The 57,671-nt window shown below is 48.6% G+C and carries 31 protein-coding genes (1 of these 31 only partly in view); 17 read left to right on the top strand and 14 right to left on the bottom strand.

All coding sequences use genetic code 11. The annotated features are described in order from the left end of the window. The first annotated feature begins 379 nt into the window (after window positions 1–379). The gene (gene pgmB / locus VLX91_08440; protein ID HUI30233.1) at window positions 380–1,027 is read left to right on the top strand and encodes a beta-phosphoglucomutase; all 648 of its coding nucleotides are present in this window, start codon (window positions 380–382) and stop codon (window positions 1,025–1,027) included. Between the two features lie 117 nt (window positions 1,028–1,144). Here the strand turns inward: pgmB and VLX91_08435 are convergent, their stop codons facing one another. Beyond that, window positions 1,145–1,546 carry a hypothetical protein gene (locus VLX91_08435; protein HUI30232.1) on the bottom strand — a complete coding sequence of 134 codons (402 nt, stop codon included), beginning with the start codon at window positions 1,544–1,546 and terminating at the stop codon, window positions 1,145–1,147. Between the two features lie 573 nt (window positions 1,547–2,119). Between VLX91_08435 and VLX91_08430 the strand changes: the two genes are divergently transcribed. Both VLX91_08430 and VLX91_08425 read left to right on the top strand, forming a co-directional pair. After that, a complete protein-coding gene (locus tag VLX91_08430; protein HUI30231.1) occupies window positions 2,120–2,419 on the top strand; it encodes a hypothetical protein in 300 nt (99 codons plus the stop codon). Further along, the gene (locus VLX91_08425; GenBank protein HUI30230.1) at window positions 2,409–3,623 is read left to right on the top strand and encodes a hypothetical protein; all 1,215 of its coding nucleotides are present in this window, start codon (window positions 2,409–2,411) and stop codon (window positions 3,621–3,623) included. The genes VLX91_08430 and VLX91_08425 overlap by 11 nt, the downstream gene beginning before the upstream one ends. A gap of 24 nt (window positions 3,624–3,647) precedes the next feature. Here VLX91_08425 and VLX91_08420 read toward each other — a convergent pair whose 3' ends face one another. From VLX91_08420 to VLX91_08400, 5 genes are all read right to left on the bottom strand, one after another. After that, window positions 3,648–4,541: a helix-turn-helix transcriptional regulator gene (locus tag VLX91_08420; protein HUI30229.1), complete on the bottom strand. Its 894-nt coding sequence runs from the start codon at window positions 4,539–4,541 to the stop codon at window positions 3,648–3,650. Between the two features lie 87 nt (window positions 4,542–4,628). Beyond that, window positions 4,629–5,141: a hypothetical protein gene (locus VLX91_08415; GenBank protein HUI30228.1), complete on the bottom strand. Its 513-nt coding sequence runs from the start codon at window positions 5,139–5,141 to the stop codon at window positions 4,629–4,631. Window positions 5,142–5,145: 4 nt separating this feature from the next. Further along, a complete protein-coding gene (locus tag VLX91_08410) occupies window positions 5,146–5,565 on the bottom strand; it encodes a cupin domain-containing protein (protein HUI30227.1) in 420 nt (139 codons plus the stop codon). Window positions 5,566–5,591: 26 nt separating this feature from the next. Beyond that, window positions 5,592–6,170, bottom strand: coding sequence for an NAD(P)H-binding protein (locus VLX91_08405; protein HUI30226.1), 579 nt, complete (start codon window positions 6,168–6,170; stop codon window positions 5,592–5,594). A 45-nt stretch (window positions 6,171–6,215) separates the two neighbouring features. Next, the gene (locus VLX91_08400; protein ID HUI30225.1) at window positions 6,216–7,067 is read right to left on the bottom strand and encodes an aldo/keto reductase; all 852 of its coding nucleotides are present in this window, start codon (window positions 7,065–7,067) and stop codon (window positions 6,216–6,218) included. A gap of 319 nt (window positions 7,068–7,386) precedes the next feature. Between VLX91_08400 and VLX91_08395 the strand changes: the two genes are divergently transcribed. Further along, window positions 7,387–7,662 carry an AbrB/MazE/SpoVT family DNA-binding domain-containing protein gene (locus VLX91_08395; GenBank protein ID HUI30224.1) on the top strand — a complete coding sequence of 92 codons (276 nt, stop codon included), beginning with the start codon at window positions 7,387–7,389 and terminating at the stop codon, window positions 7,660–7,662. After that, window positions 7,640–8,041, top strand: a complete 402-nt coding sequence (locus VLX91_08390) for a type II toxin-antitoxin system VapC family toxin (GenBank protein HUI30223.1) — start codon at window positions 7,640–7,642, stop codon at window positions 8,039–8,041. The genes VLX91_08395 and VLX91_08390 overlap by 23 nt, the downstream gene beginning before the upstream one ends. A 19-nt stretch (window positions 8,042–8,060) precedes the next feature. Here the strand turns inward: VLX91_08390 and VLX91_08385 are convergent, their stop codons facing one another. From VLX91_08385 to VLX91_08370, 4 genes are all read right to left on the bottom strand, one after another. Continuing rightward, a complete protein-coding gene (locus VLX91_08385; protein HUI30222.1) occupies window positions 8,061–8,768 on the bottom strand; it encodes an HNH endonuclease signature motif containing protein in 708 nt (235 codons plus the stop codon). Window positions 8,769–9,359: 591 nt separating this feature from the next. Further along, the gene (locus VLX91_08380; protein HUI30221.1) at window positions 9,360–10,376 is read right to left on the bottom strand and encodes a zinc-dependent alcohol dehydrogenase family protein; all 1,017 of its coding nucleotides are present in this window, start codon (window positions 10,374–10,376) and stop codon (window positions 9,360–9,362) included. A 27-nt stretch (window positions 10,377–10,403) separates the two neighbouring features. Beyond that, a complete protein-coding gene (locus tag VLX91_08375) occupies window positions 10,404–11,393 on the bottom strand; it encodes an aldo/keto reductase (protein ID HUI30220.1) in 990 nt (329 codons plus the stop codon). Window positions 11,394–11,758: 365 nt separating this feature from the next. Further along, entirely contained in the window at window positions 11,759–13,078 is a 1,320-nt protein-coding gene (locus tag VLX91_08370; GenBank protein ID HUI30219.1) for a homoserine dehydrogenase, read from the bottom strand. 595 nt (window positions 13,079–13,673) lie between these two features. Between VLX91_08370 and VLX91_08365 the strand changes: the two genes are divergently transcribed. Further along, the gene (locus tag VLX91_08365) at window positions 13,674–14,234 is read left to right on the top strand and encodes a hypothetical protein (GenBank protein ID HUI30218.1); all 561 of its coding nucleotides are present in this window, start codon (window positions 13,674–13,676) and stop codon (window positions 14,232–14,234) included. Between the two features lie 443 nt (window positions 14,235–14,677). On the opposite strand, the gene VLX91_08360 is transcribed toward VLX91_08365, so the two are convergent. The 4 genes from VLX91_08360 to VLX91_08345 all read right to left on the bottom strand — a co-directional run bounded on the left by VLX91_08360 (window position 14,678) and on the right by VLX91_08345 (window position 35,209). Continuing rightward, window positions 14,678–17,824, bottom strand: coding sequence for an efflux RND transporter permease subunit (locus VLX91_08360; protein HUI30217.1), 3,147 nt, complete (start codon window positions 17,822–17,824; stop codon window positions 14,678–14,680). A gap of 426 nt (window positions 17,825–18,250) precedes the next feature. Next, the gene (locus VLX91_08355) at window positions 18,251–18,856 is read right to left on the bottom strand and encodes a hypothetical protein (protein HUI30216.1); all 606 of its coding nucleotides are present in this window, start codon (window positions 18,854–18,856) and stop codon (window positions 18,251–18,253) included. Further along, window positions 18,853–30,960, bottom strand: coding sequence for a T9SS type A sorting domain-containing protein (locus VLX91_08350; protein HUI30215.1), 12,108 nt, complete (start codon window positions 30,958–30,960; stop codon window positions 18,853–18,855). The genes VLX91_08355 and VLX91_08350 overlap by 4 nt, the downstream gene beginning before the upstream one ends. 739 nt (window positions 30,961–31,699) lie before the next feature. Then, complete coding sequence (locus VLX91_08345; protein ID HUI30214.1) at window positions 31,700–35,209, bottom strand: glycoside hydrolase family 38 C-terminal domain-containing protein; 3,510 nt, start codon at window positions 35,207–35,209, stop codon at window positions 31,700–31,702. Window positions 35,210–35,737: 528 nt separating this feature from the next. Here VLX91_08345 and VLX91_08340 point away from each other — a divergent pair. From VLX91_08340 to amrS, 11 genes are all read left to right on the top strand, one after another. Further along, complete coding sequence (locus tag VLX91_08340) at window positions 35,738–38,881, top strand: two-component regulator propeller domain-containing protein (protein HUI30213.1); 3,144 nt, start codon at window positions 35,738–35,740, stop codon at window positions 38,879–38,881. Further along, window positions 38,871–39,512 carry a response regulator transcription factor gene (locus VLX91_08335; GenBank protein ID HUI30212.1) on the top strand — a complete coding sequence of 214 codons (642 nt, stop codon included), beginning with the start codon at window positions 38,871–38,873 and terminating at the stop codon, window positions 39,510–39,512. The genes VLX91_08340 and VLX91_08335 overlap by 11 nt, the downstream gene beginning before the upstream one ends. 212 nt (window positions 39,513–39,724) lie before the next feature. Continuing rightward, window positions 39,725–40,081, top strand: a complete 357-nt coding sequence (locus tag VLX91_08330) for a response regulator transcription factor (GenBank protein ID HUI30211.1) — start codon at window positions 39,725–39,727, stop codon at window positions 40,079–40,081. Window positions 40,082–40,083: 2 nt separating this feature from the next. Continuing rightward, window positions 40,084–40,350 (top strand): hypothetical protein, encoded by a 267-nt coding sequence (locus VLX91_08325; GenBank protein HUI30210.1) that lies wholly within the window; start codon window positions 40,084–40,086, stop codon window positions 40,348–40,350. Between the two features lie 22 nt (window positions 40,351–40,372). Beyond that, complete coding sequence (locus VLX91_08320; GenBank protein ID HUI30209.1) at window positions 40,373–42,064, top strand: GLUG motif-containing protein; 1,692 nt, start codon at window positions 40,373–40,375, stop codon at window positions 42,062–42,064. Between the two features lie 58 nt (window positions 42,065–42,122). Beyond that, window positions 42,123–45,251: a T9SS type A sorting domain-containing protein gene (locus VLX91_08315; GenBank protein ID HUI30208.1), complete on the top strand. Its 3,129-nt coding sequence runs from the start codon at window positions 42,123–42,125 to the stop codon at window positions 45,249–45,251. A 350-nt stretch (window positions 45,252–45,601) separates the two neighbouring features. After that, window positions 45,602–47,455, top strand: a complete 1,854-nt coding sequence (locus tag VLX91_08310; protein HUI30207.1) for a choice-of-anchor J domain-containing protein — start codon at window positions 45,602–45,604, stop codon at window positions 47,453–47,455. A gap of 263 nt (window positions 47,456–47,718) precedes the next feature. Then, window positions 47,719–52,008: a T9SS type A sorting domain-containing protein gene (locus VLX91_08305; GenBank protein ID HUI30206.1), complete on the top strand. Its 4,290-nt coding sequence runs from the start codon at window positions 47,719–47,721 to the stop codon at window positions 52,006–52,008. Between the two features lie 355 nt (window positions 52,009–52,363). Beyond that, the gene (locus tag VLX91_08300; GenBank protein HUI30205.1) at window positions 52,364–55,453 is read left to right on the top strand and encodes a T9SS type A sorting domain-containing protein; all 3,090 of its coding nucleotides are present in this window, start codon (window positions 52,364–52,366) and stop codon (window positions 55,451–55,453) included. Between the two features lie 184 nt (window positions 55,454–55,637). Further along, window positions 55,638–56,741, top strand: a complete 1,104-nt coding sequence (locus tag VLX91_08295; GenBank protein HUI30204.1) for a T9SS type A sorting domain-containing protein — start codon at window positions 55,638–55,640, stop codon at window positions 56,739–56,741. A gap of 290 nt (window positions 56,742–57,031) precedes the next feature. Further along, window positions 57,032–57,671 carry the 5' portion of an AmmeMemoRadiSam system radical SAM enzyme gene (gene amrS / locus VLX91_08290; protein HUI30203.1) on the top strand. The gene runs 605 nt beyond the window's last position, so only the first 640 of its 1,245 coding nucleotides appear in the window; the start codon lies at window positions 57,032–57,034; its stop codon lies beyond the right edge, outside the window.

Below are 57,671 nucleotides of genomic sequence, written 5' to 3'. Positions count from 1 at the left end.
TCTGAGTAGATTGCTAACTTGTGAGTGGTGCATCAACTAGGGGCAAGTCAGTGTACTGCTCGCTTGTATCCCGAGATTGATTCAGTCCAAACGGCTCTGGCTCGCAAATTGTATTTTCCAACGACTCATTCTATATTTACCGAGTGGCTTCGCAGTGAAGCGAAGAATGGTGGGATGAGCGATTCTACGTGGATAAAGCAAGATTCAAGTGAGACCGAGTCTCCAAAAACGGCAAACAATTATCCACGACCTGGAGGACACCTGAAAGAAGGCTGCTGCGATGTCCGGGCATTACTTGGGTTTAGGTGAGTACAATGACGAGTTCTCACTACATTCCCGTTGAACACGGTTCTCAACAACAAACGGAGAAAACGGTTTGATGATCAAGGCTGTGCTGTTTGACCTCGATGGTGTGCTGGTCTCTACCGACGAATACCATTACATGTCATGGTTGAAGTTGTCGAAGGAGGAGGGGTTCGATTTCTTTGATCATGAATTCAATGACAAATTTCGCGGTATCGCCCGGATAGAGTGCGTCGAAATTCTCACGAGGGCCTCGGCACGCACGTTCACCCCGGAACAAAAACAGGAACTGGCTGACCGAAAGAACCGATATTTTGCCAAGTCGTTGGAGGCGGTGACCCCCGATGAGCTTCTTCCGGGAGCTTTGAACGCATTGAAAGATCTCAGGCAGCGCGGCATCAAGGTCGCAGTTGCCTCGAATAGCCGGAACGCGAAGACGATCATCCGGCAGGTAGGCATTGAGCAGTATCTTGATGCCATTGTCGACGGCTATGATATCAAGAACAACAAACCTGATCCGGAACCGTTCCTGTTGGCTGCAAAGAAAGTCTCGGTTCCCCCCGCGAACTGCCTCGTCGTCGAAGACGCTGTCGCCGGACTTGAAGCCGCCCATCGGGCAGGTATGAAGGCTCTGGGGATAGGCACAAAAGAGCGTCTTCCGAAGGCGGATATCGTGGTTCCTGATCTCTCTGCGATTTCAATCGAGAAGCTCCTGTCGTTGTAAACCAGAGGCGGGATTTGAGTTCCGCCGTGCCTGGTGGGTTTGCCTTACCTGCCCCCAGCTCAAGTACTAATGACATGGGCAGAATGCCGTTCTTTCTCGCTTCAAACTCCTTTCTCGTCAATATTCTGGTCCTCTCAGAATCCTCATCACCCTGCTCACCCATGCCCGACTCCTCCGGAGACAAGCAGGTAACTCTGATTGATTCTTGACAAATCCGTCCTCAATCAGAGTCTTGTACTGTAGAGCTCTGGTGATTGGATCGACCTTCGTCGGCACTAATGCAGGTTTAACGGCAAGTTTGATTTTGTCGCAAGGTGCAATTGACGGAATTTCTATATCGCCTTCGAGATTGAAATGCGGCGCCATGCTAGCTGAATCGAGATAAGAAATGTTCTCGCCTCTATCTTTTTTCCTGCAGATTATCGGAATTTTGAGGTGCAAGAGGTTGGTAGATTTGGGTGGACCGAGGAATGAGAGATGCCCGATGTCTTCATCGGGATTTTTATTTTTCGGGGACATGGCGCACGTGCATGATGAACTCCCTGAGTGGAGACGCCGGACAAACTGGTTCTTGATCCGAACCAGAGACCAGGATTCTAGATCACAACCCCAGGAGCATGGGGGACACTACACCGCCTTTAGTTCCGGCCTCATTGCTGCTTGCCAAATTGTGTAAATATTATGTTTTAGCCCATCTTCAACGACGGGATCTCATCCCGTGGCCTGGCTGGCAAAGGTATCCGACCATTTTCGGACGGGCAGGGATGATTTCTGAAAAGCGATTGACCGCATCTAGTTATCAATTTTGATATCTAATTGAGAATTTTTATAATTCGAATGCATAGGACTTGCTTTGTGACAAGGAATGTTTTAAGCTTTGTTTACGTCTGCTGTACGATGGCAAAGATCATTGTGCCGAGCTTGACGCAATTCTGTTGAGGGATGAAATAGGGAGCCGGCGATAGAGACTTGAAGAACAGCAAGACGAAGAAACAAAAGTGCTAAGGTTAAAATCTTTCAGCGCTCGGAGAGTGGTCATGTCCGTGCCTTAAGGTACTGACACGCTGCAAAGACAATTCATGAGGCAGAGAAATGGATACAGGGCAAACCCTGGCTCCCTTAGCGGCGTTGCTGATTCCCGCCGTTGTCATTCTTTCAGCGAGCGGGATCATCCTCAACCAGGCGGATGTCGTCACGAGATGCGTCACAAGGATCACGGCCGCCGGTCAAGCCACACCGAACAAAATTATTGTGAGGGCTTTCGAAGACAAGGTCCTGTCGCCGTTGATCACGGACAGCGTCAGTGCACTCACACCTCCACTCCTCCGTTGGCATAATATGCACTATCGCGTAAACCCAATGATACTCAAAGGAGAGCGAGATGATTTTTAACAACGATAACAAGAGGGCCAAAGCTCCGGTTACGCCGACGGCGCGGCCGTTTTCGGATCTTCGTAAAAGGGAGATTTCGGATCGCCTGAAGATCGTAGACAAGCTCATCAAGGATGGCAACCTGGATAAAGCCAAGGTCGAGCTTGATACTGTAAGGACCATGGATCCGAAAAATGGTTACATCTTTGCACTTGAAGAGAGAATAGAAGAATTGCGGATGGCGAGGGATAACCCGCAGTCTGCCGAATTGACGAAAACAGGCGATGAATCTTCTCCAAGAAATGAAATTGAGCACAGGGTTGAAACTGATTATCTCAAAAAACTTACTGAGGAGGTTCACAAGATCGAAGAACGGCTTGAAGCTGAGTACCATGACAGATTTATGGAAGAGGCCAGTAAAGGCGAACAGCGGGTCGCGGAGATTCTGAAGCAAGAACGCGAAAGACACGACGCTGAAACAGCGGCTTTGATCGTGAATTTTGATAAGGAAAAAGAGAAGTTATTGAAGGAAGTGAGGAAGGAAGCAAAGAAGTTGTTCGACGTTGAATTCAAGAAGGTGGACGATTCTTATCGAAAGCTGTTGGCAGATGAAATCAGGAAAACTGAAGAAAAGGCGCGTGTCGAGACAAGTGCACTATACGAAAAAGCAATTTTTGAGTTGAAAGAAACCGTAACTAAGGAGAAGGGCCAACTATCGGATGTCGAGCGTAAAGCCCTCATAGAAAAGACCAAGAAACAAGCCGAAGATGAACTTCAGAAACGCTTTATGGAGGAGCTTGCAAAGGTAAAAACTGCACTTTCGTCAAGTAAGGAAGAAAATGAAGAAGAGGAACGTGTGCGGCTTCAAACGGGCGAGGAAAAAAAGTCTGAGGCAGACCTGAAGCAAATTGAAGGACAGATAGAAGCGCGACTCAGCGAACTTGACAAAGCAAGTGAAGAACGATTTAGGAAGTCAATCCAAGAGGCCCGGGAGGCGCTCGACAAGCGTGTTCTGGAAGTCAGCCAAGATAATCCGAAGAGTAAGACGGAAAATGAGCGCAAACTTGATAAAATGCAAAAGGAACCTGGAACTGATTTAGGAATAAAACCAGAGGAGCAACTTACACGAGAGAGGGAATTCTTGGAAAAGTTGCGTGAGATGGAATTCAGGAATATACGAGATAGTGTAAATTGGAAAGACCGCTCCCGTAAGAAAAAGGGTTAACTTGGAACAAACAGGACGGATGAATCAATTTAACAGCTGGTCTTTGTATTCCTTCGGACTTACACCCACTTCTTTTTTGAACAGCCGGGAAAAGTAGGGTGGGTTTTCAAAGCCAAGCCGGTACGCGACTTCAGATATGCTTTGGTCGCCGGCTACAAGCATGTTTTTGGCTTCGGAAATCATATAGAGATGAATCAACTCCAGGGCAGTTTTGCCGGTCTCCTGCTTCAATAAATCGCTTAAATATTTTGGCGACAGATGAAGTTGGGAAGCCATGAAATTCACGGTAGGCAATCCCTTTTCTACTACTTCTCCTTTTTCAAAATAAGCATTAAGACACTCATTGAATTTTGTAACCGTTGCGCCCGACAACTGCCTCCTATCGATGAACTGTCTTTTATAGAAACGCTGGGCGTATTTCAGCATTGAATCTAAATGCGAAAGGATGATGGACTTGCTGAACTCATCCGGGTTGTTGTGATACTCCGTTTCCATTTTATGGAACAACGACCACATGATTTCTTTCTCACGGGGCGAGAGATGGAGCGCCTCGTGAATTTCGTAGTCGAAGAAGTTGTATTTTTTTATTTCCGAGAAAAGGGGATGCCCCGTCAGGAAGTCTTCGTGAAAATGAAGGACGAATCCTTTTTCCGCGTATTGAAGGCCGCGAGCAACAATTAGCTGTCTCGGCCTCGTGAAGAACATGAGACCCTTGTCATGGTCGTATTTCGTCTTGCCGTACCACAGTTCGCCTGCTTTAACTTTTTTGAAGCAAACGATATAGCAATCGCACGTAAATTCTATGTTCCTCTTCAAATTGTTCGGACCCTCAAGCACGTTCAAGCTGAACAACGGATTTTCCGGCGGCGGAAAACCTTCTGCTTGATCTAGGTCGCTGATTGTTTTGAAATGTATCATACGTCAATCCATTTAAAGTTAGTTCTGTCCGATGAGAGAATAAACAGTAGTCTCCATGTTTCCCCCGGGGTTCCGTTCATTATCGCCCTATCTTCTTTTCCCGACAAAGATATTGTACGTTGCGGAGTCCCAGGCGTTGTGGATACCGATAAAGAGAAGCAGCAACGACGAGGCGCCGACGCCGAGTAGGGCCCTGGCAGTGTGGGAGTCAGCAAAGAATGCCGATAGCGCGAGCAATGTATACGCTGCAAGTGGAAGCAGAGCGTGAAACAGCCAGTCTTCGAATACCGGCCGGTAGGCAGTTTGCGCTCGCATACGTCGAGCTACGACTGCTGCGTACACGAATCCGCAGAAGCCCACGAGTCCCCAAAGAACTGAAGCCGCGGTGATTCCATCCCACGGAACGCTGACAATAGCCGACAGCAATAGGACAGCTCCAAAATGGACGACGCTTGGGGTCGCAAATGCGGCCCCGGCCTCGGCGGCAGGCCGCGACGCCCGGTCAATGAGCGTAATGACAACGAACTGCAGTCCTATCAGCGCGCCGGCAGATGAGCCGACGATTATGTAGAAGTTTTCCCATCCGTTGAGAGTTGTCATATCATCAATTGCCCTCCTTTGCGCGCAGAATTCCGTTGTATTGCTCATCGCTGACCTTTTCCATCCATGTGACTACCTTTCCATCGAGCGCTTCCTGGATCGCGATATGAGTCATGGCGGTGGTCGGTGTGGCACCGTGCCAATGCCTCTCATTCGGCGGGCACCAGACTACGTCGCCAGGCCGGATTTCTCGTTTTGGGCCGCCCTCGCTCTGCACCCAGCCGCAGCCCGACGTGACGATCAGTGTCTGTCCGAGAGGATGCGTGTGCCATGCTGTATGTGCGCCGGGCTCAAATGTGACATAGGCACCGCGCGCGCGTGCAGGGGCAGGCGCCTCGAACAGTGGATCAATGCGGACAGTGCCGGTGAAGTATTCATCCGGGCCTTTGCCTGAAGGCTGTGAACCGTTTCGTTTAATTTCCATTTTAGAATTCCTTTTTGTTTGTGGTACTAAGAATTTGGTTTGTTTATCCCCAGGTTCTCACGAATATAGTTGTCGGGAGATTCAATGACTTTCGCGATGAACGCTGCTAAACTCTTTTGAGAAATTACCGAACCTCTCTCCGGTTCGCCTTTCCTGGTTATTTCATAATCGACTTCGTCTGCGTTGGTGAACCACGTTGGTCTTAAGATCGTGTACTCGAGATCCGATGCTTCTATGACATCCGCTGCTTTTCTATAAGGCTTCAATACAGGCCTTACTGGTTCGTCATAAATACCTATCGAACTAATGAATATAAGCCTCTTCACCTTCTTCTCATCCATGATCTTAACAATATTTCTCGCCATCTGCTCCAAATCGCCCGCAAGGTTTGCGTAGACAATATCGATCCCCGTCATGGCTTCTTTTAGATCATTTAGATTTAAAACGTCGCCTTCGATGATGCGGCAATTATCATTTGCACGATTTCTCAGTCTGCGAGGATTTCGCAAGAAAAGGTTCAAGCGGATATCCTCCTTTTTCATCAACAGGTCAATTACTTTACCTGCAATCTTGCCGCTAGCGCCCAATATCAAAACGTTTTTCATTTCTCTATCTCGCTCTTTCGAAATTGTTTGATGATAACATTGGTTTTAGATATCGAGTTTTCTGCTGCATAGCCATTTCACCATTTCCGGATTACGATGGTCGAAGAAGCTGCTAACCTTCATATCCACCGTCGCAATTGAATCCATATCCTCATGACTCAATTCAAAATCGAAGACGTTAAAGTTTTCGATAATTCTTTCTTTGTGAACCGATTTTGGAATAACAACTACTCCTCTTTGCGTCAACCAGCGCAGAATCACCTGAGCAACCGTTCTCTTATGTTTGTCGGCAATAGAAAGGAGCGATTCATTCTTGAAAATGTTGTTTTTGCCTTCAGCGAACGGTGCCCAGGATTCGATCTGGACTTTGTTTTCCTGAAGGAATTTTTGATTTTCGATTTGCTGGTTGAAAGGGTGAGTCTCGATCTGATTTACCGATGGAACCACTTTGTTATGAACGATCAAATCCATTATCCGATCCGGCTGGAAGTTGCTGACACCGATCGCTCTAACCTTCCCCTCCGAACAAAGCTCTTCCATCGCTCGCCAGGAGCCGTAAACGTCCCCAAAGGGTTGATGAATCAAATAGAGGTCCAGGTAATCTAACCGCAGCTTCTTCAATGATTTTTCAAAAGCCTTCTTTGTGCTATCATAACCAGCATCTTGAATCCAAAGCTTCGTTGTGACGAACAGTTCTTCCCTCGCCACGCCGCTTTTCTTGATCGCTTTGCCGACAGCCTCCTCATTCATGTATGCAGCCGCGGTATCTATCAGGCGATAGCCTGTCTGTATAGCTTCGTGGACACTTCTTTCACATTCCCGGGCGTCAGGTACCTGATAAACACCAAACCCTAAGATGGGCATCTCCACACCGTTATTTAATACAACCTTCTGCATGATTTTCCTCCTTGTGTATCAGATTAACCGTAAGAATAAACCAAAGGGTTTCAGATACAAATTTAAGAACGAAAAGCTGGGCATGTGTTATACAAAAGGCGGGAATAAAGATACATTTTTCAGTCACTTAGAAAAGGGACTCGAAAGCAAGCCGTATATCATAAGCAAAACGCCCGATTCAACGAGGACGTGAGGTGTTCCGCTAGTGAAAAATATTTCTTCTTTTCGGCTTAAGTAGGAAATATATTGTGTGTCCGACCGTTGACTTTTAGTAAGAAATATATTAGATTTCATACGCCAATTTAAAAGGAGTTCTGCGATGGAAACAATAGCAAGGACAAAGGGACAGATTGTCATTCCGTCTTCTGTGCGGAGGAAATTCGGCATTCAAGAAGGAACGAGGTTTAAGCTCGAAATTGACGAAGAGAAGTTCGAAATCGTTTTGAAGCCGATCACTCGCGAGACGATAAAAAAATTCAGAGGGATCCTGAAGTTGAAACCCGGCACGAAGCCGGCAACGCAACAGCTGCTTGACGACCGCAAAGAAGACCTGCATAAGGAAGAGGCGAAGCTTGGCAAACACGGTATTCGATAGCTCCGCAGTTCTTGCCCTGCTGTTCGATGAGCCTGCAGCAGAACAGGTGGAGCAGCTTCTCTCTCAAGCAGTGGATCAAAACAAAGAAGTGTACATCTCTGCAGTGAACTGGACAGAAGTTCTTTACCGCGTCCAGCAAATTCAGGGAGAGACTGGAGTGAAAGCGGCAAAACAATTTGAACATGAAACGACTCTTGCGGTAGTGGATGTCAACCGAGAACTCGCCGAGCTGGCTGCGGAATTAAAAGCGACTTACCATCTTTCACTTGGTGATGCGTACTGCGCCGCACTCGCAAAACAGATGAAAGCAGTGTTGGTGACTGGTGATCGAGAATTCAAACAGATGGAAAGACAAGTTGAGATAAAATGGATAAAATAAGATGGCCCGGATGCGGGATTCATGAGAATAACGGCGGTATGATGGTCATTATCTTTGAGGATTTCTTCAGATTACATTTGAGACAAAGTATTCTCACATTCTTCGCACTATAGCTTGTCCCACCTTTTGAAAATGGAAGGTCGTGATCGTAATGTAGGTTCTCAGTGGATCCACAAAGCACACATCTTCCTCTATCCCGATTCCATACTTCGATTTTCACTTCTGTCGGAATCAACCTGCTGTTGGGGATGATTGTTTCTCGATGGAAAGATTTCAACTCAATAGCTTGAAGGTAAAACTTGAAAACGTTTCTTTTTCCATCGAAGAAAATCCTCGCGTCGACTAGGTTGAAGAATCCCTTGTAAGACCACACTCCCTCATCCAGCTTCTCATAAACTTTGATCTTATGAGCATCTCGCGTCAAACCAAGTTTGAACGCTTGAGCGGCGGCAAAAAACTTTCCGTTCTGAGTTAGAGAGCCTTTAGGTGTGACCATCGGTTGATCGACGTCCTTTGGATTTCTCGCATGATTCTTTTGAGCATCATGGCCTTCATAAACAATCGAATTAGTTGCTTCATTGATCTTGTCGGCGTATGGTGCGTTTTTCCTAACGGACATTAGAAACACTGAGTAGCCATTGCCAACATTAAAGTTCATCCCGCGCTGAATATTTTGTCCCTCTGCCGAAACAATGTCAGAGTACGATATTATATCATCGATGTTCATTTTTTCTAATTTTTGTTCAAGATAATAAAAAGGGAAACTAAATGCTGCATGGCTGATAACCTTACAAAAGCACAACGTAGAAAGAACATGTAGAACATTTGAAGCAAAGACACTTCGATCGAATTGATCGTTGCAAAAGAACTTCGCAAAAGACGATTAAGCTTTTCACGGAACTGTTCCACTATCAAAGGGAAACCAGATTTTGTCTTTAGAAAGAAAAGGGTAGTCGTTTTTCTGGATTCCTGTTTTTGGCACGTCTGCCCGTACCATCATAACACTCCTAAGTCAAATAAAGGATACTGGACAAAAAAGCTGAAAAGAAATAAAGAGCGTGACCGCGAAGTGAACAGAGTTCTTCGGAAAGAAGGATGGAAGGTTTTGAGGATATGGGAGCATCAAATAAAGAGGGACCTAGATACTGCGCTGAGAAGAATTAAGTTGTCGTTGAACGATTCAAATTCCTCTTAGCACCCGCTCCTAAACCAGCGCCGCATGAGGCGCCTCCCGTCGAAAATTATTTCGGTCATCGGCCTTTGCGATACTGCCTAGTTCGTCTTTCGGCTATTTGGCCATTTGCGGGTTCTCCTTGATTTACGGACGCAAGAGCGTTTTAATCGCTTTTCGCTCATCCATAGCGCGGTAACCTTCCGCCACTCTGTCAAGCGGCAGGGTCAGATCGAAGACCTTGCCGGGGTTGATCTTCCTGTTCCACACGAGTTTGATCAACTCGGGCAAATAGCGCCGCACAGGCGCGGGGCCGCCATGGAGATGGACGTGAGTCCAAAACAGTTCCTCGCCTTTGAGCTCAACACCGTGCGGGACACCAACGTAGCCCACTGACCCACCGGGCCGCGTGGAACGGATCGCCTGCACCATTGCTTCCTGGGTACCTACACACTCAAGCACCGAGTCAGCACCGATTCCGTTCGTCAGTTCCTTGATACGTTGAACACCTTCCTCACCGCGCTCGGCCACGATATCGGTTGCACCGAACTCGCGGGCAAGTTTCTGCCGCGACTCGTGACGGCTCATCGCGATGATTCGTTTGGCGCCCATATGTTTTGCGGAGAGCACACCAAGGAGACCGACCGCGCCGTCACCGACGACCGCCGCGGTCGAGCCCGGCTTGACGTTCGCTGCGTCGGCAGCGAACCATCCGGTGCCCATGACATCGGAGAGTGTCAGCAGACTTGGGATTAAATCCTCCGATGGAACACCGGGTGTTGGGACCAGCGTGCCGTCCGCTAACGGGACGCGCAGCAGAGGTGCCTGAGCGCCGACAACCAACTCTTTGTGCTCACAAGACGACTGATAGCCGGCGTGGCAATGTGGACATGTGTTATCGGAGGCGAAAAAAGAACCGATTACAAATTGGCCGGGTTCGATGGATTTGACTGCGCCTCCTGCCTTCTCGACGATCCCGCAGTATTCATGGCCGAACGGAGCAGGTTGGTCAACCGCATTGATGCCGCGGTAAGTCCAGAGGTCGGAACCACAGACGCAGGTCGCCGAGATCCGAACAATGGCGTCCGTTGGCTTTATGATCTTTGGGTCGTCGCGCTCTTCGAAGCGCACATCGCGCGGCCCATATATTACCGTCGCTTTCACGTCAAAAATTCCTTTCTTTGATATTAATTAGAGACCTGTCCTTCGTTCCAGTTCTTCGGGATACCGGGCGCCTTGAACCGCGATTTTTGACGCAACGTCTTCAATTTCACGAAGATCCTCAGGATTAAGCTCGACTTCAACTGCTCCGATGTTCTCATCAAGACGGTTCAGCTTCGTGGTTCCCGGAATTGGAACGATCCATGACTTCTGCGCAAGGAGCCATGCAAGTGCTATCTGGGCGGGCGTTGCCTTCTTCCTCTTCCCGATGGATGCGAGCAAGTCAACCAGGGACTGATTCATTTTTCGATTCTCAGGCGTAAAGCGTGGTACAATATTACGGAAGTCAGATTTGTCGAATTTCGTTTTCTCATCGATCTTTCCCGTGAGGTAACCTTTGCCAAGTGGGCTGAATGGAACGAATCCGATCCCGAGTTCCTCGAGAGTTGGCAAGACTTCCTCTTCGGGTCGTCTCCACCACAACGAATATTCGCTTTGAAGTGCAGTCACTGGCTGAACAGCGTGCGCACGGCGAATGGTTTTCACTCCTGCTTCCGAAAGGCCAAAGTGCTTCACCTTTCCCTCCTGAATCAGCTTCTTCACCGTTCCTGCCACGTCTTCGATCGGCATACTCGTGTCGACGCGATGCTGGTAGAAGAGATCGATGGCATCGACCTTAAGTCGTTTCAGCGAAGCCTCAGCGACTTCTTTGATATGTTCAGGCCGACTATCCTGGCCCGTCTGTTTCCCGCTGGGATCGTATTTGAAACCGAATTTCGTGGCGATGACCACCTCTCCCTTGAACGGAGCAAGTGCTTCGCCCACAAGTTCTTCGTTTATGAACGGGCCGTACGCTTCTGCGGTGTCGAAGAACGTCACGCCGAGCTCCACCGCTTTGCGTATTAGCGCGATCATTTCTTTTTTGTCCGGAGCCGGCCCGTAGGCAAAGCTCATTCCCATGCAGCCAAGCCCGAGCGCTGAAACTTCCGGGCCGCTCTTTCCTAGTTTACGCTTCTGCATTGTTTCTCCTTTTCTATCGTATGTTGACAATAACAACGAGTCGAAACTCGCGATACTAATATAACGTGGCTGAGCTGGGAGGATGTTATACAAAAGGCGGGATTACTTATACAATTTTACATGACTGGCGACCTCATTCATATCTCTAACCGACCTGCATCCTTCGCTCTGAAGAAACCGACAATTTGTTCCCCCATAATGGAAACAGCTATAACTCGTTTGACAGTGTGGGAGCAAGTTCCCACAGGTTTCGAATCAAGGCCGCCTCAGATATGAACGACATCCTCCTGCGTGCCATTCGATTGGCGGCTCAACTCGCGGAGAACGTCGAACTGTACCACTACCACTCTTCTAGACGAAGCTGCTTACTGCAAGATCGGAATCGCCTTCGGTTCATCCGCAAGTAAATCAGGTGATTTTTTTCTGATCGATGCAATCGCGCTCTTGATCTGCCGCATCGTGCATGGCATTGTCACCACAGAAAAAACAGCCTTCTCCTTGTTGCGACGATTGTGGCTCACCGTATCTATGTTGATTTTATGTTCGCCAATTGCAGTCGTTACCAGTCCGGTAACCCCGGGACAATCTTCGGTTGAAAATGTGATATTATATGGAAACTCAAAATGGTCGGCGTCAACCAATTCTAACTGCGATGATGCGGGGACATTTTCAACGCTGGCACCGTAGCGAGCTGTAAAAACAATATCGGCAACTATGGAGCTTGCAGTTTCCAAGCCTCCCGCGCCAGCGCCCATAAAATAGTGCCTGCCGGAATATTTATTAATTACCTCTACACAGTTGGTTGCCCCGTGTACTTGTGAGAGGAAATTATCGTGCTTCACCATCATCGGCCTCACGGCAGCAAATATTTTCCCGTCAATCTTCTTTGCATGGCAGATAAGCTTGATGGTACAACCCATTTCATTGGCAAATTCAATATCTTCCTTCTCGATGTTTTGAATCCCTTCCTTTGTCAGATCGCTGTAATTTATTTCCTTGCCAAATGCGAGCCGAATAAGTATGGCAAGCTTATGAGCCGCATCCCCGCCTGTTATGTCGAGCGTGGGATCTGATTCAGCGAATCCGGATTCCTGTGCCATCTTCAGCGCTGACTTAAAATCGACCCCGTCGAGCTCCATCTTCGAAAGGACGTAGTTGCTGGTGCCGTTCATAATGCCAGAAACTTCCCGCACCTCATCTCCAGTGAAACTTTCCCGTATCGTCTTGATAATCGGTATGGCGCCGCACACGCTTGCTTCGCAGCCAAGGGTAACGTTGTTTTCTCTTGCCGTTCTGAAGATAACATCTCCTCTCTCCGCGAGCATAGCCTTGTTCGCGGTAACGACATGCTTCTTTGCGTTCAGCGCTTTGAGAATCACCGACAGCAGATAATCGCTGGTCCCTCCGATCGTTTCTACCACAAGGTCAATCTCTTTGTCGTCAATAATCTCAGAAATACATTTCGATGCTTCCTGCTTCGTCAAATCTTTTCCGCCGCCGCAGAAGAGGTCCGGTGGAATGTTATACTTCTTAGAATTCTTCCCGGGAAAAAGGTCGACTATCTTCCTCAGCTCAACGGTTCGCGAAGAACGGTCAGAGAGCACGTTCTTCATATCGAGAAGAATTCCTGCGACTGCGCTGCCCACAGTGCCGCACCCGAAAATGGCAATGTTAAAAGTTTTCATTTGAACATAGTAGGTTTTATCGCCTAAAAACTAGATTCGTGAAGCAAGAATATTTTTGACCGCGAAAGTGCAAAAAAATACCAACTCGTCCTCCCAATAAACTATCTCGGCGTTCTCAGCGGTTTCATTTTTCGGTTTCGAACGTATCGAGCCGGCTTTCGCTCGAGACGTCTGGAGCTCAAGATACGCAGAAATCTGATATTATTCATGCGGGCAATACGCCGAGTATCCACACCCTTCACAGGGTATTCGGCTAATGCCTAACTTCAAGCACAACCCCCATATACGAAGAGGTTGCCACTTTGTAAGAAACGGATCTTGTCGCCGAGCAAATTCAGGCTTCTCAAGCTTGGAATTTTCTCTAAGTCCCGTCAAATTTTTTGGAGGGACTTTTCTTTTCGAGCAGTCTCCATTTGCATTTCTCGGCCGCGTTCAATAATATTCACTCAGGAGGCAGGGAATGGCATAGAAGAGTTTCGTGCTCGCGACCGTAATCAAGAGTGTTATTCCAAGAACTTTTGAACCAATCCCGACCAAGCTCCCTGGGGCCGATGCCTTGCTTAATACTAACGAAAAATGACAGAGGAGTCATCAGATGATTGAAATCAAGGGTTCTGTGATTCGTGATTCTATCGAATCCATCAAGAAAAGAAATGGTGAAGATGTTTATGATAATATAGTCGGCAGGTTGAATGACGAAACCAAGAAGGTATTTGAGAACATAGTATTGTCATCAAGTTGGTACAGATTGGATGATTTTGTCAGGTTTCTAGAACAAGATCTTTTACAGACAGCAAATGGTCATGAAAATGAATTGATAAAAAGATCCGAGACGTTAATTGAAAAACAGTTGAAGGGTTTATATAAGTTCTTCATAAAATTAGGATCGCCGGAATTTGTCTTAAATAGATCGTCAATGGTATTTGAGACTTATTTCAGAGGAATATCAGTAAATGTAAAAATGGGAAACAACAGAGCAACGTTGACATTTACTGGATTTGAAAAACAGCATAGACTTATGGGTTTTAGTATTATCGGATTCTACACGAAAGCTCTAGAGATGTCAGGCGCCAAAGATGTAAATATGAGATACGTAACATTAATTGAGTCTAATAAGGGTTATTGTGAATTCGAACTCACATGGACAGGCAAATAACCAATGGGAATTTACATTGACTATTTTGCATACCGACTTTTGAATTACCACTGCATTGTTGCCGCGCCGCCGCCGTGTACCCGAGAAGTGATCCCGCAATAGGTTGCCAAAACAGCTCCATTGGCCGAAGGGAACCTCGTGCGCCGACACTCCTGGAGAACTGTCGTTTCCATCGCCGTTCTATCAATGCGAATCGGAATTTGGGACATTAAAAAGTTAGAGGCATCGTTCAGATCGAAAAGCAAACGAGGAATTGACTATTCCCGAAGTGTTCCATGACCCCGGATGGAGAGTTCAGCGGCTCCCACTTCGACTTGGGCCGCCAATATCTGATTTGATTACTGATTTTTCATTAGCAGATCAACTCGGGGGGTGGTCATCTAAAGTTACCAGTATAACACGGGATCACTTTTGTGGAAGCACATCGAATTTCTTTGATCACTTCAGACGGAAACGGTACGCCCCTGCTCTTTAGCGGTCAGTTCACGTTTGAATCTTTCTTCAAATATCGTATATAGAGTCGGGACAAAAATCAGTGTCAAGAATGTGGATGCCGTCAGTCCGCCTATCACGGCGATAGCCAAAGGCGCCTGTGATCTTTCACCGCCCACTCCTATAGCCATGGGAATCAGGCCAAAAATCGTTGCAAGAGAAGTCATCAATATTGGACGAAGCCGCGTTCGTCCGCCTGTCATAACTGCCTCATGAAGCTCCATCCCTCTTTTTCGCAGGCGATTGATGTAATCGATCAGCAGTATCCCGTTGGAAACGACGATCCCGACCATGACGATCACCCCTTCGAACGAGGTGACTGAGAGAGTTGTGTTTGTCAAGAAGAGCGCCCAAACTACTCCGGCGACTCCAAGTGGAATTGTAAACATAATAATGAACGGATCGACGAGCGACTGGAATTGAGAGGCCATGACCATGTAAACCATGATAATTGCAAGTATGAGAGCGAGGCCCAAAGACCTGAACGTGCTGTTCTGCTGTTCGATGTTTCCACTCTGAATAACCTGAAACCCGGATGGGACAGCCAAAGTGTTAATTTTGTTTTGGATTTCAGAGGAGACACTTCCCAGATCTCTCCCTGCGACGTTTGCCGTGACATCAATAATCCGCTGTTGATACTTCCTGTCTATTTCCACAGGGGAATTCGACATTACAACATTCGCAATGTTACCAAGCGTCACCAGATGCCCTGAACTGCTATTCACCGTCAAACATCGGATGTCATCAATTCTGTTGCGATCACTCTCATTTAAACGAACAAGTATGTTATAGCTGTTGCCGTTTCGTGTATCCTGGTACAGCGAGGCGACCGAGCCATCGATTGCCGTTGAAACCGTGTTTGCCACGTCGGCGACATTCACTCCAAGCGCACCCGCTTTGTTTCTATCCACAATCACTCGCAGTTGCGGAAGGTTTGGGTCTTGACTTATTTGAACATCAACTGCACCGGGCGTTGAACGCACCATGGTGTATACTTGTTGGGTCAACCGCATCGCCGTCGCCATATCATAACCCATGATCTCGACATCGATCGGGGCTGCGGAGCCGAAATTCAGCAAAAAGTGCAGGAACCCGCCGGGTGTAACGTAAATTCTTGCTCCAGGCATAGTCATCAGAACCGGTCTCACGGCATTGATGATTTCCGCCTCTGAGCGTTTTCTTTGCGCCGGTTCCACAAGCTGGACTTGGATGCCGGCCGCGTACGTTCCGGGATTCGAGCCGAAAAGATGGCCGCTCTTTTGACTTGGCATGCCAATATCCGAGATTATTGCCTTCACTTCCGGGATATTTTTTCTGAGGATGTCTTCAACTCTTTCTGCATATTTTTCAGTTTCTTCGATGCGGGTGCCCACCGGCAGCTTGACCGATATGCTGAACTGGCTTTCATCGCTGTCGGGGAAAAACTCCGTGCCGACAAACTTGAATAGCCCAAACGAAAGAAGTGCGAATCCTGCAACGGAGAAAACGACGTACCGCTTATGCTTCAGAAGATACCCGATGGTTTTCTGATAATTAATGTCTATGTCCTCAAAAAGATTTTTCAAGCTTAATCTCAATCTAACGAGATACTTTTTAGAATTTAGGTCTATTTCCTTTTCAGGCTGAACAATTCTGTAGCAAAGAAGGGGAGTAACGGTCCTTGAAACGAAAAAAGAGCCGAACAATGCCACGGTGATGGTAAGCACGAGCGGCAGGAAAAGGAGCTTTGCTACACCGCTCAGGAAAACTACCGGCAAGAAGACTATTACCGTTGTGAGAGTGGAAATGAAAATCGGTCCAGCAACTTCCAGTGCGGCATCAAGTGTAGCCTGCATCCTGCTGATCTTCTGTCCGCCCATTAAATTATAATGCCGTGTTATGTTTTCCAGCTCGACAATTGAATCGTCTACCAGCCTTCCAACCCCGAGCGCCAAGCCTCCAAGCGTCATGATATTTAAAGTGGTTGCGCTGAATCTGAAATAGATAAATGTGACCAAAATCGAGAGTGGTATCGCTACGAAAATTACCAGTGCACTCCTGGCATTTCTAAGGAATAGCAGGATAACGATCGTTGCAAGCAATGCACCCATGAGAGCTTCCTGCTGAAGACCGGAGATCGAATCTCTGATATATTGACTCTGATCAAAAGACAATGATGATCGTACCGATGGTGGTACACCTTGGAGTCTCGGGAGCTCATCTATCACCTCGTCAACAACATCCACAGTATTTGCATCGGGTGATTTCAGAACGCGCAGGACCACACCGTGCTGGCCGTTCACTCTGACGACCTCCGTTTGTTCCTGATACGAGTCTTCAACATAACCAATGTCCTTGATGCGAATTGGAATGCCATTGATGACTTTCACAACCATATTTTCCATCGGCTGAACTACGTTATACTGACTTTCCGTAGCTAACGAATAGTCGAACACACCGGTTTTCAAATCTCCGGATGGGATGATCAGATTTGATTGTGCGACTGCATCGGTTACGTTCTGCAACGGCATGTTGAGGGCTTCGATTCTATTTCTGTTGAGCACAACATGGATCTCACGAATCTTTCCGCCTGTCACGGCAGCAGATGCGATGCCATCCAGGTGTTCGATTTGCGGCTCGATGACGTTATATGCGAGGTCGTACAATTCTCGGTCGTCCATGCCGCTGCTAAGTACGATGCTGCATACCGGTAAATTTGAGATGTCGAATCTGAGAGCGATGGGTTGAGATACGCCGGTCGGCAGCAGACTGAATGCCCTGTTTATTTTCTGGATGACGTCAACGAGTCCAACATTGGTGTTTGCGTCCCAATTAAAATAGATATATATCCTGTCAACCCCTTCCCGCGTTTGAGATTGAACGTAGTTTACGTTGTTTGTGCTGCTGACAGCCCGTTCGAGTGGTATAGTCACGGATTGCTCCATATCACTTGGAGCGGCACCATTATAGTAAGTGATTACCGACACCGCAGGGATTTGTATGTTCGGCAGCATGTCGATAGGGAGCTGAAGAAACGACACCAACCCCAAAACAAAAATTGCAATTGATCCCATCAGTGTGGAGATGGGGTATCTGAGAGCAAGTCGAGTTAGCCACATATGTCTATCTTTCTATGTGAACTACGTCGTTGACCGCTTTTATCACCTCATGGAAGGTGTTTATGCCGGATCGCCTGCGGTAACTCATTGTGCCTTCTGACTTCTTGTTAATCTAATAAATTCCTGCGGCTAAAGCCATACTCCAATGGCGGATGATTGGCAAAGAAACAATTCTGCCGCCACTCCTTTTGACCGGCACACCAAAAAGTGATCCGGAGCCACGTTAGTAAATTGGGGCAGAGCCCCCGTATGCAAGTCGATTTATTAAAACGGGGGAATATACATGCAATGAGTTCGAGTCATCGTTCAAATCGTGGAGCAACGGGGATAAAGATTCTCTCTGGTTGCGCGGCCTATCTTTATCGCTTTTTTCATCCTCAACCGATCACCGTTCACCCTGCCAGCACAACTCCGACTGTCCTATCATCAATATGTAGTGTAGTTGACGTAGACATTGATCGTTCCAATGTACGTCCCTGCGGCCACGTTCCCCACAGGTCCAAGCGTTCCATATAGAAATAGATACGCTGTCGCGGTCGGAGCTGAGTACCCGCCGTGAGCAGGCGTCGGTGGTGGAGCGGGTGCACCTAAAGTCCTCTGGAGCATTGGTACAGTGATAACTGTAACCCCGGATGATATCTCGACGGCGCTCATCTTGGCCACATTCACGTCGGTTGATCCAAGATTAGAATATGCGCATTGACATGTAAACGGTATCTCACTCGCGCCGCAAGTTAGATAGACCGTGTGAGGGACTATGATAGTAATGTCTCTAGTGGCATCTCCGACAATTTGTACATACCCGCAATCGTTGTCGTAAAGCGTGATGCTCACCGTTACGTTGCTGTTAATGAGTATTGCGGGCTGCTTGTCGTTGAAATTCAAGCCGGCGCTTGGATACAAGTTGAGGCCCGCGGAAGTTGTGTACGCTCCGAAATTTATTTTCTGCGCTACTGCAGGGGAAACAGTAAATGCAATCAAAAGCAAAAGCATTCGTCCTCGCGGCAGTATGTAATTAAGGAATCTTATCATCTTAAGAGAAGCATTTTTATTGTTTTCTTGTGTGAGCCTGCTATCAACCTGCAGAAATAAACGCCGCTTGCAGTGCCTCTAGGGTTCCATACAACCACATGAGTTCCTGCATCATAATCCATATCGGCCAGTGTCGCAACCTTTTGGCCGAGGACATTAAATACCTCGATCGTAACGCGAGATTTTGCGGGGACCGTAAACGGAATGTTTGTAGTAGGGTTAAAGGGATTCGGATAATTTTGCTCCAGTTGCGGTGTAGTCGGTAGATATCCATTCAAGTTATTGTTTGCCGCAATTACCAAACGAAAGCGTGGAGTCACGGAGGCGGCCTTGGACAACTTAGATGATGGAACAGTGAGTACCACAGGCGTTGGGAGCGATCGCCGGCTTGAACCGTTGCTCGAAGTCTTTTCCAAAAAGCTGTTGCTCAAAGGCACCATGCCGGCGGGGGTGTTGTACTGGAATGTCAATTGACCCTCTGCGGAAATGTTATAGGCTTTTGCATTGTCGTCATCCATGAGCTCGATGTTCCAGCCCGATGGGAGTTTTCCGTCTAATTTCCAACAGAGTGTAAATGAACTGCTGAGTGGCTTGCCGGCCATTGTTCCGCCAACGTACAACGGAAGTGTAAATGGTTCGCCGAAACCTGTGTCGGGGAGATCCTGAATCTGCATTGGCAGCTGTCCTTCTCCGGCAACTGAGTAGAGTATCAGGTAATCATTAGTGAGAGGAACCAGACTGAATGCGTCGTACGGATCATACGACAGCAATCCCGAGCCGCTGAACATCAGATACGCTTGTGCCTCAAGTTCATTCGACGAAAGTGTCAATGAGATAACCGGCGTCGATGACGACACTGAATCATCGGTAACCTTGCTGAGAGGATTATTACCGGAGGATTTCTCAGCAGCTTTCGCGGACAAAATATTCCCTATCGAATCCTTGACTGCTTTCTCGAGGAAAACGCCTCCACTCGATTTCACACCATTGTCGCATCTCAACGAGGGATTGGCGTTGTTTGCCTTTACCCAGAATGCCTGGAACGGCGCAATCAATCCACTTCCGAGGTTTCCAGTGGTGCCATTCCATGTCTTATAGCCGCCGGTTGTGTCGTTTGGATCCCAGACATAAATAGTTCCGTCCATGTTCGTCTTTGTCCACCCTGAAGACGCATTCCAGTTAATGGTAGAAGGAGTCGGATTCCCTACAAGGTTCCACCCGTAGTCGGCCGCGGCAGTATCCGTGTAAGTCGTGTCAGGAGATCCGCCTCCGGCACGCATGGTGGCCGTGACACCGAAGTCGAATGCTGTGGTAAGCGGATGCTCTGGGCCGAGAGCGGACATAGTCAGTGGAAGAGTATCACTATAGTTGCCGCCTCCCGACTGGCCGGTTATTTGTGCCCCGTTGAAAACATAGTACATGTAGCCTCTTCCCAACTTAACGGTATCGGTCATGTTCGATGGCGCCCTCCACGCCTGTAAAGAAGTCCCCTTGCTTGTTTCATCCCACCACATCAAGTTTGGCTGCATCGCAGGATAAGTCGAACCGCTGAAACCTTGCGTGACAAATTTGCCTCCGAGCATCGAACCGACCGTGACGGTATCAGGAGCTGCAATCATGCGCCATCCATCCCTGCCGGTGATTCGAGTTTGTACCTGAACAAGCGGAGCGCTATTGCTGAGATTTATATAACTTGAGTTGGGATCGAGAACGATCTTCCCTGTACCCGTTGCCGCAACCGATGCCCCGGACTGTATTGTGAACACCGGACCGGATTGAAGTTCAAGAGTACCGTTGCTTATCGTGGTCGCACCGCTATTGATGGTCTTTGCTCCAGCGCCGCTGATAATGATATTATTGTATGTTGTCGACTTGATTACCTGAGCTGCAGATCCACCATATATGACCGTGTTAGGAGATACGGCTGCGTTGAGTGTGCCGGTATTGAGTAGTGAACCATTGATTGTCAGTGTCGATCCTGGAAAGTTATTAAAAATAGAAGTCGCCGTGCTGCCTGCGAGCGAATCGATGGTTACTGAGCCATAATTATTGAGCGTATCAGCGGAAAGAATAGAAACGTTTTTCAATATTAAATTAGCATTGGATACAATGCTCTCGCTCCCGGCGGCAATTTCAAGTGTGCTCTTCCCCGTAACTGTCCCAGTGCCGTAAATAGCACCGCCTGACATTGTCATACTTAACTTTCCAGAGCCGCTCCATGTTCCGTTCAATGTTACGTTCCCGGCAACCGTTAATGTGAAAGTGCTGTCGTTGTATGTTCCACCGTTATTGACGGCAAACCTCGCGATAGCCAACGGAATATTAAGGACAACGTTGTACGGGCTGGTGATGACCACGGTATCGATCGCGCTCGGTATGCGCCCGACATTCCATACGGCAGGATTATTCCACAATCCGGTTTGGATCGAAGTGATTAGTGCAGCTATGGCCGCCGTCGTCGCTCCTATTGTAAAGACCTGCGTCCCGGCAAGATTTAGCACTGTCGAAGTAGCTACTGTACCACTATCTTGTCCAAAATCCGAAACCATACTACCGGCGGAATTCCAACTGCCCGCCACCGGTGTGCCCCACTCCGCAACCAACGAAAGTGCACGCGTCGATGACGAGCTGCTCATCCCGCTGTATTGATCCCAGCTCAATGTAACATTTGCAGTTCCTCCGGTCGGACCGGCGACCTTCCAATATTCCGTATAGTTGACCGACATTAGGGGCGGTGTCATATTGGAAATGCTGTATCCGTCTGTTGTAGGATTCTTGTCGGAAAATTGTGCCGTCCACGTTCCGGAGGTAGAAACATTATTTACGGAAACGTACCCGAACCGATTGCGATTTGACGAGACCGCATCGCCTACGGGGAATTGAAAATGCGAGCCGCTATTTATTTGCTTTATCAGCGGACCGTTCACAAAAGAATTGACGCCCCCGCCTACGACAGCGCCGGTGTCCGTATTCGTGATCGTCAAACTATTGTTGCTGCTCGTTGTAATATTTCCAGATGTAAGGAATAAATTGCGGCTGACAGAGACGTTTCCCGTCGCGATCGTGATGCCGGATGAATTGTTAAGAGCAAAATTATAAAATGTCTCTGTGGTCGAGCTGCTTCCCATTGTAATGCGCTGAGCCGATGAGCCGTCAAAATAAACTGTGCCGGTCCCGGGAGTGAAGCCGGCCGTGCCAGTGTTGTTGTCGACCCAATTCCCAAGAATGTAAATGTCCTTATTGTACTGCGTATTGTCCAACTTGCTGCCGTTTTGAATTGTCAGATTGCCGATCACCTTTGTATCTACGCTGCTGATATACTTGATGCTTGTTCCGGAAAAAATGACGTTTTGATATGGCTTCGTCGTGTTGCCCGGATCTAAGGGTAATCTTCCGTTGATGGTGCCGTAAAATTCGACCGTGCTCGCCGAATTCGAGAAAAACCCATCGTAGACCCCCCCGGGAAATGCGAAATACCCGCTGGCCGTGCTTGAAATTTTTATTTTTCCACTTCCCGACACCTGCCCGATATTATTCAATGTCGTGTTGCCAGCGTCGAGGATTCCGTTGATGACCACCGATGAGGCATTTGCATTGTTTGCGGTCAAAGCGACAGAATCCTGCGATCGTATGAAAACAGGATTCCCGTTCGGGATTTTTCCATACGGTATCTTCGTAGTGGTATCAGTTGACCATAACGCGCCGTTGTACCAGCTTCCAGACATTATGCTGTAAAGCATCGGAAGAGATGCAAAAACGTCTCCGATGGTATATGAACCATCTAAGATAGAACTGCTTGTGAATGTAAATGTCGGCGGGCTGATCGTCCCGGTTACCGTTGACCACTTGGATATGGAGTTATCGTACCGTTCTATGTTTGCCGGATGTCCTGCGGTATCTGTAGTGATATATGTGTAAGTATGTGTTACGCTATACGCTGATGAAAATCCGGTTGAAGAAACATACCAATAATATTTCAGATAATTTTTAACGCTGTCCGTGTTGATTGTGGGCTGTAATCCATCCACAGGGATGACTCTGATCGAAGCACCTGAATTACTATTCGATGAAAAACTAAATGCAGCCGGAGTGTATTTCCCATTTGCTCCGATCGGGAATGTAAATGACGATGCACCTGTTGGAAAAATTTTCGTGACGCCTTTGTCGCTTAACACTCCGTTTAGTAATATCAAGTTCGACGCATTCGGCGTGCCGGCAACCGTCGCATTTGGCCCCAATGTCAACACGTAATCATCAATGTAAAGGTATCCCTTTGTAAATTTGATTTGACCGTTAATCGTTGAATTATCGGTCATGTTAACACCGTTGCCGCTGTTGTTGATCTCGATATTTCCGAATACTCCGGTCCCGCTCCCGGTCATTCCCTGGTTAGATGTTCCCGAAAAAATCATTCCGCCAGAATTGGCGTTTGGACTGACATGAACGGCATTGTTATCGACGTCTCCCAGCAGATACATAGGGTTTCCACCGTCGTTGAGCGTACCGGATGTCAAAGTCAAATCGCCATTCACTACCATGGTACACGCACCGCTGCTTAAAAATGTTGTGTGTGATGAACCTGTTGCTATTTCTAAATTGGCAAAATTGGTCCGATTAGAAGACGTGCCGATAATCGTTTGATCGGCACTTCCAACGAACGATGTGGTTTGGGTAGTGGACTGCGCTTGAAAGCCGCCGACATTGATACCGTTGGCTGCATTTGTATTGTTGTTTACGAGGTTGCCGCCGATCTCAAGATCGAGTCCATTTGCATTGTAATATCCGGATGCCCCGCCGATTGTGAGATTACCGAGCAAGGTCGAGTTATATACTTCCTGAATCGCCGAGGCATTTGAAGAAGCATCGAGCGTAACAGTCCATAATGGCACGGATGTTTCAAAGCGAAACGTGGTCTGAGTTGTTCCGGACAATCCTAACTGGATCGCACCGCCGGTAACATTTGATGCATCGGGCTCTATATCCATGTCATACGGAGATATCGTATTGATGCTGCCGTTGGCTAATATCAATGTACCGCCACTCATCGCGAACCTGCTCCCACTATTCATAACTTCGAACGCAGCTCGTAAAGCTTTCGGATTTTTCCCACCGATAGTAACTGTGCCCGCAGTCTGAGTATAATTTAAAGAGCCGGAATTGTTGGCTGTGTCACGTCGTATTTGAGAATAGACATTGAGGGAGCCACCGGAGATAGAAATTGTCGGAGAGCCTGCGGCAGAATACAGAATACTCGACGAAATAGTCGATGTGGAGGAGATGGACGGACCTACATTAATTGTTCCGGAAAGGATTTCCAAGCGGCCTTTCAGCGTTAGATCTGCTGAAATTGCGTCGGTGACAACGTTTAGTGTTCCGCCATTCACCGAGAGACCACCGGTAACCGGAATAGTGAAGCCTCCTGATGACAGTGCCATGGTCACTGCCGATGTCAATCTAAATGTTCCATTCTGCAATGACAATCCGCCGTTTCCCATCTGAAATCCCGTAGGATCAATCATGACATTCACCATTGAATCGAGAGTGGTACCCTTGTTCACACTGATAGCATACAAACGCGTTCGAGTCGGCGTGGTCGTACTCGTGAATGCCTTGCTGGATGCGCCGGCAAATCCCAGCAGGCAATTATAATTATCATTTGCAGGATAATTCGGATCCAGATCGAGTGTGCCATTATTAGTAATATTTCCGTATAGCGTCAATGTGTTCACAAGATTAGCCGTACCCGAAGTGCTCACCTGAAGCGCACCGCCGGCAGCGATTATTATATCTGAATCGGCCACGACGCTTTGTGCTGCGCCATTCATATACTGAAGAATGCCGTATTGATTAACCGAAATAATCCCGTGCACTTCTAAAGTCGTCGTGGTTGCACCTGCATTGATCTGTGTAATACAATTGGCGGTTCCGCCTCCAGCAGAATATTTTGCCGTAAAGTTTTTATAGATTGTCAAATTCGTATTCGGTAAAATTATATTCGACGCATTGTAAGGCGAAGCAGTCAAATTGCAATAGGTGGTAATGTTCGCTGTGCTTCCACTTGGCAGGGCATAGGTTGTAGGCAAATTCAATGTGCCTGCCGCTGTCTGATAATATTCCACAGTCCCGCCGTTGATTCCCAGGAAATTTCCCCAATCACCTTTAGGAAAATATGCACTGCTGGCAATTCTCAGCGTTCCGCTGCCCGACGCCGGATTATTGACGATTGTTCCGAAACTATGACCGGTCACGGTCTCCAAATTGAGTGTTGCACCGGGTTCAATTATCAAGTTGCCCGAAGAATCCGCCAATGTTGTAGTCACCGTCGTCCCATTGGTGACATACACGACGGTTGTCACATGAGGTGTAGTACTGCCGGCAGGACCGCCTCTTGTCGTTGACCATGTTGCAGTGCTATTCCAGTTACCGGATACAATGCTGTATAAGGCCGGGACGGCGGCAAATGCCGCTGACGTACCGCAGGTGTATTCGCCGTCCAAGTAGTTAAGTGAATTGAAATGAATTTGGCGCGGTGTGAGAGTATAGCTGACTGTTCCGGCGGAATTAATCATCCAGCTTGGAGCTATGAAAGTGGCCGGCACATAACTGCTTTCGTAAGTTGAATTCGGGACATCTACCGGATAATAATAGTAGATCTCGTTGATGCTATTATTTTGAATCCCCGTAAAATTCGAGCTTGTCACTTTCCAATAAAAAGTTATGGACTGGTTCGCTGCCTGTACCATGGGATCCGCAGAGGCGACCGGCCTAACGGTGATTGAACCGTATTGATATGGATTGGAAGTGAATTGAATTTGTGCCGGGCGATATTTTGTTCCCGTACCGATCGGATAAAGAAATGTGGTGCTCGACGAACAGAATTTCTTCGTCACTCCATTATCGCTGGCCAGTCCCGCCGTCACGATCATGTGGAGACTATCATAGCTTGCACCGGTCGCCAGATCAGTATATACATTTGCGAGGCTGTCTAAAGTAAGATTGTACGACCCGATGGTAAGATTGGGATTAGTCACCAATCTCAGTGTTCCCGTCACCGTGATATTGCTTAGAAGCGAAACGCCGGTCGTATTGGACTTGTCGATAATCAGATTATAAAATCTTCCACCGCCGTTTATCGTTTGGGCTGTCGTACCCGTCAAGCGAATGCCGCCGCCGGACGACAAGCCCGTGTGTGTTCCACTATTGACGACACTCCCGATCACGTACACATATTTCCCACTGTCATTCAACATGGCATTCCGGCCGATCGCGAGTGTACCATTCACAGTCAAATTATTAGAGATAATCGTGGTGTTGGAGGAACTGGTTACCGAAAGGCTGGCCAATCCCCCGGTGATAGTGCCAATATTTGTGAATGCCTGATACCCGTTTCCGTTAAAAGTCGTTGTATCCGTCGTTCCTGGCGTGTACGCGCCGCCGGAAGCAATTGTAAAATTGCCCCCGACAAAGAGACTGAGGGAACTTGTGCTGAGGTTTAGAACTGCATTGCTGTTAATCACCAGATTATTTAACACACTGAGGTTCGGACTCGGAGTATTCCATTGGACAGTCGTCGTCCCTGCTCCGCTTCCTCGAGATATATTCACATTGTTAAGTGGCACGGTTGAAATCACGGTATAAGCAGTGGCGGAACTCGGAAGACTGATATTAATTGTGCCGCCCGTTACCTGATAATATCCCGACTGGGGCTCAAGGTCCATTACATTGTAATCGTAAGTACCATCGACAAAAGCGTTGTTTGTAAAATTGATAGTCCCTCCGCTCATTACAAATGAGGAATTGGGATTATTTAATCCAAACATCGGTCCTACATGATTCTCACCTTGGAGTCTGAAGTTGGCTGTTCCTCCTGTTTGTATATAGCTCATCAGATTTGTACCACCAGTAGCCTCCCAGGCATTGCTGGCATCCAGCACGCCTGTTCCTTCGATTGTAATAGTCGGAGTCCCTAATGTTCCTAGGACCATGCCGGCGGCATCACCGGTTGAGAACTGACCCGCACTAATGCGCAGGGAGCCATAGAGCGTCGCTGCCTGGTAACCGGTTCCATTCAATCCACTCACCGTCGTCGATACATTAGCGCCGTTGATCCACAACCCCGCCGTAGGAACCAGATTGAAATCCTGTCCTCCCTCTGTGAGAGATGGGATGCTGATGTTTGCGTCCAACTTTAATGTGCCATAATGGATGAACAACGCTTTGTAATACACTCCATAACCATAACCATTGGTGCCGCCATTAAACGCATTATTTCCCTGATTGTTCGGAGCGTAGAGCGCAAAATTATTGGTGTTCGTGGAACTTACTTCAAGCGTATGAGTATCGTCCAAACCCTTGGCGACCACGATCCTGAAGAAATCAGTTGTACCATTACACGTCATAGTATTGTTCGTTGCTCCATAGAAGAATACCTGAACGTCTCCGTAGTTGACAGCATTGTACGCGGTCGTCGTAAGCGCATAGTATGCGTTGTTCACGGGCGACGGTAATCCCGTAAATCGCACAGATCCATTGTTGGTCAGGTTACCGTACAAGTTTAGAGTGTGGACAGGATAAGGCGTTGCACCTTCATCACTCGCGTTGGGAACATTGTGTGCAGTAGCAAAGTTGTTAACCCTGATATTGCATCCGGCATCAACGGAAAGGCTTCCGTAGACCGTCATGCTGACAAGATTATCAGATGCAGTTGGACTGCCAAAATAGAACGTGTTGCTGCCCGATGAATAATTTTTCAGACTAAAATTTCCATTGACGGTATAAGTCGCGGGATTTGCAAAATTGTTCAAGTAAACGGAGTTAGCATTCGTGGAATAGTTTGAAACAATCAAGTTGTTATATGTCAATTGGGTGGTGCTCAATCCGGCGGCGTTTAGATTATAGTACTCAATCGTGCCACCACCGCTTGCTACGAAATTTGTAAATGTTCCGCCGGGGAAATTGTTGGAGCTGAGCATTATCCTCCCCTGACCGGTTACCGTTCCAAAACTGTGTCCGGTGGTAGATTGAATGTCAACCACGCCGCCTGCATTTAAATTAAGTGAAACTACCTTCTTATTGTTTGAGCTGACGGAGATCGTGCGGCCATTTAGTATGACGACATTGTCCATGGTACCAGGGACTTTCCCGTTTATCCACAGCGAACCCGATGGATCCGTGGTCCACGTAGTGGTACTGTCCCAATTACCAGATTGGTAAGAATACAAAGGCTTGACTGTGGAGATACCTATAGCAAAATAACCGGGGAATGAAGAGACGGTTTGGACTGATGTAACAGTAGCCCCGACATTCGTACCGCCGATAGAAGCATAGGTTCCTGATTGCGCGGACGACTGTCCGATGACATTTGTCGGTATCAATCCGCTTTCTGTGAGCTGAATCGTTGCACTTGTGAAATTTCCGCTTGTGGCCTGCACATACCAATTGCGCGGGGCAATACTCGTGATCGTCGTTCCGTCTCCCGTCGTAGCACCGGAACCGTTCACCGTTGCTCGAACGACTGGCGATGTCGCACCGGTCCGAATATTCATCAGACTTATCGGGCGATAATTTGCGGTTTCTCCGACCGGGAATGTATATGTCGTCCCGTCTGCTCCAACATTTGCAGGCAATGTAATTGCCAGCGGCCCGCTGACAAATGACGCGGATGATGCGCCGGAAATACTTCCCGCAGATGTATTTGTTATTGTCAGTAGATTTGTTGCCGAGGTGGTTACGATGCCGGAAGTGAGAGTTAGTGTTCCGGCAATGGACACGGAAGCGCCCAGTGAAACGCCGTTTGAATTGTTGATGCTTAGATTATTAAATGCTGACGCGCTTGTGCCGCCGATAGTTTGTGCAGCGCTGCCGTTGAAGCCAATAGTTGAACCTGTCGACGTAAATGTTCCACCGTTGTTCACCCAGCTGCCTGCAATGGAATGGATAAAGGCGCCCGCAGTAAACGCTGTTCCTGAACCTAAAACAATACTTCCGCCGATCGTAAGACCGATAACGCCAGTCGTAGTTGCTGTGCCGGACAGAGTGAAGCTGCCAGCAATAGAGGTTGTACCAGCTTGCAAGGTTTTTGCTCCACTGCCGCCGAGTGTCAGGTTGTAATAATTCGTTGAAATTACTGTTTGTGCTCCGGCGTATCCGTAGTTCACCGTGTTGCCGGGTGTCGTCGCAGTGAGAGATGCTATCCCGGCGGCGCCGGCAAAGTTAATATTCAGTGTATCAGCATTGGTCAGTCCGCCTGTTCCAGCAAGGGCAGTCGTAACCGTCAATGTCCCGTTGTTTGCATAGGAACCACTTATTGTAACACTTGGGATCGAGATCGCGCTGGATCCGCCGATCGCCATCCCCGTCCCGGAAAACGTATGGAAGCCGGTGCTCGCAGTATATGTACCATTATCCGTAAAATTGCCGGCAATGCCGATTGCCGCGTTGCCATTTTCTGTAAGCGTACCGTTAATTGTAACGTCCGAACCAAACGCGATCGCCTCTGCAACGCTTTCAGTAAAACTGGCTCCGCTATTGATAGTAACTGCACGCGAGAATGTTTTTGTACCAGTCATGGACGTTATAGAAAGCGTTCCGCTTGCCCCTCCGCCGAGAGTGGTCGTCCCCGTGACGGTAATGGTGTAAGCACCGACAGTAAATGTTGTACCATCACCGATTGAAAGGTTGCCGCCAATCGCCAAGCTGGCCCCCATTGCAGCGGTTGCGGTGCCGCTCAAAGTGAGATTGCCATTTATAGTTGTTACCGCAAACGTCTTGACCCCGCTGCCGCTTAGAGTCAAATTATTATAAGCAACTACTTTAACGGTTTGTGCCGCACCGTTGTAATTCACCATGTTCCCGACTGCAGTTGCAGTCAAAGTCGTAATTGTTGAAGTCCCGCCGATGTTCAACACGCTCGACAAACCGTTCGTTAAACCACCTGCACCAGTGAGCGCAGTCGAAACCGTGAGTGTGCCATTGTTGGTGTATGTACCGGTTACCGCCAGACTGGCGATCGAAATACCGGATGTTCCCCCGATTGTTTTTGCCGTACCGCTGAAGGTGTGCGTGCCGGTGCTTGCAGTGTACGAACCATTGTTCGTGAAATTTCCCGCCACAGTTACAGGTGCGGCCCCGTTTTCCGTAAGAGTACCGTTTACACTGAGATCAGAACCGAACGCGAGGGATGCAGCGATGCTTTCCGTAAAACTTGCCCCGCTGTTTACGGTCACAGCGCCAGTAAAAGTTTGCGTATTTGTCGACGCGGTCGATATGGCCAAGGTTCCGCTCGTTCCACCGCCAACGGTGGTCGTGCCCGTTACAGTCAGGGCGTAAGCAGCGTTCGATGTAAACGTGGTCCCGTCAGCGACGATTAGGTTTCCGCCGATTGTAAGGGCAGCCGTTGTAGTCAAATTCGTCCCGGAATTAGAAAGCGAGAGATCAGCGGGGTGATTGGCGTTCAGAATGCTTTGCGTGCCACCGCTGTTGTAGTCGATACTTCCCGCAGTAAGCGTGGTAGTTGTCGTCACCGTTGGTGTTATGCTGAGATGTAAAGTTCCGCCGGCTTTATTTACAGTGAAGGTATTGCATATCAGAACGCCTGTTATGGTTTGATCGGTTGTCGATGTCATGTTGACGACGAGTGCACCCGTTCTCGTTATTGTGCCGGAGAAGATCCAATTGCTATTTGTTCCCGCACTCATAGTAATTGTTCCAGTGACAGCTGCATTAGCGACAATAATTATCCCGTTTCCACCAATGGTCCCTGATCCAGTACCGCCCCCCGAAACCGTCAGTGTACGACTTCCGCCCGCGGCACTCCATTGAAGAGTGCCAAGGATATTTATCGATCCACATGTTCTGTTGGCGCCGTTAACTGTCACAGTTGCTCCAGACACAATTACAACAGAATCAGTATTCCCTGGGGCAACACCGCCGACCCAGGTTCCGGCCGCATTCCAATTGCCACCGGTTCCAGTGCTGGATATAGTCGCCGACCAAGCTGATGTGCTGCCCAGCGCCATCACGGTCAGCAATAAAACCAGAAAACGTCTCTTGGTTGGCTTGAACATCTTCTGGATATCCGTTGCGGCAAAAAGAACTTCAATCATTAGCTTTATTGCTTTTTCTCTATATCGAAAATGGACTTTCAGTGCTGAATCTCAATTCGCAATCAATCTCCCTCCTGATCTTAAATTTCGGATATTTTGGTGTCTAAATTAACCAAGAACAGTAACCTCCGATGACACAACCCGAGCAATTCACCGGCGGACAGCTATCATCGATAAAATCGTCCGTTGAAGCGCCATGAGAGGCGGAGAATATTCAGTACATACAGCGCAACCTCCATGCCGGAATCGCGCTTCTCATTTCCCAGTATTTCGTAACATGATTTTCTCTTAAACCGCTATGTGATAACAAAACCGTAATCCTCCGTTACCTACTCAAAATATGAGTATTATCGTAATCACGGGGCAAGTTGGGCAATAGTTGGGGCGTGTGTGGTTCAAGATAATGTCCGCCTTTCTTCACACTTTTCATGGACGAGACACAGGATTGTCTTTGGGATTTGCCCCAGTGTAGTCCACCTACTGCAGGTTACTAATTCAATACCGTTTAAACGAAGCAAAGCAACGCGGACTCAGCAATTCAGCAGGATCGGCGATGAAACTCTAGTTGCGGATGTCAAGACCATGAAGTCATGTCCTCGTAACTCTCGCCTTCTTGCAATCAGTACCTTCACTCTTAGAGGGTTCGAGTCATTGTTCCGATCAGAGAGCAAACCGGGAAAGGACTGACAAATCATCAAGCACATAGTAATGAAAGCCACACCGCCATCGACTACTTACTCTACTTTTTTTGGTAGCGCGTCAGCTTCAGAAACTTCACTTCAAATGGATTGAAAGACACGTCTTTTACCACGCTCCCTATTGGTTCCTCGAGAGAATTTACTTCATACACTTTCAACGAGTGGTTTTTACCAATTAGGTTTGAAATGTTCATCACCGTTCTCTTTCCGTCCGTAGCCCTGATGCAGAGCACAACGCCCTCGCCATCCCATGAAGGTCGTGCAAAGACGAGAAACAGGTCACCATCATTGAAATGTAAAACCGATTTCGCCGTCAGAGCAGTGTCATCGCCTTCACTCGGTCGAAACGTCGCGGCTAGCGGGACACGGCATCCCCAACCGAAGCCGGTCGCGTATTGTGTCGACCTATCGCCGGATGAGGTGATGTCATACGTCCAACTCAATCCGCCCTCCTGCGCGGCTTTGAAATTTGTGCCCCAATAATTATTGAGGACGTAAGAATAAATATACGGTTTCTCAACTTGAGCCACCTCCTGCCATTTCCCAGTGTTGATGTCGCCGAATTCCATCAGAGGTGCCTCCGGACTTACGAAGATTATTTGAGCGTCTTTGTTGCAAACGGAAGCGAAGTTTTGAACTCCATTCCAATCGCAGGCCGACCCGGGAAGCTGGCCTTTCCCCGGAATCACTGTCCCACCTTGCACTTCAAAAGTCAGGTGACCACCTTGAGATTCAAACGGGAAAGCCACATACACCGCTTCGGGCGTGAAGACCTGCAACTTGATCATGGAATAAACGAATTGAACGCGTTTCTCGGTCTTGTAAAGTCTTATCTCGCATGTGACCCCATTACTGTCCGCACATCCGGTCACCTGCCCCGTTATGTTTACGCTCATCCAAATCGGGCCGTCGACCACTCTGCCGATTCTCACATTTGTCATGCCAGTTCTGGTGAATAAACCCGGAGAATACGGAATCGAGTTTGGAGCATCGAGTAATCTTCGATCCGGAAGCGTTTCATAAATGAATTGACCGAGTTCCCACGGTGCTTTGGCGTCTACTAGGTCGAGCCCCGTAGATTTGTCGATCAGGCTTTCGATCCCACCCTTAGTGGAATCGATCTTGATCCTGTAATATTGATTTTCCAATATTCCGGTGAAGTCTCGCGTGTCGAACCGCGAAGATCGTTGATCACGAGCGATGACTCTATACGTTCGGTATCCAAAGGCTGGGACATCCTTTGCATAAATCTCGCAATAGTTTCCGCCGGGCCCGCCTTTTACAAACTCGATTGGGACTTCATTCCCTGCTGCGTCGACGACCGCCATGGTCTTACCTGACTTCAGGTAACTATTATACGTAAAGAACTCCGCTATCCCGGACCGTTCCACGTTCATCGTATTGAAAACCGTGATCGATGGAAATTTCAATTTCGGCGTAAACTCTCTAAGAAGACCCGATGATTCTTGGCGGAGAAGTCCGTTCTCCTTCACAGCAGTCCATGCAAACGCGCTCTTTTCGTTCCATTGGACCGTAGAATTCAGAGACAACGGATCCGTGATACTCTCGTCGGCCCCGAATGAGTGTTCGTCGTAGAATGCAATATTCTCATTGACGGAATTCATTTCACGCAGCTCATCCGGTTTAATATCGGCACCGAGCAGCATTGCCATCGATAGAAGTCCCTGATTCGCTATGAAATCCGATTGGGCGCCCCTGACATACGCAGTCTCAAGCGCGGACGAACCGGCTCCGTCGGTCCACCAATCGGGCCAGGCAAGCCGATACGTCGGAAGCTGTGATCCGTGCTCTTCGTTCATCGTTTTGAAAAACCCGCTTACCGTGGCAAGCTTTAACTTCGGCCATTCAAATTTCTCGTTCCATTTCTTTACAAGATCGCAGGCAGCGATGGAAGGCGGCGAATCGTCGATCCAATATCCGCTGAATTGGATCATGGTTTTATCAAATGGGTATGCTTTCGTTTCGAGATTCCTCAGGTAACGCAGGAGCGAGGCTTTAAAGTTATCCTCGTTACCGAGTATGCCAAGCATGTTTCCAAAGTGATAATGTTCACCGCGGTACGCGAGTATCTTGTGACCGGAAGGCGATTCCCACCAGAATGCCGTAGGAATGTCGAACGGCTCTCGTGCGTGTCCAACGTTCTCTCCCATATCTAAGTATTTCACCCCTGCACTCTCCAGGTAGTCGACCAGGCACCATGGTACACCATTCACATCGTCTTGCATCGCAGCCGTAACATCGATACCTGCATTCTTGAAAGTCTTAACAACATTCATGAGATTGGACAGACAGGATTCGTCATACATGTCCGACATATTGAGAAATAATCCTGTCACTTCGATCCGGCCCTCTCTAATCCTTTTCAAGAGCCTTTCGACTTGTGGTTTCGGTCGGACGCTGAGATACTCCTGGACTGCCCAAGCAGTTTCACAGGTCCACCTGAATCTGGCGTCTTCCGGATACTCGTCCGTCTCATCGCAGTAGTCCAGAGCGTAATCGATATAACGCAATTGCTCAGGCATTATCTCGTTTTGAGGCTCAGTATAACCAACGTCGGTATGAGTGTGCTCCACAAGGTATACAATCCAATCACGGACGGGATTGACATGAATGCTATCCTGAAATGTCGCCCCCTTCATTTCAAATTTCACGTCGATTATTTCGTCGTGATGAACTTCCGGTATCGTCATGATGAATGAATTGCTGCCCGGGATGATATCGAAAGTCTCCTTCGCAATCCCGTTCAAAAACAGTTTCCCAGCTGTCGGGCTTCCAAGATGTGTGACTTCTAGTCGAAGAAGATCATAGATTCCTCCGTTTTCCCTGACAGCAGACGGAAGTTGTGTTATTTTCATTTTTTCCTGAACCGGCGATTCAAAAGTCATGTACCATGTCCGACTTGCGGCGGTCTCTCCGTTGATTCGCAAAATCTGACTTCGTCCGAGCCTCAACTCGTTCAAAGGCATTCTCAAAACAGCGTATCCCATCAGGTCATTGTACATATCGATCATGGTCGGAATGAACGTAAGCTCGGATCCACCTGCACCATCCAACGACCAAGATTTCTTTTCACTGACCGTCGGATTGCGAAAGGAAAGAAGTTCTTTGCCGTTTACAGACAAATGGAAGGAGTGACCGTTTGCCGTGACCGCGATACCGAACATCCAGACGAAATAGGCCTGCGATCCATGAAAGTCGGCGGGCACTTTGTCCGTTTCCCATTCCACATACTCCGACGAATCTTCCGATCGAACAAGAAGGGATGCGTTGATTTCCGGATCCGGAGAATGATAGTTAAAGACTCCTCCATGGGTCACATGATCATATCCGCTAAAAAAAACGCTAGGCCATTCTGAGTTATGTGTCTGAGCCCACGAGGCAGCTGAGAAAAAAGTCAGGAACACGAGCCCGATAAGCGCCTTCATCATCGGAAAGCTAATTAATTCCCTCATCGCAAAACTAGTCGGAGTTGTTAATGAAGGCTTCTCCATTACGCCTCTGTCCTGACATACGCTTCGATGGTAGCACATTTTTCTTCTCGCTCCTTCCATAAGGTCTGATTGAATACTGAGCGACAGGCACAGGCACTATAAAAGTCTCCTCGATTTTTTTATTTTTGCCAATCCTCCGGCTGACTGAAACCAGCTGATTGGCATTATATCCTGGGCGACGTGCACGCGTGAGTCAGATCTCAATTTTGTGACGAGTTTGTTTTGAAAACCTGACATCGCCTCTTTTCAGAAGTTCATCAGATCGATCTTCATTCCGTCAGGGCTGATCGCCCATCGGCCCCGAGCAGGCTAAGAATGTCAGCTTATCCTGAAATTGAGAATGAATCCGATAAATGTCAAGATCCGGTAGTGGGCTATTTTGGTGATAACGATTGTCATGCCAGCCCCGTGCCAAGCACCGGGTAAACTCCAGCTGACATCCAGAACCAATTTGGGATTCCGGCAGGAGTTCATCCCGCCCATGGCGGGGCCGGCATGACCCGGGATCGAAGCTGAGCCATTCCAATTCGGGAACTTTGTAGTCGTGTTTTGATTTCTACATTATACATGCGTAGATACCGTCAGCCAATTCTTTTCTTAGTTTCTGTTCTATCGTTCTCCGCACCCTCATATTCCCAGATGGTGGGCTCTTATCTCAGACACCTGACAGCGGACGACGGATTATCGCAGAGTTCTGTATACGCAATCTTACAGGACACATGCGGATTTGTCTGGTTTGGCACGAAGGACGGATTGGATCGGTATGATGGTTACAATTTCAAAGTCTTCGTTCATGACCCGTTCGATTCTGTGTCTCTCCCCGATAATTTTGTTACCGCTCTTTTTCAGGACAAGAAGGGGAGAATATGGGTGGGAACACAGTATGGCAGTTTAGATGTGTATGACCCGCGCTTTGAGAACTTCCACAGAGTATGGATCGGGGATTCGATCAAAGGACCATTCAGCGATGCTGCAATTGCCGAAGATAACGAGGGCAATCTCTGGTTTGGCACTTCAGGCGACGGGCTTGTTGAGATCTCTTTTGCCGACAACCATGGCAGTGCCAAGTCGGCTCAAGGTGATATCCCGTTTAAATACTACGTTTCGAAATGGGACACTTCAAACACAAAAGCGTTTCCGAACAACGTAGTGTCGGCATTGTTATGTGATAGAAGCGGAACTCTCTGGGCCGGGGTCGGCGGAGAGCTGCTTTCGTTCGATCCATGTTCGAACAAAAGGGAGGTGAAAGAATACAACTTCCTGCCGCCTCCAGACAAAATAAACGCGGAAATATTATCGCTTTATCAGGATTCAATGGGAGACATTTGGGCAGGAACGAATGCAGGATTGTATAAACTCGATAAGCGGAGAAACTTGTTCGTTTCGTATTTTGAAGACAGTCGGTCGAATCATCAGCAGCTGGGGGGAATTCGGACCATCTGCGAGGACACGCGGGGCAGATTATGGCTCGGCACCTTTTCCAGCATTTTTCTCCTTGACCTCAAGGACAATCAGCACCAACTCCTGCTGAACCAACAGAGCGGCGCTATTTGCATAAAGCGCGACAAAAGCGGAGCCATCTGGATAGGCACCGGCGGTTACGGATTGTACGTCTATACTCCAAATGTAATTCACTTCGAATCCTTCACAGAAAAATCGGGGGTCGGCTGGCCCAACGAGAGCGTCAGGTCTATTCTCGTGGATTCAGAGGGGAGACTCTGGATCGCGTCTTACGGCGGGTTTTACATGATGAACCGTGGCCGGAAAACCTTTGGAATCATCCACACTAAGATGAGCGACCCTGTGAGGAGCATCCTTCAAGACCGGGATGGCAAATTGTGGTTTGCCAGCGATCTCGGCATCGCATGCATGAACATTCGCAATAACAGCATCCGATATTTCAGCCACCATCCCGAGGATCCCGCGAGTTTATCCTCTTCAATCGTTGCCGGACTCTTTCAGGACAGCCATGGTGCAATGTGGGCTGTGACTCCCGGCTGCATCGATAAGTTGAACATCAAATCCGGCACTTGGTCCCATTTTTATTTTGACAGGAACCCAGGCCCGCAGAACGATCCGCCTCCGACTTCTATGTGTCAAACCAGCGATGGGTCGATCTGGATTACATCCAGGACGGGACTGTGGCGGTTTAATCCTGAAACAAAATCGTTCACCCATTACGTAGAAGGATCGGACGAAAAGAAAGGACTCAGCAGTAACATTACCCTCTCCCTGTGTCACGATCCGTTTCAACATGTCATCTGGATCGGCACGGAAGGTGGCGGACTTGATCGTCTCGATATTCACACCGGCGAGGTAACAACGTTCACGGAGGCCGACGGCCTGCCGGACAACGTTGTCTACGGTATACTCAGGGATGAGGGAGGAACTCTTTGGCTCAGTACGAATAAGGGGCTGGCTGAGTTCGACCCGCGCACAAAATCGATCGCCACATACAAGCAGGCGGACGGTTTGCAGGGTAACGAGTATAACACAGGAGCTTACTTCAAGAGTCCTAGTGGCGAGTTATTCTTCGGCGGGATAAACGGCTTCGACGCATTCCAGCCAGACGAATCGCAACATGAAAACTATGATCCGAACATTGTCATTACAGGGATCGATTTATTCGGCAAACCGCTTGCCGCCAGAGACAAATCAGGCGTGCTCAGCGAGTCGCTTCAGAACACGAAAAGCATTACACTAGATTATAAACAGAACGTGCTATCACTTACATTTGCCTCTCTCGATTTCAATGATCCACGGAAGAACAAGTACGAGTACAGACTCATTGGCTTCGATAGGGATTTTATTCCGGCGAACACCTCACGCACCGTGACTTACACCAACCTCGATCCGGGCAAATACACATTCGTCGTCAGAGGCACTAATAGTTCTGGAATGTGGAGCAGCCGCGAGGCAAACTTGCAGATCCTCGTACTTCCCCCGTTCTGGATGACATGGTGGTTCAGAGCAATCGTTATTGCTGCTTTTGTCTCGATTGGACCCGCGATCTACTTCCGGCGTATTTCAGCATATAATAAAGAGAAGAGGCAGCGGGAAATGTTCTCGCGAAGGCTCATCGAAAGTCAGGAAAATGAGCGAAAACGTATTGCCGCAGAAATTCATGACAGCCTCGGACAGAACCTGCTTGTCGTGAAAAATCGCGCGCTGCTAGCACTGGAAAAACCGGAGTTGGCGGAAGATATCCGTGACCATCTCGCGGAAATATCCGACACAGTATCAAGTACTCTGAAAGAGATGAGAGAGATTTCGCGTAACCTGCGTCCGTACGAACTTGACAGGTTCGGCATTACTGAAGCACTGAAATCCGTGGTCGAAAGGGTTGGGGATTCATCCGGTGTTTCCTTCACCATGGACATCGATAACATAGACAGTGTGCTTACGAAGGAAGCAGAGATAAATATTTACAGAATCGTTCAGGAATCTCTGAACAACATAGTAAAACATTCCAAAGCATCCGGAGCTCAGGTGACGGTCGCCAGGTTCAATAACCGCCTGCAAATTGTCGTTCGAGACAATGGAATTGGCTTTTACTCTTCATCATCCGATGGCGATAAGGATGGGAACAGCGGACTCGGATTAGACTCCATCTCTGAGAGAGTTCGAATAATCAACGGGACTTACGAAATTGAGTCCCTGCCCGGGTCTGGAACCACAATCTCGATAAATGTACCGCTCCATGATGCATAAAGAAGTAACCCTAATAATCGCTGATGATCATCCGATCTTTCGTAAAGGACTGGTCGAGGTGCTTCGCTCCACTTTTCGGATAGTAGCGGAGGCTGGCGACGGAATTGAAGCCGTGGATGCCATCGAACGCCTTGAGCCCGAAATTGCCATCCTCGATATAGACATGCCGAGGATGAACGGGCTTGAAGTCATGAAGGAAATCGAGCGACGGAGGCTCGATGTCAATGTAATAGTGCTGACTATGTACGACGAAGAAAAAATGTTCAATAAAGCGCTAGACTTCGGTGTGCGAGGATACGTACTAAAAGAAAGTGCGGTTACCGATATTCGAGACAGCGTGGCCGCGGTATCGGAAGGGAAGTATTACATCAGCCCTTCCATTTCAGGGTTCCTTGTCAGGCGCAACAGGGGGATGTCGCATTATGGTACAGGGCTTGAAGAACTTACGCAAAGCGAGCGGCGAATCATGCGTTTGATCTCTGAGAACAAAACAAGCAAAGATATCGCCGAAGAACTTTCGATCAGCATCAACACAGTCGAGAACCATCGCTCGCACATCTGCCGCAAGCTTAATATCACGGGCAACAACGCCCTCCTAAGGTTTGCGTTGGAAAAGAAAGAACTACTGTAACGCTGCGTAGCCAATCCGAGATCAAGGAGCGTTAAGATCCTCAGGATGGACCTTTTGAATAAGCACCGACCCACAGGTTCCACAAAAACAAAGATCTGGTTAGGTTAAGCATAAGGGCGTCACCCTCAAAACCTCGTGATGCCCAGCCACCATAAAAATGACGGCCGGCCATGATTTCCTTTCGGTCCCAATTTGAGTTATTTGAATCGGTAATGAAAATAATGATCGTGGACGATAACGCAAGAATTCGGGAGACAATAAGAAAAATTGTTCAGAACCAGTTCGATGAAGTCATCGAATTCGCAGATGCAAGTTCTGCACTCGCCGCCTGTATCTTTGAGAAACCCGACTGGGTGCTCATGGATATTAGGATGCCCGGTATGGACGGGATCGAAGCTACACGATTGATTCACAACATTTTTCCAACTTCGCGCGTGACGATAGTAACTGAATATGCCGATGACCGGCATCGGAAGGCCGCTGCGGAAGCGGGTGCAGATTCATTCGTGTCGAAAGAAAATCTGACAGAGTTGAGACGCATTGTCGCAGATATAAAAAAGGAGATCTGACCATGAAAAGAATATGTCCTGAGTGTTTATGCCTGAACGAACTTGAACCTGATTCTCCAGCAACAGAGGTACAGCGGTTTTTACAGTCAATTGGAATAACCAGGATGAAGCGCTGCTGCAACTGTAATGCGGCGGTTCTCGCGATCGTTGGAAGTTTTCTGATAACAAGTAGGGGGCTGAATCTTTTGATACACAAGAGTTACCTGGTTTCGGTAGTTACGATGGTTCTGGTTGTGGGTTACGTTTTAGTTCAGTTTATGTCAAGATGATTGGAGTAGGAAGGAGGAGAGCATGAAAACAAAGTCATACACAATCATAAAAGTCACAATATTTTTTCTGCTTAACACTACCATTACATTTTCACAAACCGCCGTGGCCCCTTCGGGGAGCGGCGCATCTGGTGACCCTTACCAGATCGACTCGCTTGCGAACCTTTATTGGATAACACAAAATTCCGGCTCGTGGGATTCGTATTTCAGACAGACCTCGAACATTGATGCCTCCTCGAGCTCCGGTTGGGATTCCGGTCAAGGCTTCTCTACCATAGGGAACAGTGTAACACTTTTCGGCGGCACCTATGATGGGGACGGGCACACGATATCCGGTTTGTATATTTCCCGTAGCGGCACAAGCGGCATCGGGATGTTTGGCTTCGTCCAGGGAGCAACGATAAAAAATCTCGGGCTTGCCGGTGAAAATATTACAGGGGCAAATTATGTTGGCAGTCTTGTAGGCTATACTCACAACTCTACAGAAATAAGCAACAGCCATAGCGCCGGTATCGTCAACGGCGATGGTTATGCCGGCGGTCTTGTGGGTTACAACGAGAATTCTACCGTAAGCGAAAGTTACAGCACTGCAAGCGTCAGCGGCGTTGACGGCGTCGGCGGACTTGTTGGTGGAAATCACTCCGCCGCGGTAAGCAATAGTTATGCTGCCGGGAGCGTTAGCGGCAGTAATACTGGCAGCAGCGATGTCGGCGGACTCGTGGGGGATAATATTTTGTCCACAATAAGCAACAGCTACAGCACCGGAAGTGTAAGCGGTTCCGATCAGCGCGCAGGCGGACTTGTCGGTTATAATGCTACCTCCACGGTGAGCAACAGCTACAGCACCGGAAGCGTAAGCGGCGGATCTTTTATCGGAGGGCTCATCGGCTTTGGTTTTACTTCCACGGTTAACAGCAGTTTCTGGGACACGCAAACTTCTGGCCAATCCACCGACGGCACTAACGCGGGCGGCGGCACCGGCGAAACTACCCTCGACATGAAGCTGCAATCGACTTTTTCCGATTCAGGCTGGGACTTCACAACTCCTGTCTGGGCGATAAGCAGTGGAATCAACAATGGCTACCCATACCTGGTAAGTGTGACGGACATTTCGCTTGCTGTCCAGGCAACTGGCTTCCTTGCGACCACCGACATGAATTCCGTCACTCTTTCATGGAAGACACAATCCGAAGTCGATAATGCAGGATTCAACGTGCTCCGTGAAGATCCGGGTTCGTCTTTTCTCAAACCGATCTCAAACTATATCGATAATACAGCCTTAAGAGGGCTCGGCACAATGAGTACGGGGCGCGCTTACAGTTTCATCGACGACCACGTCGCATCTGGCTCGACTTACCGGTATGAGATACAAAGCGTGTCGACACACGCGACTACTGAAGACTTATTTGCACTTTCCGTCACGGTTGGTGTCCCAAGTGAATATGCGCTATACCAAAACTATCCGAACCCATTCAATCCATCAACCACGATACGTTTTGACCTGAAGGAACAATCTAATGTGACTTTGGATGTTTACAATGTTCTCGGACAGAGTGTGTTTGAGGACAATTATGGAAATATGAACGCTGGAAGATACAACGAAGCGGTGAACATGGAGAGGTTCGCAAGCGGAGTATACTTCTACCGGATTACCGCCGTGGGTGACGATGGACAGAAATTTGTGTCGATAAAGAAGCTGGAACTGATGAAGTGAGCAGGTTGGAAGCAGGAGAAATTCATTACGATCAACGAGAAAAGGAGAGATGATCCAAATGCAAAAAACATTACAATATAGAAGCCGCTTCATGGCATTTGCGCTTGGCGCGATTCTACTAACTTATGTCTGGCTGGGAGCAACCGCCATTCTAGCGGGAACAAGGAATCTTCATCCTAACATTCCTCATCGGCTGCTGCAGATGATTGAACAATGGAGGATCAAAAACCCGAGGCTGGTGGACTTTCTTGCGAGGAGGTACGGTATCAGCATGGCACAGGTAGAATCAAATCTCAACTCGCATGCGCATGGACGGATAAGCGATCTTGGTTCGAACGGATCTCTTCTGAGCGCATCCCTTCGAGGTAACCCGGGTCTTAACTACACACATCCGAGAACACCCAGCCAATCGCTCAATACGAATTTTTGGATTCCGAACAACACGGTGAACTCTGTGCTGGTCGATGATGCACACGACAGGGTCTATATCGGCGGAGACTTTACTTATCTTGGTCCCTACACCGGACCGCTCGGCAAGCTAGATGCAACGACGGGTATCCACGATCCAAGCATCCCGGTTATTACAAGCGGCGGTTCCCCGGGATCTATAGACGCTCTCGTTCCAGACGGCAGCGGAGGATTCTTCGTCGGCGGCTTCTTCGACCATATCGGAAATACTGCCGTGAATAATATGGCGCACATTCGGTCGGATGGCACGGTTGTGGAAACGTTTAACCCAGATCCTGATGATGAAGTGGAAGCCATCGCGTTCAACGGCCCCGATCTGATTGTCGGCGGATTTTTTTCAAACATCGGCGGCGGCTCCCGGCAGTGCATCGCAGAGATCGATACTTCAACAGGAAACATCGTGTCATCATGGACGCCTCCATCCATCGGCGGCTGGTCCAACAATGGTGTTAATATAGTACTTGTCTACGGCGGGAAAGTATATTTCGCCGGCTACTTCACCACAGTCGGTGACTCCACAAGATACGGCGTTGCCGCGTTAGATGCTGCCTCCGGATCAGTAACCGCCTGGAATCCAAACCCCACCGACTCTGACCTGCTTAACTACTTTGCATCCTTCGACGCGGCAAACGGTTCAATATATGCCGGAGGCCTGAATACCAGCTCTGAATTCCCGTTGATATATAAAATCGATACAACTTACGGTAACCAGGATGCGGGCTGGAATCCGCAAGTACTCCTGGTCAATTCAGATTACGGCTGGATAAATCAAGTCAAAATAATAGGCGGCAAATTATGCGTTGCGGGAGAATTCGCGGGTTTCGGCAGCACCACTCAATATGGATTTGCCGCTCTCGATACGGCGACGGCAGCCATCACAAGCTGGAACGCCGGTGTTGACTCGGCAGATGAGGTAACTTCGTTCGACGTGCACGGGAACGAAATATTCTTCGGCGGAGGTTTTACTTCGATCGGCGGTGAATCGAGAGGTTATATCGCGGCTTCGGATACGAACGGAAATCTTCTATCTTGGTCACCCAATGCCGACGAAGACGTTCATGGAATAGTTTACAGCAACGGAAGTGTATATGCCAGCGCGAGCTATAGCTTCAACGGCAAGGTCAGAAATTGTGTAGCCTCATTTGTCGAGAGCACAGGTCAATTGACAGACTTCAGCGTCGGCCTTGACGGCGCCAATGATCAGCTGATCACCATTGCGCTTCACGATACGACGCTTTACGCCGGGGGTGTGTTTCAAAGCGCCGGCGGGGAGTCGAGAAATGCACTTGCTGCGTTCAGCATAAACACGGGAAGCGTCCTGCCGTTCGACGCAGCTCTTGTCGCACCCCCATGGTCGTTTTACTCAGGATCCCCGGATGTATTTGCACTCAAAATATATGGTAATAACCTCTATGTCGGTGGGCAATTTGAAGGTTCCGGAGATTCTACAAGGAACAATCTTGCTTCTTTTGATCTATCGACTGGCGAGATTACATCATGGAATCCGGATGCATATGGCAGCCCACAGCCATCGATTGCCGCCATGGATGCCGGCGGCGGGAAAATTTATTTCGGGGGGGAATTTGTTAACGTCGGAGACTCCACAAGGACTCACCTGGCGGCGGTCGATACGATTGCAGGTAACGCCACTTCGTGGAATCCTGTCTTAGCTGATCCACCATATAACGATGACAACTTCAGTGTCCAGGCACTTACACTCGATGGGTCGACCATTTATGTTGGCGGCGGGTTCTACAGTGTTAACGGTCAACAGGACTCTTCTATAGCGGCAATCGACACATCATCGACCGGCACCCTCCTTTCCTGGAATCCACATCTCGATGCTTATCCTCAGTCGATTGCCGTAACCGGTTCAATGGTATACTTGGGAGGATGGTTCACCCAAATAGATGGCCAAACCTTCAACTATGCCGGCACAGTTGACAAGGTTACCGGGCTACCAGAAGCCAGCTGGAACTTGAACGTCGATGGACCCGTCTTCGCAATTGGCATTTCCCCGCAATACCGGCTTGTTTATGTCGGTGGGAGGTCTGAAACGGGAGTCCTCGGAAGCTTCAGCCCGCATTTTGCCGCCGTGACGAATCCGGAGGACGCGTCTCTGCCGGTCCAGGTGACCGATTTCCTGGCAACAACGGATATAGGATCAGTGACACTCTCATGGAAGACACAATCGGAGATCAATAACGCCGGGTTCAACGTGCTCCGTAAGGATCCGGGAACAACATCGTTTGGACTTGTCTCGAACTATGGAACCAACGACGGGCTGCGAGGACTCGGTACAAGCAGCACAGGAAGGTCGTATGCTTTCACGGATAACAAGGTGACTTCCGGAGAGACATACACCTACAAAATCCAGAGTGTATCCACTGACGGAACCACGCGGGATCTGAATTCCTTACAGGCGACGGTCGGGGTTCCCAGAGAATATGCACTCTATCAGAACTATCCGAATCCATTCAATCCATCGACCACGATACGTTTTGACTTGAAGGAGCAATCGACGGTGGCCCTGGATATCTACAATGTGCTCGGCGAGAGAGTGATGGAAGAGAACCATGGAACGATGAGTGCAGGAAGGTTCAATGAAATCGTTAACATGGACAGGTTCGCGAGCGGAGTTTACCTCTACCGGATCAGTGCGACGGGCAATGACGGACAGAAGTTCGAGGCGATAAAGAAACTAATGCTATTGAAATAATGTTAGCGTTTGCATGCATGTCCGGCGAAGTACTCGAATTGGGCAGGCGATAAAGTTGAGTCCTGCTTTTTGCGGGACGAAATCCCGCATTACGGGAAAACTGATGCTGGTGAAGTAAGACAGAGAAGGCCATCATATCGGGCGGGAGTTCAAGTCCTGCATAACGGAGGAATCCGTCCTAGAACAAACAGCCCTTGCGCCGTCGGGTAGTGGGACATCGGATGATCCGTCCCTCCCCTGCGTTGGCAAACCCCGGCGCCACGCTGCTGTATCCATTACCACCGACTCTTGCATCACCGGCGAGCAACGCAGCGAATCTTAACTAAACCAAAAGGAGAAACTATTATCGAATGAAAATCTCGAAACTATTTTTATCAATGCTTCAGATAGCGTTGATTACGTCGGTTGTGTTTGCTCAAAACACTCAGGTAGAGCTGCAGAAAGGGAGTCCCCTTTACAGTAAGCCTCTTTCAAGTAGTATGAGTGCAAAGACGTTTCGCTATGGACTAATTTCATCGAATCCGAAAAAGGTCTCCACTACCAACATCTATTTCCAGAACTTTGATGGCACAGTCAGCGGGATTACAACGACAGGCAGCTGGCATATCGGTGCTCCAACCAGTGGACCACCTTCAGCTTATTCGGGTTCAAATTGCGCCGGCACAAATTATAATTCAACTGGCTTTTATGAACCTAATGCTTCAGATACCCTGTATCTGCCGCCGATAGCTGTTCCGACCGTATCCACGAACGGTAACCTATGGCTGACGTTTTTCCAGTACGGTTATGTGGAGGCGGACTTTGATTTTGCAAATGTGATCGTATCGACCGACAATGGAAGCAGCTGGTCGGTGATCGACGATCAAACCGGAAGTGTTGGTTCATCGTGGACAGAGAGAGATTTGTCTCTAAAATCTTATGCAGGACACACTGTTAGAATAGCATTTGTTTTGCAGTCGGATGCGGTCGTGGAATTTCCAGGCTGGTACATCGACGACATAAGCGTCTGGAGTCCAGCACCGCCTATGCCAACCCTCGCATCACCGGCGAACAACGCAACGGATCAGCCGACAACCCTCAGTTTGAAGGTAAATAAAGCGGCGGCAGCATCGGGATATCACTGGCAGGTGTCGACAGACCTCGCGTTCTCAGCGATTGTGGTCGACGACTCAATAAGCGGGTTAGGCGATACCACACAGATCGTCATGCTTTCGAGCGGGACAAAGTATTACTGGCGGGTACAGGCATTCGATGATTCTGGAGGTGCAGGCGAATACGCGGGCCCGGATTCGTTCACGACCATAGCTGTGCCATCTTCGCCCGCGCTCGTCTCTCCTGCCGATGGCGCGACGAATCAGTCAACAGTCTCCACATTGAAGATCAATCCAGCTGATGGGGCTTCAGGCTATCACTGGCAGATTTCACAAAATTCAAATTTCACGGCGATCATGGTCGATGACTCGGTCAGCGGCACCGACGATACTTCGTTCACCCTGGTCTTGAATCCAAACGCGACATATTACTGGCGTGTGCAGTCGTTCAACAGCGGCGGCTTGAGCGCATACACAAGCACGTATTCGTTTACCACCGGCTCGGATGTTACGCTCGCAGTGCAGGCGACAGGTTTCATGGCGACTGCTGCCGTCGGCTCGGTCAGGCTTTCATGGAAGACGCAATCGGAAACTGAAAATGCCGGCTTCAACATTCTCCGGGCGGATTCAGGCACGACGTTGTTCACGCTCGTTGCGAGTTATGCAGGCGATGACAGTCTGAAAGGTCTCGGCACTAGCACAACAGGAAGGAGTTATGATTTTACAGACAACAAAGTAACATCGGGCATAACGTACGAGTACAAAGTACAAACCGTTTCAACCTACGGAGTAAAGCAAGATCTGACAACGCTTTTCATAAAAGTTGACGTCCCAAGGAACTATGCTTTGTACCAAAACTTTCCGAACCCGTTCAACCCGTCGACGACGATCAGGTTCGATTTGAAACAAGCTTCGTCGGTGACTTTTGAAATTTACAACACGCTCGGACAGAGAGTCTTTGCAAATGACTACGGGACTATTAGCGCGGGGAGATATGAGAAGGTTGTCGACATGGATAAGTATGCGAGCGGAGTCTACTTCTACAGGATTGCCGCCGTTGGTAATGACGGACAGAAGTTCGTTTCGACAAAGAAATTAGTATTAATGAAATAGCGTTTATAAAGGGACCCTATTCCCGGTTCATGTCTGGGCTGGAAATAAATCCTTAGAGTGAAACCGGTATTAAGGTTTTGAGAAGAGGATATGGCGCTACCAATCCTCTTCCCGGAAACCGCCGATGGCATCTGTCGACGAATGATTCCAGAAAACAGCGAGAGCTCCGCGGGATAATTATTTTTTTAAGCATGATCTATGGTAGATGGAGAGCGTAGCCGGAAGAAGCTATTATCTCATAAAATCTAATTAAGGAGAAGGAGATGGTGAAAGACAGGGCTGCAAGTTATAGAATAGTATTGGCTGATGTAAAAGTATTCAGACCACTGCGGGCCATAGTTTTTACTTTATTGCTTGCCGCAAGCATGAGCTTTGCTCAAACAAATTGGTATGTAAGTGCAACCGGAAGCGACATCTCCGGCAACGGTTCATCCGACAACCCATGGAAGACTATACCGTATGCAATTAATGCCAGCGCGAATGGCGACGTGATCGACGTTAAAGCAGGGGTATACGCCGGCACCGACATTACTATCAACAAGAGTCTCACGCTGGTTGGTCAGTCGGGGGCTATGATCTCCGTTCCTAACAACTCTACGGTGAACGGTTTCGACATTACGACGAACGATGTAACGATTCAGGGCTTCGAAATCGCTGGTCCGGTGTCGTCGTCTTACACTACATACAGCTGGGGCAGCAACATTAGCCGCGGCATCGCCGTGTCGCAAGGCGTGACCGGTTTTACGATTACGAACAACAATATCCACGATGTCCGCAACGGCATCCTTGTCGACGGACGCAATAACACCGGGTCCATTACGGGCAACCGCATCGAGAACACTAAGTCCGGGATCTCCGTCCAATATACGGACGGCAGCGGAATCACGATCGCCAGCAACACCCAAGGGCAATATGGCAACGAGTGGGGACTCAACCTTCACCTCAACGGATACTGGGACGGCACTACGACTCACGCTAACCCTTACCCGGGAGGTGCGGCCCCGACCGGCGTGCAGCAGGCACTCCTGGGCAACAGCTCAAGCAACAGCGGATGGACTGTTCAAGATCAGGCATACGTGACGTGCAACCGCACGCAAGTTCAAGTCGCAACGTCAGGTTCTGCCGGCGCTCAAGGCAGTCTGCTCACACCACTCAACGCCATTCAGGCCGGTATCGATGCCGTCACATCGAACGGTACAGTCAACATTGCTGCCGGTACGTACGTGCAAAGTGGAAGACTGACTGTTAATAAGAGTCTTACTATTCTGGGAGCCGGTGAGAGTATCACGACAATCGATGCATCAGCCAGTAAGACAGACTGGGGAATTCTTGTATCTTCTTCTGACGTTGTGTTAAGCAATTTCACAATAATCCCTCCCTTCGTGTCGGGGAAATCCGGGACCAGTGCAGGCGGGGGGTATGCCATACATGTGTCGAACGCTCCGTCGATTATAAGTGACATTACGATCTCTCATATAACCGTGCAAAACGGCAACCGGAGCGGGGTCGATTTAAATGGTGTGGACAATGCGACAATCAGTTATGTGACAACCCAAAACGCAGCATATGGCAACGGGATGAGTTTAAGCGGCGTCCATGGGGCCAGTGTCTCGCACATAACGACCGGTGGAAATGCATGGGGCGGCATGGCTGTGTATTGCTCGGGTTCTACCCAAGCCAATCGCGGATCGGACAATATTAATATCGACGGGTCCACCTGCACTATAACTGAACCCAACAAAATATATGCTCAGGATGAATTTGGTCTTACAAACACGAACATAAACATCAATGGTTATGATTATTTCGTAAAAAATAATTTGTACTCAGGTTATACCTGGTATTCGGATAGTCTGGCGCATGCGGTAACTATTGCTACAACGTATGCGGACCTGGCGTTGTCAGGCTCTGATACCGCTTCTTACATACGCCAGATATCTACCGGTTCGTTTCAAGTCGGCAGCGGAATGAAAATACAGACCGCGGTCAATGCCGCAACTGACGGAGACACGGTGCATATAACGGCAGGCACATTCGACGAAACTTTCAATATCAACAAGCGGGTCTCACTTCTCGGGGCGGGAAGCGGCGGCGACGGAACACTCCTCAAAAACACCGGCGCACAAACCGACTTCACCAAGCTCCCGGATGTTGCGGGCGTGACATACGGTACCGGCTACAGGCCGAACATAATATTAAGTGCATCCGGAACCGACAGCAACGATCCTGTTTTGATCAAAGATTTGCAAATAAACCCGGGACCGAACATCGGGTACCCACGTCCGGGAATTATTCTGCAGCCCGGCACAGCAGCAGCAGATTATGTGGCATCTTATTCCTATGTGGAGCTAGACAATGTCCGCATCATCGGTAATGTAAGCGGCGATACGCCGGGTCAGGCAAATCCGCATGTCTCGCCTTCATCGTCTAACGAGTGGGGAGTCGCAATAGATGGGGCTACGAGTCTGACCCACTTTGTAGTGAATAACTGCGAATTCAGGGACATGACTTATGGGATGGTATTTTTTAATGATGCCACCAACCCATCTACGGTGCAGTATATGCAGATGAACAATACTACTTTTGACAGTAATTCCGTAAAAGGATTTTACACTGAAAAGTTATCCGATGCAATCTTTACCAACGTGACGGTTAGCAATAACGGTAACATTGCCCGGTCTCCGTATTATTGGGCATGGAACAACGCAGGCATCGACGTAACTCTTAAATACGGCAGCTATGAGAATCTTGTCTTTAACAACTTGACGGTAACGGGTAATGGAATCGGGTCATATGCCGGCGCAGGGCTCAGTGTAAAAGCACGTGGAACGGGAACCGACGCGATTTCTCCGAGTGCGACGTTGGACGGAGTCACGGTGAATGGAGGAACTTTTACAGGTAATACTGTAGGCATAAGGTTCGGCGAGGTGGCCAACCCGCCGGCACCGAATTATTGGGATCCGCCGGCACAATCATTACTTAATACGTCACCCGTAAATATAGAAGTTAGTAACGCGGCCATATACACAAATACTCAATCCGGCTTGTCGAATGTATTGTCCGGCGTGACTGTCAATGCAATCGGCAACTGGTTCGGTTCTGCAGACGGCCCATATAATGCGGCTACCAATTTCTCTGCATCCGGCGATATGGTGAGCGATGGCATTAATTATTCTCCCTGGTGGGATAAAAATTACGCGGGGGATCCTCACACTTCCGCATGGGTATGGAGCACAAACAGCGACATAGACAGTGCAGTAAATGCTCTGAGTAGCGGCGATACACTTAACGTAATGGCAGGAATTCATTCAGGAAAATTTCATGCCTCTAAGAATGTGATAGTGAAATTTGCCACGCCGCCTGTATTCGATTCTATCTCAGTCGACAGCGGCGGTTTGGTTTTGTCGTCGAACTTAACCGTATCAGGGAACTTAAATCTCACAAACGGGAACATTGTAATCGGCGATAGCAGTAAAATAGTGTTCGATACATCGGCACAAAATCCAAATGAGACTTCAAGCGGAAAAATCATAGGAACGGTCGAAGTTGCTCCAAGGGATATCGGGACAGATTCGTTGCACTTACTTGGTCTCCTTATTCAGCCCGGAAGCGACAATCTCGGAAATGTCGGATTCACAAGAAAGACGGGGAGCGGAGGAATCGTTACTTCAGGCGGCGATTCCGGCATAGCGACTACATGGCAGATTACTGTAGACCATCAGCCTGCAAGTGGAAGGACTGTCACCTTCAGCTGGCTCAGAGACTTCGACAATGGCGTGGATACTAACCATGTCATCGTATATCGGAACGAAGGTTCCGGTTGGCAAGCGTATGCAGGACCGTTTAGTGTAAGTGGTGACCCGCGGCAGATTACGTTGAATGTTAACGGCTTTTCCGACTGGACCATGGGTTCTTCCGGCGATCATTCCTTGTACGTACAGGTAACTTCGTTTGTCGCAAAAGCAGATTATGACAAGGTGACTCTCACATGGGGAACACAATCTGAAGTAGATAATGCTGGTTTCAACATCCTGCGCTCCGATGGTTTCCGGTCTGTGCCTACAGATTCTGCATCTACTCTCTTTGAGCTCATCGGGGGCTACATCGGCAACGACAACTTAAAAGGATTAGGAACCAGCACCTCGGGCAGGGCCTACAGTTTTACGGATGCAAAAATTCAGTCAGGCATGACTTACGAATACAAAATTCAGAGCGTATCCATAAACGGTACGACGAAGGACTTAAATACCTTATGGGTCACTGTTGATGTTCCGAAGGACTATGCCCTCTACCAGAATTATCCGAACCCGTTCAACCCGTCCACCGCGATCAGGTTCGATTTGAAAGAGGCTTCGATGGTGACTCTCGATATTTATAACACACTCGGACAAAAAATATTAGAAAACAATTACGGAAACATGAGCCCGGGAAGATACAACGAGGGCGTTAACATGGACAAATTTGCAAGCGGCGTGTACTTTTACCGGATCAAAGCAACGGGCGATGACGGGCAGAAGTTTGTTTCGACAAAGAAATTAGTATTAATGAAGTAGGCAAGTTGGAATGACAGCTGCATCCTCAGGAAAGTAGCGGTCACTTTCTTTGGCGGTCGATCAACAAAACATCGCCATGGTCGTGTGAGAATCCATGGCTTCCGGGAACCATGAAACGGAAAAATATGTTGACAAATTTAGTAGGACTAGATTGAGAAACGCCAGGAGTTTCCATTAGCTTTTGCCTGTTCTCGCTCTAGGGCGTCCGTTCAACCCTCATCTTTATTCCTATACAAGACATCATTTCAACCGGGAAGAAGCATATTACGATGCTTCATCCTGAATCCTGCTTTGCTGGCGTTAAACAGCGAGGAGAGATCGAGTTCATCAACCAAATTTTGGAGGAGAGTGCAAGATGCAACCTAAGGCTACAGGTTCGACCATGTTAAGCGGTACCGTAAAAACTTTTTCCCACAGATTAATGCGCGGATTGCCGACGCTGCGGCGGCTGGCAATCTACGCTTTGCTTTTGTTTCTTCCCACGGGAGCAACGGTCTTTGCGCAGACTGTGACCGCCATGCTTGATGTCGGGACAACTCCTATTGCGGTGGCGGTCAACCCGGTGACGAATAAGATATACGTCGCGAACAACGGCAGCGGCAGCGTAACGGTGATAGACGGGGCAACAAACGACACCACCACAGTTCCGGTCGGAACGAGTCCCCTTGCTATCGCGGTTAACACCATCACCAACAAGATCTATGTGGCAAACAACGGCAGCAACAATGTGACAATAATCGATGGGGCAACAAATGATACAGTCGACGTCTCTGCCGGTGCTAGTCCTTATGCCATTGCAGTCGATCCCGTGACGGATAAGATCTATGTGGCGAACTACGGCGATAATACAGTAACGGTGATCAACGGAGCGACAAACGACACGACGATCGTACCTGCCGGATCGAACCCCGATGCCATTGCGCTCAATCCGGTGACGAAAAAAGTGTACGCGGCAAACTACAACAGCAGTAACGTGACAGTCATCGACGAAATGACGAACGATACATCGCTCGTAGCAGCCGGCTCAAACCCTTTCGGGGTGGCGGTCAATCCGGTCACCGACAAGATATATGTAACAAACTCCGCCAGTAACAACGTGACAGTTATCGACGGCGCGACAAATGACACCACGCTTGTGCCCGCGGGCAGCGGCCCTTCTTCGCTTGCAGTCAACCCCGTAACCAATACTGTTTATGTCGTGGACGTCAACAATTACAAAGTGACTATCATAGACGGGGCAACAGACGACACAGCCATGGTTTCCGGCGGCTCGCTGCCTTATGGAGTGGCAGTTAACCCGCTGACGGATAAGATCTATGTGGCGGACGATGGCGGTGGCGTGAGGGTCATCGATGGCGCGACGAAGACAACATCCACCGTGTCATCAGGATATCCATCTTACGCTATTGCAGTCAACCCCGTCACGGATAGGATCTATACGACGAATAACCTCGCGAGCAACGCAACGGTAATTGACGGGGCAACAAACGCGACAACCGCCGTGCCCGGCGGATCGGGACCCGATGCCGTCGCGATCAACCCTGTGACGAATAAGATCTACGTGCCGAATGACGGAGACAGCAGCGTAACCGTTATCGACGGGGAAACAAACGCCACTACCACGGTTCCCGCCGGGAGGAGTCCAGAGGCCGTCGCTGTAAACCAAGTTACGAACAAGATATACGTGGCAAACCATTACAGCAAAAACGTGACGATAATCGATGGAGCAACAAACGATACCACGCTGGTCTCCGCCGGGCTCGTTCCTTCGGCCGTTGCGGTAAATCCGGTTACGAACAAGATTTACGTGGCGAACGACGGCGGGACGGTGACAGTGATTGACGGGGCGACGAACGATACCACACTCCTGACGACAGGGGGTAACCCCGGCACCGTTGCGGTCAACCAGGTGACAAATAAAATATATGTACCGGGCACGAATGGGATGACCGTGGTAGATGGTGCAACGAACACCATGACCAAGATAGTCAGGCCCGGAATTATTAATTCTATCGTTGCAGTCAATCCGGTGACAAACAGGATCTATTTAGCGCTCGGCAACTACGTGACCGTGTACGACGGGGCAACAAATGATACTGTCGCGGGGGGAACCCAATTGGCAGTCGGGACGAATCCTTACGCTATTGCAATCAACACGGTGACTAACAGGATCTACGTGGCAAACAACGGAAGCGCCAGCGTTACGGTGATCGACGGTGCGACAAACAAGACAAGACCCATACCTGTCGGTATAAACCCCGTTGCCGTTGCTGTTAACCCGATTACAAACAAGATCTACGTGGCAAACTATGCCAGCGATACCGTTACCGTGATCGACGGCGTGGGTAACACGGCGATCTTTATTGCCGCGACGTTTAAAACAACCCCGGTGATCGCCGGAGCGATTCCGTTTGCCGTGGCTGTTAATCCGGTCACGAATAAAATATATGTCGCGAACGTCGGCAGCAATAATGAGACGGTCATATCTGAAGAGAATTCTCAGGCTATCCCGCTTACGACTACAATAACCCCGCTCACCAACGACCAGACTTCGAGCGCGACCCCGACGTTCACTTTCAATGCTGCCAGCACTTACACGCCAACCGCTCCTCCCGTGCAAGCCGTCTACTATGCGACGGATACCTGGCAAGGCACATGGCAGAAGGCGAGTGGCGTCGGACCATACACCGGCACTTCGAGCACTCTCACGTTGGGAACGCACGTTCTCTACGCCCTTGCAACTGACGGAGAGGATGCTACTTCCATAAATACGGGTCCAACAAGCAGCCCGATTATCGGCAGTATAACAGCTTACCCGTTTGCCGTCAGGCCGAGCGATGTCCCTCTTTCGGTACAGGCGACCGAGTTCCTTGCAACGGCTGACGCAGGATCCGTGACGCTCACATGGAGAACACAATCGGAGGTCAGTAATGCCGGTTTCAATATTTTACGAAAGGATCCCGGTACAACATCCTTCAAACTCGTATCGAGCTACGCTAGCAATAACAATCTGAAGGGAGTTGGAACCAGCAGCGCGGGGAGGGCGTACAATTTCACGGACGACCACGTTACCCCAGGCTCGACCTACCAGTATGAGATCCAAAGCGTATCAACGAATGGATCTATCAAAGACTTGACCACTCTTTCTGTTACGGTGAACGTTCCCAAGACATATGCCCTCTACCAAAATTATCCGAACCCGTTCAATCCGTCTACCACGATACGCTTCGATCTCAAGGAGCAATCGAACGTGACACTGGATATTTACAATGTACTCGGACAGAAAGTGCGTGAGGATCATTATGGAACGATGAACGCCGGAAGATACAACGAAGTTATGAACATGGACAGGTTTGCAAGCGGAGTGTATTTCTATCGGATTGCTGCATTGGGAAACGACGGACAGAAATTTGAATCGACAAAGAAACTGGTCTTGATGAAGTAAGATAGAGAAATGAGAAGTATTGAGCTGCGACTTTGCGCGAAATTAGGATACTACCCATCCCTTCCACTTCCGTCTGGTGATTGATTATATTTAGTATCGTAGAAACTTAATTCAAGAAGATCGGCCGTCGACGGAATTGCCGAAGGGACTTTACCTTGCAAACAAAATCTTTGTTGGAGGAGTGATGAAGCGAAGAATACATTTTGCGCTTGCGGTTTCTCTTACCCTATATTCGTCGTCGGCATTCGGATGGGGACAAGAAGGGCACAAGATAATAAATCAATCGTTTACAATTCATTTCCCCGTAGATACATTGTGGTTTGCACAATACACTTCGTATTACGCTGCCCATGCTTCCGATGCCGACAACCGCAAGAGCTCGGATCCGAACGAAGCTCCGCGGCATTTCATAGACATCGATTATTACCCGGAGTTTCATTCGAGCTGGTTCCCGCATGACCTCGATTCGCTGATTGCCGAGTACGGATCTTCAACCGTCTATAAAAACGGCGTTCTCCCCTGGGCAATAAAATCGGATTACGATTCCCTAGTCTCCTTCCTGGAAAAACATGATACGACAAATGCAAACAGGATAGTTGCCGACCTTGGCCATTACATCGGGGACGCGCATCAGCCGTTGCATTGCACCGAGACTTACAATCGAAAGGGAGTCCACTCTCGATATGAGACGACCATGATCAATGATTACTCAAATCAAATTACGATCGCTGCCGACACGGCTCACTATATTCCAAATGTCCTAGATTTTGCGTTTCAGGTTATTTATCAGTCCAACTCGAAATTCCAGATGATAGACGATGCGGACGATTCGGCAACCGCTGCGGCGGGGAATACATCTTCAAATCTCTATTATCAGCTCATGTGGACGAGATTAGGTGCCATGACCATCTCGCAATTGCAGGATGCATCAGTCTCGCTTGCCTCTCTCGTGTATTCAGCATGGGTCGATGCAGGATTCCAAACTCCGGATATTGTCCATGAAAACAAACCATCGACGTTCTCCATTTCCGGACCGTACCCGAATCCGTTCAACCCGGCTACTAATATTAGTATAAACCTTCAATCCTCTCCATCGCGGGCTGGTCTTTTCGTGTATTCGGTTACGGGTAAGTTAGTCAGAAACGAAAAGATAAGTTTGCATAAAGGGAAAAATGACGTTGCGGTAGATTTCTCGAATCTTTCGTCCGGGACCTACTTCATCACGATAGATTTTGTCCAGGCCGGGATAGAGCAAAGGCGAACACTAAAGGCTGTGTTCTTAAAATAAGGGGCGAGAATATCTGTATTGTGTTTCGCGCTATATAGAACATGACGAATCGGGAATGGCAATCGACTGCTTTGAAGAAGATGTGCCGCGTTAGTCGCATTGATTGCCACTCCACTTATCCTTCCGGCTTGACAATTAAATAAAAGACAGTTAGACTTTTGTCGTAGTGCAGACGGAACTGTGGGTACCAATTCACAATCTATCAGGGAACATGGCGACAGGAAATAATCCGAATAACGCTCTGTTTTCGGAAGCTGGGTGATGTCTTGATAAGGAGACCGACTTAGATAATGAACGCACAGAATCTCTCCAGGCGGGAATTTGTTTCAAAGTCCGGATTGATTATCGGAGGCTCTTGCGTCGCGCTGTCATCTCCACAGCTGCTCAGAGAGTTGTTCAGCTGGATAGAGCATAGTCACGAAATCGATTATAGAGAGAATCTCTATAAAGATGCCCCTCTTGCTCGATACTGGCTTTCAACGGAATCAGAGAGCGTCGATTGTTCAACATGCCACGCTTCCCCATCTGAACTTAAGGGCTTAACTCAATTCGATCATGGGCAAAAAATCGTAAAGTGTCTCTTGTGTGCACAAGGATGTGTCATAAAAGAGAGGGAGTCGGGAAAATGTAGGGCGAGAGTAAACGTTGACGGAAAACTTAGAAGTCTCGTCTACGGAAGACCGATAGCTATCCATGTCGACCCGATCGAGAAAAAACCGTTTTATCATTTTCTTCCCGGCAGCCAGGCATATTCTCTGGCAACCGCCGGCTGTCCCCTATCATGCCAGTTCTGCCAGAACTGGGAAATCTCGCAGGCGAAACCCGAAGACTTTCCCGTGAGTTTTGTTCAACCGGATGGAATCGTGGGTAGTGCAAGCTCTGAAAAGGCTCCCATCATAGCATTTACTTACAATGAACCGACCGTATTCA

This window comes from Candidatus Acidiferrales bacterium, from assembly GCA_035515795.1.
In the GTDB taxonomy this organism is placed as follows: domain Bacteria; phylum Bacteroidota; class Ignavibacteria; order Kryptoniales; family JAKASW01; genus JAKASW01.
Note: the sequence above shows the minus strand (reverse complement) of the source record. Positions and strands in the feature narration are given on the sequence as shown.

Excerpts from the sequence above, each read along its gene's own strand:
- VLX91_08365 (HUI30218.1), top strand. The coding sequence starts at position 13,674 with ATGATTGAAATCAAGGGTTCTGTGATTCGTGATTCTATCGAATCCATC.
- VLX91_08320 (HUI30209.1), top strand. The coding sequence starts at position 40,373 with ATGAAAACAAAGTCATACACAATCATAAAAGTCACAATATTTTTTCTG.
- VLX91_08340 (HUI30213.1), top strand. The coding sequence starts at position 35,738 with ATGCGTAGATACCGTCAGCCAATTCTTTTCTTAGTTTCTGTTCTATCG.
- VLX91_08395 (HUI30224.1), top strand. The coding sequence starts at position 7,387 with ATGGAAACAATAGCAAGGACAAAGGGACAGATTGTCATTCCGTCTTCT.
- VLX91_08295 (HUI30204.1), top strand. The coding sequence starts at position 55,638 with ATGAAGCGAAGAATACATTTTGCGCTTGCGGTTTCTCTTACCCTATAT.
- VLX91_08370 (HUI30219.1), bottom strand. The coding sequence starts at position 13,078 with ATGAAAACTTTTAACATTGCCATTTTCGGGTGCGGCACTGTGGGCAGC.
- VLX91_08435 (HUI30232.1), bottom strand. The coding sequence starts at position 1,546 with ATGTCCCCGAAAAATAAAAATCCCGATGAAGACATCGGGCATCTCTCA.
- VLX91_08315 (HUI30208.1), top strand. The coding sequence starts at position 42,123 with ATGCAAAAAACATTACAATATAGAAGCCGCTTCATGGCATTTGCGCTT.
- VLX91_08385 (HUI30222.1), bottom strand. The coding sequence starts at position 8,768 with ATGAACATCGATGATATAATATCGTACTCTGACATTGTTTCGGCAGAG.
- VLX91_08345 (HUI30214.1), bottom strand. The coding sequence starts at position 35,209 with ATGTGCTACCATCGAAGCGTATGTCAGGACAGAGGCGTAATGGAGAAG.
- VLX91_08430 (HUI30231.1), top strand. The coding sequence starts at position 2,120 with ATGGATACAGGGCAAACCCTGGCTCCCTTAGCGGCGTTGCTGATTCCC.
- VLX91_08335 (HUI30212.1), top strand. The coding sequence starts at position 38,871 with ATGATGCATAAAGAAGTAACCCTAATAATCGCTGATGATCATCCGATC.
- VLX91_08410 (HUI30227.1), bottom strand. The coding sequence starts at position 5,565 with ATGGAAATTAAACGAAACGGTTCACAGCCTTCAGGCAAAGGCCCGGAT.
- VLX91_08350 (HUI30215.1), bottom strand. The coding sequence starts at position 30,960 with ATGATTGAAGTTCTTTTTGCCGCAACGGATATCCAGAAGATGTTCAAG.
- VLX91_08330 (HUI30211.1), top strand. The coding sequence starts at position 39,725 with ATGAAAATAATGATCGTGGACGATAACGCAAGAATTCGGGAGACAATA.
- VLX91_08360 (HUI30217.1), bottom strand. The coding sequence starts at position 17,824 with ATGTGGCTAACTCGACTTGCTCTCAGATACCCCATCTCCACACTGATG.
- VLX91_08425 (HUI30230.1), top strand. The coding sequence starts at position 2,409 with ATGATTTTTAACAACGATAACAAGAGGGCCAAAGCTCCGGTTACGCCG.
- VLX91_08415 (HUI30228.1), bottom strand. The coding sequence starts at position 5,141 with ATGACAACTCTCAACGGATGGGAAAACTTCTACATAATCGTCGGCTCA.
- VLX91_08305 (HUI30206.1), top strand. The coding sequence starts at position 47,719 with ATGGTGAAAGACAGGGCTGCAAGTTATAGAATAGTATTGGCTGATGTA.
- VLX91_08355 (HUI30216.1), bottom strand. The coding sequence starts at position 18,856 with ATGATAAGATTCCTTAATTACATACTGCCGCGAGGACGAATGCTTTTG.
- pgmB (HUI30233.1), top strand. The coding sequence starts at position 380 with ATGATCAAGGCTGTGCTGTTTGACCTCGATGGTGTGCTGGTCTCTACC.
- VLX91_08405 (HUI30226.1), bottom strand. The coding sequence starts at position 6,170 with ATGAAAAACGTTTTGATATTGGGCGCTAGCGGCAAGATTGCAGGTAAA.
- VLX91_08310 (HUI30207.1), top strand. The coding sequence starts at position 45,602 with ATGAAAATCTCGAAACTATTTTTATCAATGCTTCAGATAGCGTTGATT.
- VLX91_08400 (HUI30225.1), bottom strand. The coding sequence starts at position 7,067 with ATGCAGAAGGTTGTATTAAATAACGGTGTGGAGATGCCCATCTTAGGG.
- VLX91_08300 (HUI30205.1), top strand. The coding sequence starts at position 52,364 with ATGCAACCTAAGGCTACAGGTTCGACCATGTTAAGCGGTACCGTAAAA.
- VLX91_08325 (HUI30210.1), top strand. The coding sequence starts at position 40,084 with ATGAAAAGAATATGTCCTGAGTGTTTATGCCTGAACGAACTTGAACCT.
- VLX91_08375 (HUI30220.1), bottom strand. The coding sequence starts at position 11,393 with ATGCAGAAGCGTAAACTAGGAAAGAGCGGCCCGGAAGTTTCAGCGCTC.
- VLX91_08420 (HUI30229.1), bottom strand. The coding sequence starts at position 4,541 with ATGATACATTTCAAAACAATCAGCGACCTAGATCAAGCAGAAGGTTTT.